A 56435-nucleotide genomic window follows, 5' to 3' on the forward strand; every position below is an offset into this window, starting at 1 on the left:
CCGCCCGCCGTTCCCTGTGGCGCATTCCCCCGCCGCGCACGGTCGCCGCCGGCTCCCCCCCGCCCCCCCGCCCCCCCCCCCCGCCCCCCCCACCCCCCCCCCCCCCCCCCCCCCCCCCCCCCGCCGCGGGTCAGGCCCCGTACGGGTCCTGGCCCGCGCGGATGCGAGCCGCCATCGTCTTGAGCGCCTCCAGCGCGGTCAGGTACGTCAGCGGGCCGAAGGACACGCGGGCAACGCCGAGGGAGGCCAGCCTGCCCAGGTCCATGCCGGGCATGCAGGCGACGTTGACCGGCCCGGGGACGGCCTTGACGAGGTCGCCGACCACCTCTTCCGACGGGGCCATCATGGGGTAGACGCAGTCGGCGCCGGCCTCAAGGTAGCGGCGCCCGCGCTCGGCGACCTCCTCGGTCGAGGTGGAGCCGGTCAGGAACACGTCGACCCGCGCGTTGATCACCAGGTCGGGGCCCGCCTCGCGGAGGGCGGCGATGCGCGCGGCCTGCGCGTCGGCGTCGACCAGTCCCCCGGCCCGGTGGTCGGTGTCCTCGATGTTGAATCCGGCCGCGCCGATGGCGGTCAGCCGCTCGACGAGCTCGCCGGGCGGCAGGCCGTAGCCGGCTTCCGCGTCGACGCTCACCGGCACGTCCACGGCCCTGATGATCCTGGCGGCGATGTCGAACATCTCGCCGACGGGTGCGCCCTCGTGGTCGTCGCGTCCCAGCAGGGCGGCGATGGACGCGCTGGCGGTCGCCAGGGCGGGATAGCCGGCCTCGGCCACGACGGTGGCGCTGCCCGCGTCCCACACGTTGGGCAGGATCAGCGGGTCGCCGGGCTTGTGCAGGTCGCGCAGGAGAGCCGTGCGGGTCTTCGGCATGGTCGTTCCTTGCCTGTGAGGGTCATGTCCCTCTCTTGACGCCTGCGACCTTCGCTTCGTGACACCTTCACGGTGTGATCGCCGACACAGCAGGACACCAGCCGGACGGCTCGACGGCGCGTCAGCGCTCGCCCGTCCCGGCCGGCGACCGTTCCAGGGCGGAGTGCCTGCGGCTGTAGGCGAAGTAGATGACCAGCCCGATCAGGAACCAGACGGCGAAGCGCAGCCACGTCACCGGGTCCAGGAACGTGATCAGCCAGATCGAGAAGACCACCCCGACGGCGGGCACGACCGGCATCCCGGGGGTGCGGAACTCGCGGTGCAGCCCGGGCTGCCGGTAGCGGAGCACGATCACGGCCAGGCACACGACCACGAACGCCAGCAGGATGCCGATGTTCGTCAGCTCGGCGGCCTCCCGGATCGGCAGGAACCCGGCGATCACCGCGGAGGCGGCGCCCACGATCCAGGTGACGCGCGAGGGCACCCGCCGTACCGGGTGCACCTTGGCGAACCACTGCGGCAGCAGCCCGTCGCGGCTCATCGAGAACCACACGCGGGTGACGCCGAGCATGAACGTGAACATCACGGTGAGGATGCCGATGATGGCTCCCACCGCGATCACGGACGCCAGCCCGGAGAGGCCGACCGAGGCGAACGCCGAGGAGAAGCCGCTCTCGGGGTCGATCTCCCGGTAGTTCTGCATGCCGGTCAGCACGAGCGTGGCCAGCACGTACAGCACCATGGCGATGATGAGGGAGTAGATGATCGCCTTGGGCATGTGCCGCCGCGCGTCGCGTGACTCCTCGGCCGCGGTGCTCATCGCGTCGTAGCCGAACACGGCAAAGAACACGGTGGCGGCCCCGGTGATGGCCCCGCCGATCCCGTACGGGAAGAAGGGGTGGTAGTTGGCGGTGTTGATGTGGAAGAAGCCGACCACGATGACGAGCAGCACGACGGCGACCTTCACCCCCACCACGAACGTCTCGAACCGGGCGGCGCTGCGGATGCCGAGGTTCAGCAGGAAGGCGATGAACAGGCAGAGCAGCACCGCGAACAGGTCCACGACCCGCCCCTCCCCGGTGCCGGGAGCGCCGAGCATCCAGGGGGGCAGCTCGAACCCCAGCTGCTGCACGAGGAAGCCGAAGTAGCCGGAGATGCCGATGGCGACGACCGCGACGATCGCGGTGTACTCCAGCAGCAGGTCCCAGCCGATGAACCAGCCGACGATCTCCCCGAGCACGGCGTACCCGTAGGTGTAGGCGGACCCGGCCTTCGGGATCATTCCGGCGAACTCGGCGTACGACATCGCGGCGGCGGCGCTGGCGACGCCCGCGATGAGGAACGACACCAGCACGGCGGGTCCCGCGGTCTCGTTGGCGACCGCGCCGGCCAGCGCGAAGATGCCCGCGCCGATGATGCCGCCCACGCCGATGGCCGTGAGCTGCCACAACCCCAGCGTTCTGGCGAGCTCCCCCTCGTGCTCGGTGGCGATCTGCTCCACCGGCTTGCGCCTGAAGACGCCTCGCGACGTGACCATGACGCCCCCCAAGCGATCGTGTTCCCCGTCGATCCGCCTTCCCACCTGCGGCGTCAAGTAAGCTCACGCGCTGGGCAAGAGCGCGGGGGCGGCACCCGGCAGGGGATGCCGCCCTTTTCACGGCTCAGGGCATCTTGTACTCTGCCGCCCTGCCGCAGTAGCTGGTGCCGAACGGGGAGTTGCTGTAGCGGCACACCTGCACGACCACGCGGTCGATGGAGGTGACTCCGGTCGGGTCGGACAGGCCGATCGAGACCTCCGCGGTCTCGTCGTCCGCCTTCGCCTCCCCGGAGTCGACGACGGTGGCGCCGTTGTAGGCGGTGTAGGTGGCGCGGGAGTGCATCTCGTCGGGGGCGCAGATCGACGAGCCGGCGCTGTCCGACACGGTGCCCTTGACCCGGACCGCGGGCCGGATGACGGGCCCTTCGACCCACTCCAGCGTGCCCTCGGTGACGCCGTAGCGGCACTGGTCGCCGGAGTCGGCGGAGAATTCCACCGTCGCCTGGGCCGCCGCGGGCTGCGCCGTGAGCAGCACCGCGATGGCAGTGACGGCGAGCCCGGCCCATAAGCGTGAACGCATGACATCGGCCTTCCGTTGATGGGGTGCTTACGGCCCTCCATCGTCGATCACCAGTCCGCGATGTTCCAGCGCCGCCGGGCATTCCTGCACGCAGTTGCAGCGGATACCCGCCGGAAGCGGCGCCGCCCCCGCATGAGGTCCCGTCACACCAGGACGACCAGCTGCACGGCGACCACGACGTCCACGACGCCGCACCACTCGGCGAACGAACGCGCCACGGTCCTGTTCCGCCACAGGTGGACGAAGTCCCACACGCCGTGCAGCAACCAGCCGGCCGCGATCACGTAGCGGCCCAGGTCGGGGTCGGCGACCAGCCCGGTCAGCGCGAGCGCCGTGAACACCGCCCAGCCCAGCGCCTGCAGCCGGAACTCGCCGGTCCGTCGCAGGTGGCCGTCGAGCGCGCCCCACACCAGCACGACCAGGGCGATCGACACGTAGACCGTGGAGATCGCGACCACGTCCAGCATCCGCAGCCCGACGACGGAGACGACCCCCGCGCCGAGCAGCGGCCACGTGAGCGCACGCCTTCCCAGCTTGGCGACGACCAGGTACAGCAGCGGCAGCAGGGGCAGCACCTGCGCGAAGACGCCCACAGCGCCCTCACCCGTGCCCTCACCCCCGCCACTCGACGGCAGGGCGGTCATGGCCAGGGCGAGCGCCGTGGGCCAGCGGTTCGCCAGGAAACGAGCCCAGTGCGTGCGAGTCCTGCGGTCCGTGTCGGGCTCCTCATGCCCGGCGCTCCGTGCCGCCGTCTCGTCCGTGAGGTGCGAGTTCGCCATGACGCGATTCCTTCCTGATAGGGGGGCGGGGTATCCGTCCCACGTTCAGCCTGGCCGAGCGGGATCGCCCGCGACAGGGCCGGAACCGCACGTGCAGGCCTCGATGTGTCACCCGGTCTGATGACATCTGTCATGCGGCGGCCGGGACCCGCACTGCTGCGAGAATGGCCGCGTGCGCGACCTGCCGGCCGATACGGGGCTGCGGAGCTTCCGCCGCTTCACGTGGTGGACCCTGATCCTCCTCACCGGCTCCCTCCTGATCTTCAGCAGCGGGCCGTGGATCCTGGATCCGGGTGTGCCCGCGGCGGCCAGGCCGCCCGCCGCGGGCGGGCTGGCCGTCACCGCCGTGGCCGCCGCGGTCCTGTTCGGCCGCCGCCTGAGCGGCGATCCCGGCGGGTCACCGGGCCGCGTGCCCGCGGTGTGGCTGGCCGCGGGCTGCGCGGGCGCGACCGTGCTCGGCGGGGTGCTGCTGGCCGCCCGCGGGTACGGGGCCTGGTCCTTCGCGCCGGCGACGATGGTCTCGATCGCCGCGACGTACCTGCCGGCCGGGCGCCGATGGGCGCTGGTCGCCGCCGCGGCGGGCGCGGCCGGCGTCGCGGGCGGCGGCGTCGCGCTGGCCCTGGGCGACGATCCGCTCTTCGCCGCCGCCCTCCCTGCCGGGCTGGTCGCCCTGACCGGCTGGGTCACCCTCGGCATGTTGTGGTCCTGGGACGTCGCCGATCGGCTGAACCAGGCCCGCCGCCTGTCCGCGGAGCTGGCGGTCAAGGACGAGCGGCTGCGCTTCGCCGCCGACCTGCACGACATCCAGGGCCACCACCTGCAGGTGATCGCGCTCAAGAGCGAGCTGGCCGCGCGGCTGGCGGCGGCGGACCCGGCCCGGGCCGCCGCGGAGATGCAGGAGGTACGCCGGCTGGCCGCCGACGCGCTGCGCGACACCCGCGCCGTCGTGCAGGGCTACCGCCGCACCACCCTGGAGGCCGAGATCGCCAACGCCACCGGGGTGCTCGCCGCGGCCGGGATCGACGCCACGACGCACGCCGACCCCGTCGACCCCGCCGACCCTTCGGACCCCTCCGGCCCGGCGGGCCTGCCGGAGACCGCCCGCCACCTGCTGGGCCTGGTGATGCGGGAGGCCACCACCAACGTGCTGCGCCACAGCCGGGCACGGCACGCCGAGGTCGGCTACCGGGTCGCCGGCGGCCTGGCCCGGCTGCGCGTCGCCAACGACGGCGCCCGCCGACCGGCCGGCTCCGGCACGGGCCTGACCGCCCTGGCCGAGCGGCTCGCCGCGGCCGGGGGCGAGCTGACCTGGGAACACGCCGGCGACCGGTTCACCGTGACGGCCACGCTGCCGGTGGACGGCCGCACGCCACGTACGCGAGACTCGGAGGCGTGATGATCCGGCTGGTGATCGCCGACGACGAGGACCTCATCAGGGGCGCGCTCGCGGCGCTGCTGAGCCTGGAGGAGGACCTCGAGGTGGCCGCCGAGGCGGCCACCTCTACCGACGCGGTGCGCCTCGCGCGCGAGCACCGGCCCGACATCGCCGTGCTCGACCTGGAGATGCCCCCGGCCGACGGGCTGCGCGCGGCCGGGGAGATCCTGGCCGAACTCCCCACCAAGATCATCCTGGTCACGAGGCACGCCCGCCCCGGCGTGCTGCGCCGGGCCCTGTCGGCGGGGGTGAGCGGGTTCGTGCCCAAGACGACGCCGGCGGCCCGGCTGGCCGAGATCATCCGCGATGTGGCGGCCGGGCGCCGCTACGTCGACCCCGACATCGCCGCCTCCGCGCTGACCGAGGACGACTGCCCGCTCACCGGCCGCGAGCTGGAGGTGCTGCGCGCCTCCCGCTCGGGCGCCTCCGTCAAGGAGATCGCCGCCCAGGTCCACCTCGCGCCGGGGACCGTGCGCAACTACCTGTCGGGAGCCATGGCCAAGCTCGGCGTCACCTCCCGCCACGCGGCCGCCCACCGCGCCTGGGAGGAGGGCTGGATCTAGCGGCCGTCACGGGGCCGACTTGATGTTCTTCATCGTGAAGTTCGACGTGACACCCCTCACGCCGGGGATCGTCATGACGTACTGGCTGAGGAAGGTCTCGTAGGCGGCCAGGTCGGCGACGGCCACGCGCATGAAGTAGTCGGGGGTGCCGAAGAGGCGGCGCAGCTCGACGACCTCCCCGGCCTGCGCCAGGGTGCGCTCGAAGCGCTCGACGGTCCCCGCGTCCTGCGAGTCGAGGGTGAGGTCGATCAGCACCTCGAAGGACCTCCCCACGGCGGCGGGGTCGATGACGGCCCGGTAGCCGCGGATGACGCCGTCGGCCTCCAGCCGCTGGACGCGTCTCAGGCACGGCCCCGTGGTGAGCCCGACCCGGTGGGCCAGCTCGACGTTCGTCAGCCGCCCCTCGCGCTCCAGCTCGGTGATAATTGCTCGATCTATCGCATCCACAGTGAGAACATTGCCCCAGAGCGGGCTCGGCGGGCAACATCGGCAACCACATGGCGGGCGATCTGCGAGACCATGGAGAGGTGCGACAACACGTTCCCTCGCAGGTCACCACGTCACTCCCAGCCACCCGGCGGCAGCAGATCGCCGCCGGGGTGCGCGACTCGTTCTCCGCCGGGCTGGGGATCCTCCCGCTGGGGATCGCGCTCGGCCTGCTGGTCGTCCAGGCCGGCCTGCCCTGGTGGCTGGCCCCGGCCCTGTCGCTGTCCGCGTTCGCCGGCTCCGTGGAGCTGCTGGTGGTGGGGATGGCGGCGACGGTCACGCCGCTGGGCGCGATCGCCCTGACCGTCCTGGTGGTCAACTTCCGTCACGTGTTCTACGCCTTCTCCTTCCCGCTGCACGTGGTCAGGCACCCGCTCGCCAAGGCGTACGCCGTCTACGCGATGATCGACGAGGCGTACGCGGTCAACGCCGCCCTGCCCGAGGCCGAACGCTCGGCGCCCCGGCTGCTGGCGATGCAGATCGCCTGCGAGGCCTACTGGGTCGGCGGCGGCCTGGCCGGCGTCGCTCTCAGCACGGCGCTGCCCGGCCCGGTCAAAGGCCTGGAGTTCGCCCTCGTCGCCCTGTTCACGGCGCTCGCCCTGGACGCGGTCCGCTCGCGCCGCGAGATCCCGTCCGTACTGCTCGCCGTGGCGAGCGTCGCGGCCGCGCTCCTGCTGACTCCGGGCGTCGCCCTGCTCACCGCGCTGCTGGTGTTCCTCGTCCTGCTGCTGGCCCGCCACCTGCTCGCCACCCGCCGGGCCGCTGGAGGGAGCGCCGGGAAGACCGTCGGGGAGGCCGCCGGTGCCTAGCACGCCCTACCTGCTGGCCGTCCTCGCGATCGTGTTCGGCATCACCTTCGCCCTGCGCGCCATGCCTTTCGCGGCGCTGCGCGCGCTCCGCACGTCGGCGACGGTGCGGCAGCTGTCGGTGTGGATGCCGGTGGGGATCCTCGCGATCCTCGCCGTCACCACCCTGCACGGCACCATCGCCGCCGAACCACGGGCGGCGCTCCACGCGCTGCTCGCCGTCGCCGTCACCGCCGGCGTCCACCTCGCCTTCGGCCGCCGCACGATCCTGAGCGTCGGCCTCGGCACCACCGTGTACGTCGTCCTCGTCAACGCCTTCTGACGGCCGGGGTCAGCGTACGACGGTCGTCTCGTACGTCTCGACCGAGTCACTTCCGAGCGTCAGCGCCGCCCCTCCGGCCAGAATCACGCCCAGTGCCGCCGCTCCCGCCAGAACCCGCCGCCTCCAGGCCCGCGTGCGCCGCACCGGCACGGCCTCCGGTGCCGGCGCAGGCGCGGAGGCCGGTGCGGGCTCGGGTGTGCCGGCGGCGATCCCGGCGCGGGCGTCCGCCCACGCCCGCACCTGCTCCTCGTCGAGGCCGCAGGCCCGGACGAACGCCACGAGGACCTCGTGGCGCGGCAGCCGGTTCCTGCCGAGCATCGTGGAGGCGGTGGAGGAGGGCAGCGCGTCACCGGCGGCGGACGCGCGGCGCGCCAGCTCCCGGAAGCTGAGGCCCGACCAGGCCTTGAGACGCCGGAGCTCGTGCATGAACGCGGTCTCGCCGGTGGCCGGGGGCGGGGGCGGGGTGGTGGTCATGGTTCGCTCCTGTGTCGATCTCCTGATGGTGCCCTGCGCGCTGACCTGGACGTACGGTGTCCCGTACGAACCCGGACGCCCGGACATGTTGAGCAGGTCCGGCGGCGCAGGTCAACTGGTGCCTCCCGACTCCTGGAGGTCACATGCGCACCGGTGTGCTGCTGATGCTCGTGCTGGCGATGGCCGCGTGCTCCCCCGCCGCCGGCGAACCCCTGGCCGCCTACCTGGCCCGCACGCTGCCCGAAGGGCCCGGCGGCACGGTCGTCACGGCGCGCGGCGACCGGATCGTCCACTGCCAGGGCTTCGGCCTGGCCGACCGCGCCGCCGGGACCCCCGCGACCTGCGACACGGTGTACGACGTCATGTCGATCACCAAGCAGTTCACGGCGGCCGCGATCCTGAAGCTCGAGACGATGGGCAGGCTGCGCACCAGCGACCCGATCAGCGCCCATCTCGGCCCGGTCCCGCCCGGCAAACGCCAGATCACGGTGCATCACCTGCTGACCCACACGGCGGGCCTGCCCGAGTCGCTCGGCGACGACTATGACGTGCTGTCGCGAGAGAACATGCTGGCCGGGGCGCTGGCCTCCGACCCGCTGTCGGCCCCGGGCGAGCGGTTCCACTACTCCAACCTCGGCTACAGCGTGCTCGCCGCGATCATCGAGAAGGTCTCCGGCATGGGCTACGAGGAGTTCCTGGCCGAGCACCTGTTCACCCCCGCCGGCATGACCAGCACCGGATACGTGCTGCCCCGATGGGACCGCGACCAGGTGGCCGTGGAGTACGACGCCCGGGGCGCCAGCAGGGGCCGGCCCTACGACCATCCGTGGGCGGCCGACGGACCGTACTGGAACCTGCGCGGCAACGGCGGCATCCTGTCCACCGCCCGTGACATGTTCCGCTGGCACCGCGCCCTGACCGGCGACGCCGTCCTGACGGACAGCGCCAAGGAGAAGCTCTTCACCCCGTACGCGCCGATGCCGGATTCGGAGGAGTCGTACGCGTACGGCTGGAGCGTGCTCGACACCGGCGACGGCCGGATCGCCTGGCACGACGGCGGCAACTCCTGGTCGCTGGCGACGTACGCCAGGTCCTTGGACGACGGCGTGATGGCGTTCTGGGTCAGCAACCACGCCTACCGGGACTCCCGGTGGAACCTCGAGGACCTGGAGCCGGACCTGACGCTGGACCTGCTGGACCGCGCCCGCTCCGCCGCGCGCTGAAAGCCCCGTCCCCGGACGCGTCGCCCTCATCCAGCGGCTCGCGTGGGCCTCCCTTCGCGACCGGCCCAGCAGGAATCGAGAAGCGCCGCTCCCCGCCCGCGCCTAACGTGACCATCATGAGCATCACCGTTCACGCGGCCTTCCTCCCGCGCGAGGACCCCGACCGCCGCCGCGCCGAGCCGATCCGCCGTGCATGATGCCGCGTTCCGAGGTCCCTGCCGTGCTCCGGCGTCTCGTCCCCACCGCCTACCGGCCGGTGCTCGCCAACCGGGTGTTCCGGCGGCTGATCCTCGGCTTCGCGGTCTCGTACCTGGGGGACGGGATGAGCTTCGTCGCGGTGGCGTGGCTGGCCGTCGAGCTCGCGCCGCAGGCGAGCGCCGGGTTGTGGGTCGGCGGCGCCGTGGCCGCGTACACGATGCCCGGCGTCGCCGGCGCGCTGGTGCTCGGCCGCCGCATGCGCCGGGTGCCGGCCAGGCGGATACTGCTCGCCGACAACGTGGTGCGCGGCGTGTTCCTCGGCGCGGTGCCGCTCGCCTGGTTCGCGGGGCTGCTCAGCCTTCCGCTGTACGTCGTGCTGCTCGCGGGCTCGTCCCTGCTGCACGCGTGGGGCAGCGCGGGCAAGTACACCCTGCTGGCCGAATTGCTGCCGGGCGAGCAGCGGCTCGCCGCCAACACCCTCGTCAGCTCGCTCAACTTCGCCGCCACGATCGCCGGCCCCGCGCTCGCGGGTGTGCTGGTGACGTACGTCGGCTCCGCGCTCGTGCTCGGCCTGGACGCTCTCACCTACGTCTTCCTCGCCGTGATCGTCCTGCGCACCCGGCTGCCGGAGTCGGGGCCCGTCTCCCCCGTCGACCGGACGGCCGCCCGCGGCGGGCTCGCGTTGTTGCGGTCCCGTCCCGAGCTGCTCGGGCTGCTGACGCTCACCTGGTTCTTCAACCTGCTGTACGGCCCGGTCGAGGTGGCCCTGCCACTCCACGTGACCCACGACCTGCGCGCGCCCGGCACGCTGCTCGGCCTCTACTGGATGGTGTTCGGCGCCGGCGCGGTGCTCGGCGGGCTCGCGGCCGGCACGCTGCGGCGGCTGCCGCTGTGGCCCGTGACGGTCGCCATCGTGCTCGGATGGGGGCTCCTGCTGCTGCCGTTCGCCTTCGACGTGCCGGTGGCCGTGACCGTCGCGTGTTTCGGGGTCGGCGGCGCGGTCTACGGGCCGTTCGTGGCGCTGTCGGTGACGCTCATGCAGGCGAAGTCGCCGCCGGAGCACCTGGCCGCGATGCTCGCCGCCCGCAGCGCGGCGCTGCTCACCGCATCGCCGCTCGGCACGGCGCTGGGCGGACCGGTCACGACGGCGCTGGGCCCGCGGGCGACGCTCGGCGCCTCGGGACTGGCCACCGTGCTGCTCGGCGCCATCGCGTGCGTCCTGCTGCTGGCCAGGCGCCGGGGCCGGTGAGCCGGGCGGCCGAGCCGGGAAGGGTTCGCGCGGGTCCCCCTCGGCTCGACCGCGCGCGGCCTACCAGCCGGCCTTGTGCCTGGCCCCCGCGCGGTCCGGTACCGGACGGTCCGGCACGACCATGACGATGACCCGGTGGACCAGCCATTCCAGCGGCCCGCGCCGCATCCACCGCAACCACAGCGGCGAGACGGCGAAGGCGAAGACCGCCATGCCGGCGAACAGGGTGAAGGCGTAGGGCGGATCGCCCGCCACCCGCTCGATGAAGACCTGGTGAGCGGCGTACCAGGTCAGCGCCAGGCTCCCGGCGGCGGTCAGCGGCCGCAGGGCCACCTGCCAGCCGGGCCGCTCCAGCAGGGTGAGGAGCCCGGCCAGCAGCAGCAGCGCGACCCCGGTCATCATCGGCGCCATCGGGATGCTCAGCGCGTACAGCTGGTGCGGCGGCAGGGTCAGCACCGACGCCCACGGCTGCAGCATCGGCCCGCCGGCGGACTCCATCATCGCCGCCAGCGCCCGCTCGGCGCCCAGCGGGACGAGCGCCACCCACGACACCAGCCAGCTGACGGCCACCAGCAGGGCGCCCCAGCCGGCCATCTTGGCGCGCACGGCCGGGCTGCGCAGATCGAGCCGGCCGATGGCCAGTCCGGCCAGCAGCAGCGGGATCGCGTACGGCGTCTGGAAACCGCCGCCCATCAGCAGCTGGTGAAGTTTGGCCAGCCAGTCCTGCGGGCTCAGCAGCAGCGTCAGGCCGAAGGCCGGCTCGGCGCCGGCCGGGTTCATCGGGGAGATGGCCCAGGTGCGGCCGTAGTTGAGCACGACGAAGCAGAAGACGGGCAGCGCGGCCCCGAGGGCGCCGGCGGCGGCCATGAGCGTGCCCGGGCGCAGCCGTACCAGCGGTATCAGCAGCAGCAGCCACACGGCGTAGAACTCGAGGATCGACAGGTTCATGCCGGACAGCTGGTCCACGCACAGGCTGATCAGCAACAGCATGGCCGCGCGGATCGCGAGCCGTCTCCTGGCCGTCGTCAGCCGCTCGCCGTCCAGGGGCGCGGGCCCACCGGTCATCAGCGCCACCGAGATGCCGGCCATCAGCACGAACAGGCTCATCGACCGGCCGGAGACGGCGTGCTCGACCCAGTCGAGCACCGCCGGTTTCTCCGGCATGGGGGCCGGGGCCAGCCATCCGGTCGGGCTGACGTGCATGTAGACCATGCCGACGATGGCCAGCGCCCGCACGGCGTCCAGCCCCAGCAGCCGCCCCCGCGGGGGCCGGGGCCGGTTCGCCGGCGGGGCGTCATGGGGAACGTCCACGGGATGGTTCATTTCAGGTCGGCCTCCAGGGCGGGGACATGGTCCGGCTTTCTCCGGGCGAACGTTTCGATGTCTTCTCTGAATGCGTCACGGAATTTCTTCGACGGGGCTCGCGTGTTATCGGCCGCATGGTCTCCGGCCGCATCACCGGCCCTGACGCAGTGCCCGGGACGGAACGCGAAGCTCCACGCCGACCACCGTAAAGGCGGACGCCGTCGATTCCTTTCAGCTTTCACATCGAAATGCCAGCGGTAATCCATAGGTCTTGTAACAATGCGCGGCAGGTATTATCTGCGGCATGTCGCTGAGAAAACCGTCCGCCGTCGCGGGGGCCTTGCTGTGCGCTCTCGCCCTGGCCGGATCGGCCGCCGTGGCCGGCTGCGGGATCGATCCGCGGGTGCGGGTGGAGGGGCGGGCCAGTCATGAGCGGGCCTCGCCCGCGCCGGCGCAGACGGCTGCCGGCACGCCGTCCGACCTCGACGGCCTGCAGGTGCTGCGGGAGGATCCACGGCTGGGCACCAGGAGCACGTCCGCGATCAGGCGGTGCGAGCACGGCAAGTTCCCCGTCTACTCCGAGGAGATCTCCCTGTCCGGCGACCGGGGGCACGTCCGCCTGGTGGCCGTCACCGTCTACACCTGCCCGGGCCGGAGTTGCGGATACGAGGGCACCCGTGGCACCTATGTCTACCGGCTCGCCGGAGATCAGCCGGGTGAGCGGGTCTACGCCCACGAGGGCGCGGGCAGCCGCGTCGAGGTCCGCGACGCGGCCCTGGTCCTGGTGCGGCCGGAATACCGGCCGGGCGACGCCGCCTCCTGCCCGACCGCGACGCGGACGACGCCGCTGCGCTGGAGCGGCCGCACGCTCGTCCTCGACGGCGCGTGAGACGACCCGAAAGGCTGAACAGAGATTTCATGGACGCCACCGAGACCCCGCACGTGTTGTTCGTCGAGGACGACGAGGTGATCAGGGAAGTGACCCAGCTGACCCTCGAACGCGACGGCCTGACGGTCACGACCGCCGCCGACGGGATAGCCGGCCTGGAGTCCTTCCGCGCCCGCACCCCCGACGTGGTGCTGCTGGACGTGATGCTGCCGGGCATGAACGGAGTGAGCCTGTGCCGGCGCATCCGCGAGGAGAGCCTCGTCCCGGTGATCATGCTGTCGGCCCGGGACGACGCCGTCGACGTGGTGGTCGGGCTGGAGGCGGGCGCCGACGACTACGTGACCAAGCCCTTCGACGGCTCGGTGCTGCTGGCCCGCATTCGCGCGGTGCTGCGCCGCAGCGCTCGCACCGCTCAGGCCGGCGCTCCGGCCGGGCGGCGCGCCCGCCCGCTGCGCTTCGGCGACGTGGAGATCGACGTCGACGGCATGCGGGTGCTGCGCGGCGGCAGGCCGGTGGCTCTCACCCCGACCGAGATGCGGCTGCTGCTGCGCTTCGCCGAGTCGCCCGGCACGGTGCTCAGCAGGGACGTGCTGCTGGCAAGCGTCTGGGACTACGCCTACGGCGGCGACTCCCGGCTGGCCGACATCCACGTGCAGCGGCTGCGCAACAAGATCGGCGGCGAACGCATCGAGACGGTGCGCGGCTTCGGCTACAAGCTGCGCGCGGAGGGCGAGTGAGGCTGCGGCGGGCCACGGGGGCACGGCGGATGAGCCTGCGCTGGAAGATCAGTGCCACGGTCGCCGCGGTCAGCGTCGTCGTGGCGGTGGCGCTGAGCCTCATCGTCCATCTCGCCTACGCCCGCAAGCAGGCCGACGACGCCCACCGCCTGCAGGCCGAACGCATCCAGCTGCTGCTGCGCGAATATCACCGCGGCAGCCAGCCGGCCTTCGGCAGCCGGCTGGACGACCCGGCCGTGCCGGCTGATCTGCGCGCGGCGGTACGGGACGGGCAGGTCGCCACCGCGCTGCGCCAGACCTCCGAGGGCACCTTCGTCTGGGCGGCGGCCGGCACCGGCGACCACGTGCTGTCGTTGCGCTCCGACTACCGGCACAGCCTCGATGACCTGGCCGCGCTCGACCGGGTCCTGCTGCTGGGCTCGGCCGCGGTCGTCGCCGGCGGCACCCTGGCCGGGATCGCCATCGGCGCGCGCCTGTCGGACCGGCTGCGCCGGGCGGCGACCGCCGCCCGCCACGTCAGCGCCGGCGACCCCACCGTCCGGGTGGGCGCGGCGATCGGCGGCCGCTCCCACGACGAGGCCACCGAGCTCGCCCACGCCGTCGACGCGATGGCCGGCGCCCTGCGGGCCCGCCTCGAAGCCGAACGCCGGGTCACCGCCGACATCGCCCACGAGCTGCGCACCCCGCTCACCGGCCTCACCACCGCCGCCGAACTCCTGCCGCCCGGCAGGATGACCGACATCGTGCGGGAGCGCACCCAGGCCCTGCGCGCCCTCGTCGAGGACGTACTGGAGGTGGCCCGCCTGGACACCGCCACGGAACGCCCCGCCCTGTCCGACGTCGCCCTCGGGGAGTTCACCACGCACCGCGCGGCGGCGCTCGCCCCCGACGCGCGGGTCGTGGTCCGCGCCGGCGCCGTCGTGGCCACCGACCCGCGCCGCCTGGAGCGCATCCTGGCCAACCTGCTCACCAACGCCGCCCTCCACGGCCGGCCGCCGATCACCGTGGTGGTCGACGGAGCCCGCGTCACCGTCCACGACCGCGGCCCCGGATTCCCCGGCCATCTGCTGCGCGACGGGCCGGCGCGATTCCGCAAGGGCGGCGACCGGACGACCGCGGGTCACGGCCTGGGCCTGACCATCGCCGCCGGCCAGGCCGGCGTGCTGGGCGCCCGCCTCACCTTCGCCAACCCGCCGGAAGGCGGCGCGCTGGCCACGCTCGACCTCGCCCTCGCCGACGCAGGCGACCCCCATCCGTGATATGATCATTTTGTCATGAACGCTCATGACACTTCCCGGCCTCGCGTGGTGCTCGCAGGCGACCCCGGCAGCGCCGCCGCCCGCTTCGTGGCGGCCATGAACGCCCGTGACGCTCAGGCCCTCGACCACGTCTACGAAGACGACGCCGTCCTCGTGCCGGTCCCCGGCCATCCCGTCACCGGTGCCGGGCGCCTGGCCGCCAACCAGCACCTGCGAAGCTTCGGCCTGCCGATCGAGGCGCGCCCCCGGCACGTGTACGTCGCCGGCGACATCGCCCTGCTCATCGTTGACTGGTCGATGCGGGGCACCGCCGGGGACGGCAGCCGGATCGACATGTCCGGCACCGCCACCGACGTCGTCCGGCGCGGCCCCGACGGCCAGTGGCGCTACGTCATCGACAACCCTCACGGGACGGCCTCGTTCCCCGAGAGCGCCTGACCCGCCGGGCGCGCAGGCAGGCGCGGGCCCGGGCGCCCGGCGGACCTCGGCGGGCCCCCGGGCCCCGCGGCCGGTGAGCCCCCACTGCCCGCCCAGCGGCCGGTGAGCCCTGCGGCGGGCTCAGCGGCCGGTGAGCCGGGAGCGGTCGACCTTACCGGTCGGGTTGCGCGGGACCGACGGCACGAACACGACGTCGCGGGGCACCTTGAAACCCGCCAGTTCCGCCTTCACCGCGCTCTTGAGCTCGTCGGCCGACAGCGTGACGCCCTCCTCGGCGACCACATATGCCGCCAGGCGCCGGCCGTACTCCTCGTCGGGCACGCCCAGCACGGCCACGTCGGCGACGCCCGGCAGGCGGGCCAGGAGGTTCTCCACCTCCTGCGGGAAGACGTTCTCACCGCCGGAGACGATCATGTCGTCGTCGCGGCCGTCGATGAACAGCAGCCCTCCCCCGTCCCGGTGGCCCAGGTCGCCGGTGCCCATCAGCTCGCCCGCCCGCGCGCCGAACGCCAGCCCGCCGCCGACCAGAACCCGCCCCGTCTCGCCCGCCGGCAGCTCCTCCCCGTCCGGTCCCGCGATCCGCACGGTGGCGCCGCGCGGCGGGCGGCCGATCGTGTCAGGGGCCTCCCGCAAGTCCTCGGGCGTGGCGAGGGCGGCCCAGCCGGCCTCGGTGGAGCCGTACAGGTTGTAGAGCACGTCGCCGTAGGCGTCCATGAACGCGGTGGCCAGGTCGGGCCGGAGCGCGGCACCGCCGGAGACCACCACCCGCAGGCCGGGCAGGTCACGGGGCGCGCGGGCCAGCAGCCGCGACAGCATGGCCGGCACGGCCACCAGCGCGCCGGCCCGGTGCCGCTCCAGGGCGTCGAGCACGGCGTCGGGGTCGAAGCGGCGCATCAGGACGACGGGGCATCCGAGCACGAGCGCGACCGCGTACCAGAGGATGCCGAGCCCGTGGAACAGCGGCGGCGCGATGAGCATCGGCTCGCCGCCGCGCACCGGCACGGTGGCCAGCATCGCGACGAACGGCTCGGCCAGCTCCGCCACCGACAGCCGCCGGGGCGCGCCCTTGGGCAGGCCGGTCGTGCCCGAGGTGAGCAGCACCAGCCGTCCCGGCCGCCGCGGCACCGGAGGGGGCGGGGCGGCGGAGCGCATGAGCTCGTCCAGGTCGCCGGCCCGCCGCCCCGCGAAGTCCACCGGCGGCAGGCCGGGCGCGGCGACGAGCACGTCGGCCTGTTCGCGGCGCAGCACGTCGCGCAGGGCCGGCCCGGCCAGCCCCGTGTTGAGCAGCAGCAGGTCCGCGCCCAGCCGGGACACGGCCGCGACCGCCTCCGCGAACCCGCGGTGGTTGGGCCACATGACCGCCACCGTCGTTCCCGGCTCCACGCCGAGCCGGTGGTGCAGGCCGGCGGCCAGCGCGGCGGCGCGCCCGTCCAGCTCGGCGAACGTGAGCGCGCCGTCCTCGTCCACCACGGCCTGCCGGTCCGGCCAGCGCGGCGCCGCCATCGCCAGCCCGGCGGCCGGGGTCACGTGGAAATGCCGGTACGCCTCCACCACGCGGGCGAGCGCGGCCGGATGGGTCGGTCGCAGCAACCCGTTGCGGGTGAGGGCGACGGCGGCCTGCGCGCCGAATTCGCCCAGCTCGGCCAGTTTCTCGATCATCGCCGTACCCCAGGCCTTTCTCACGGGAGGAGGTACGCGTACCCGCTCAGCCCGGACGGGAACCCGCGTCGCCGCGATCAGTCGCCGCCCGGGTGCACCCGCCCCTCCATGAGACGGCGGGCGGTCCTGACCGCGCCCACCGACCGCACGGGCGGCGACGCCGCGGGATCGACGTCGGCCAGCACCTCGACGACACCGCGCGGATGCCTGACGCGGACCGTTGCGTCGCTCACACCGCGCGCCACCCCCGACGGGACGGTGCCGGGCAGGCGCACGGCGGCGCCCAGGCACAGCGCGGCCGTCATCGGCAGCGCGTGGTGGATCCTGCCCATGGACACGCCGAGCGCGGCGACGTGGTGACCGTCGTCCAGGGGTTCGCCGACGAGCGCGATGCGCGGCACGATCGGCGAGTCCCTGGCCGCCTCGTCCGGCTGCGCGGCGCGGCCCAGCGCCACCGCCGCCGCGCCGCGCAGTCGTTCCAGCCTGGCCAGCAGGGCGCCGTCCGCGCCGAGCGCGGCGGGCGGCGCTGCGCCGAGGTCCACTCGCAGGTCTTCGGCGCGGGCGAACACGTACGGGTGGGTGACGTCCAGGATGGTCACCTCGACGGGCCCGTCCTCGCCGTCCAGCAGCGACACGGGCCCCGACGCGGGATAGCAGGGCCCGAGGCCGAGGTAGCGGGTGACGATCGGGGCGCCGGGCCGCCTGACGCCCGGGATGTGGTGCGTCCCGGCGGCGCGCGCCCTGCCGTCGCGCACCGGCACCTCGGCCAGGATGCGCACGCCGGTGTTGCCGTTGCGCAGCCGCACCCGCGTCACCGGTTCGACGGCCGTCACCAGTCCTTCGTCCACGGCGAACGGCCCGACGGCCGAGGTGAGGTTGCCGCAGTTGCCCGACCAGTCCACGATCGGCCGGTCCACCCCGACCTGGGCGAACCAGTACCACACGTCATCGCCGTCGCCCCCCGGCTCGACCACGACGACCTTGCTGGTGCTGGAGTGCGTGCCGCCGAGCCCGTCGATCTGCATCGGGTCGGGGCTGCCCATGAGGTCGAGGATGAGGGCGTCGCGGGCGGGGCCCGCCGGCGGCAGGTCGCGCGCGTGCAGGAACAGGCCCTTGCTCGTGCCGCCGCGCATCAGCACGGCGGGAATCGGCTCACTCATGCGCTCGCTCCGCCCACCGCTGGTACAGCCGGTTCAGCGCGACGATGTCCTGGCCGGCCAGCCCCTCAGCGACGGCCATCGCGTACATCGAGCGCGCGACGGATGCCGCGGGAGCGGGCACGCCGACCGAGCGGGCCAGGTCGAGCCCGAGCCCGAGGTCCTTCTCGCCGAGCGCGACGGTGAAGCGCGGGCGGAAGTCGCCGGCGATGGCCCATGGGAACCTCTTGGTGAAATGGTGCGAGCGTCCCCCGCTCCGCGACAACACGTCGAAGAGCCGCTCCGGTTCGACGCCCGCGGCCACGCCGATCTGGAAGGCCTCGGCCGCGACGAGCACGTTGGCCATCGACATCAGGTTGTTGACGAGCTTGACCACCTTGCCCGTCCCGACGTCACCGGTGTGCGCGACGGACGTGCCGATCCGGCCCAGCAGCGGTTCGAGGTCACGCAGGTCCGCCTCCCAGGCCCCGGCGATCAGCGCCAGCGCGCCCGCGGCCGCCTCCTCCGGCCCGCCGCTGACCGCGCAGTCGACCACGCGCAGCCCAGCCGCGCGCGCCGGGACGGCGATCTCGCGCATCGTGCCGGGGTCGATCGTGCTCAGCTCGACGGCGAACGTACCGGGCGCCGCATGCCGCACGAGTCCGCCGGGCCCGCACCACGCGGCGCGCACCGCCGCCGCGTCGGGCAGGCTGGTGATGACGGTGCGCGCGCCCGTGACCGCCTCTGCCGGGCCGGCCGAGACGGTCACGCCCGCCTCTGCCGCCCGGCGCACGGCCACCTCGTCCAGGTCGTAGCCGACGACCTCGCGACCGGCGGCGGCCAGGCGGGCCGCCACGGCGCCGCCCATCGCGCCCAGCCCCACGACGCACACGGGCTCCCACATGTTGTCAGCCATCGGTGTTCCTCCCCAGGGTCATGCGATGCGGACGGCCCGGCCCTCGAAGCCGTCGACCGGGTCGAACCTGGCCAGCACCTCGGGATCGTGCCCGGGCACGATGAGCTCGGGAGCGGCGGCCAGGGCGCGCATGCGGTCGAAGGTGTCGTACATCGCGGGCAGGTCGGTCAGGACGCCGAAAGGCGCGTCGTCCTCGACGTTGGCGTACAGGTGCGAGGCGTCGGCGGCCAGCACGACGGTGCCGCGCGCGGTGGCCACGCTGACGATCTGCAGCCCGGCGGTGTGCCCGCCGACGTGGTGCACGCGCACACCGGGCACCACGTCGTGCTCTCCGTCCACGAACAACACCCGGCCGTCGAGCGCGTATCCGGCCAGCCGCTCGATGTCGGCGCGCTCGACGAGCCTGCGGAACTCGTGGCGGGCGGCGTGCCTGCCGGTCCAGAAGGCCATTTCCCTGGCCTGAACGACGAACTTGGCGCCGGTGAACGCTTCCACGTCGCCGACGTGGTCGTAGTGGAAGTGGGAAAGGATCACGTACGGCACGGCCGAGCAGTCGGCGCCGAGCCCTTCCAGCGCCCGCGACGGGGCCTGCCAGTGCTCGCGGCCGCGGCGCGCCGCCGTCTCCGCGGTGAACCCCGCGTCGACCACGATGTCGCGGCTCGGGTTCTGGCCGGGCGACCTGATCAGCCAGACGAAGTAGTCGAGCTGGGTGGGCTTCTCCAGCGGCTCGGCGGCGGAGCCGTGGAAGTACTGCGCTCGTTTGCCGCCGGGATGCTGGCCGAACTTGACCGCGTAGACCTCGTGCGCCGGGGCTGTCATGGTCTTCACCTCACTGGTCGATCACTTTGACGACGACGGTGTGGTACTCCTCGGCATGCCCTCGCGCGCAGGCGGTGCCGAGCAGATCGTGCGCGAGCCGCCCGGCGGGCAGTCGCAGGCCCGCACGCTCGGCCAGGTCGAGGGCGTACCCGATGTCCTTGCGCATGTAGGCGGCGGGGAAGGCGCCGCGCGGGTGGGTGTCCGGCTGCAGCGCCTTGCGGCCGTGGTTGTCCAGGGCGAAGCTCGCCGCCGAGCCGGCCGCGAGCGCGTCGAAGAGCGTGGCGTCGTCCACCAGCCCCGTGCGCCTGGCCAGCGTGACGGCCTCGGCCAGCGCCACGACGGTCTCGAAGACGACCAGGTTGTTCACCAGCTTGACCAGGGCGCCCGCGCCGGGCGGGCCGCAGTGCCGCACCTCGGTCGCCAGGTGGCGCAGGTACGGTTCGACGCGGGCGAACGCGGCGGCGTCGGGCGCGCCCACGGTGATGCTCAGCGTGCCGTCGACGGCCGCCTGCCGGGTGCGGGCGACGGGCGCGTCGAGGAAGGCGACGTCCGCCTCGGCCAGCCGCGCCGCGAGGCGCTGCGCCAGTTCGACGGGCGAGGTGCTCAGGTCCACGATGGTCTGTCCCGCCCGCGCGCGCGGCAGCAGCTCGTTCAGGACGACGGCCTCCACCTGGGGTCCGCCGGGCAGCGACAGGAAGACGAGGTCGCTGCGCTCGGCCACCTCCGCGGCCGAGCCCGCCCTGTCCGCCCCTGCGGCGTCCAGCGCCTTCGCGTCAAGATCGAACGCGGTCACCGGGACGCCCGCGCGGCGCACGAGGTTACGGCACATGGGCCCGCCCATGACGCCGAGGCCGACGAAACCGAGTCTGGTGCTCATGACGTTCCTTCCTCCGACGGGGACGAGGTGGCGTACCGGGCCTCGAGCACCTCGAACTCCGGCCGTCTGACCAGCCGCTGCCGCTCGGCCCAGCTGGCGAGCTGCGACTCGCCGGGAGCGGTTCCCGCGCGCAGCGTGTGCAGCGCGTCCTGGATGCCCTTCAGCCCGGCCAGCAGCGGCAGGTTGGCGTGCAGCGCGATCGCGAACCCCAGCTCGCGCAGCCGCCGCTCGGGCAGCATGGGCGTGACACCACCGTGCACCAGGTTGATGACCTGCGGCCCGCGCACCTTGGCCGCGACCTGCTCCACCTCCGCTTCCGAGCGCGGCGCCTCGACGAACACCACGTCGGCGCCCGCCGCGCGGTAGGCGTTGGCCCTGGCGCAGGCCTCCTCTATCCCGGCCACGGCGCGCGCGTCGGTGCGCGCGACGATCAGGGTGCCGTCGTCGCGCCTGGCGTCCACCGCGGCCCGGATCTTGGCGATCATCTCCCCGGCGGGGACGACGCTCTTGCCGGCGAAGTGGCCGCACCGTTTGGGGAAACTCTGATCCTCGATCTGGATCGCGCCTGCGCCGGCCCGTTCCAGGTCGCGGACGGTGCGGCGGACGTTGATCGGGTTGCCGAAGCCCGTGTCGGCGTCGACGATGAGCGGCACGCTCACCGCCTCGCGGATCGCCGCCACGTGTGCGAGCAGTTCGCTGAAGGTCAGCAGCCCGATGTCGGGAACCGCCAGATGGCTGTTGGCCAGCCCCGCGCCGGTGACGTAGACGCTCTCGAAACCGCAGTCCTCGATCACCCGCGCGGTCAGGGCGTTGGCGGCGCCGGGCACGACGAGCAGCCGTCCTGAGCCGAGCAGCGCGCGAAGGGCGCTCACCCGGTACCACCGGCGGCCCGCGCCGCCGCGTTCCCCCCGGCGATCCTGCCGAACACCGCGCCGCGCACGAGCCCCGAGCCCGCGGCGTAGTTGTGGTAGAAGAAGTCGCCGGCGATCTCCCCCGTGGCGTACAGGCCGGGCATCGGCCGTCCCGTCGTGTCCACGACGCGCGCCTGGGTGTCGATCTTCAGCCCGCCGTAGGTGAAGGTGATGCCGCAGGTGACCGCGTAGGCCACGAAAGGCGGTTCGTCCAGCGTCTGGGCCCAGTTCGACTTGGGCGGCTGCCCGGCCGGCTCCGCCGAGACACCGTCCAGCCGCATCGGATCGAACCGGGACCCGGCGTCGGCCGAGACGGCACGGTTGAACGTCGAGACCGTCTCGGCCAGCGCGTTCGCCGGCACGCCGAGCCGCCCGGCCAGCTCCGCGAGCGTGCCGGCCTCGACGGGCGTTCCGGTGCGGTAGCGGGGTTCGAGCAGGTGGACGGTCTTCTGGTCGAAGACCTGGTAGGCGACGCCGCCGGTCTGCCGCATGATCGCGCTGCCGGTCTTGGCGTAGGTCAGCCAGACCTCGGTCTCGCCCTCGTCGACGAAGCGCCGGCCCTCCCCGTTGACCAGGAGCGCGTACGGGTAGGAGTAGCGGCTCAGCTTGTCGGTCATGCGCAGGTCGCCCACGGGCGGGTGCGCGGCGTCCTGCGGGCTGGCGTGGCAGCCGCCCCAGTGGCCGGCCGGCTGGGCTCCGGCGTGCAGCGCCTGGGCGAGCATCGTGCCCATGTTGAACCGGGTACCGCGTACCTTCACCAGGTCCCAGCCGGGGCCGAGGTAACGCAGCCGCATTTCGGGGTTGGCCTCGAACCCGCCGCTGGCCAGCACGACCGCCCCGCGAACCTCGTCGAAGCCGTTCTGCCGGCGCACGAGCACGCCGTCGACGGTCGCGCCACTGGTGATCAGACCGGCGGCGGGCGCGTCGTACCGGATCTCGATGCCGGCCCGCTCGACGGCGGCGAACAGCCGCTCCATCAGGCCGACCCCCTCGCCCTTGGCGCGGATGGCGCCGCCGGGCGGCAGCGCGTAGACGCCGTCCAGGTTGTCCAGGTCGAAGAGCTTGTTGGCGGTGAGTTCCCATTCCACGCCCTGCCGCCGCATCCATTCGAGCGTCTCGAAGGACCCGTCGACCACGGTGTCGACCAGTTCGCGCGGCGGGCGGCCCATGGAGGTGGCCAGCCAGTCGCCCGCGTAGCGCTGCCTGCTGTACGGCGCGACGGACACCTTGGACAGCACCTTCTCGTCCGACTCGGTCAGCAGCGGGCGTATCGACTCCAGGCCGTCGTGGGCGGCGCGGAAGATGCCGCCGGAGAAGCGGCTGTTGCCGCCGCGTTCGTCCTCCTCGGCCGCCTCCAGCACGATCACGCGGGCGCCGGCCTCGTGCGCGGCCAGCGCCGCCACCAGCCCCGCGTTGCCCGCGCCGACAACGACGACGTCGGTCTCCGTCATGGACAAGGGATCTTCCTTTCGTCAGGGGTGAGTCTCAGCGGCTCGGCGCGTACGCGGAGTCGCCCTCGCCGGCCGCCGTGGCCGGCCGCGCGTCGGCGATGCGCAGGCGCGAGGTCTCGGGCGCCAGGTACGCGGCCACCGCGCTGATCACGGCGGTGAACGCCATGTACCCGGCGAAGTACCAGGGACCGCCGTCGCCGACCCCGACGAGCGCGGTCGCGATCAAGGGCAACGGCCCGCCGAACAGCGCGCCGGCCACCTGGTAGCCGAGGGAGAGGCCCGTGTAGCGGACCGAGGTCGGGAACAGCTCGGAGAAGAAGCTGGCCTGCGTGCCGTACACCGCGGCGTGCCCGACGGCCATGCAGACGGCGATGCCGGCGAACAGCAGCGGCCCCGATCCCTGGCCGGCCAGCCAGAAGAAGGGGAACGTGCACGCCGCGAGGAAGGCCAGGCCGCCGATGTACACCGGCCGCCTGCCGACCCGGTCGGAGAGGTGCGCGAACGCCGGCAGCGTGAACGTCTCGATCAGCGCGGCGACGCTGACCGCGACCAGCACGGTGCTGCTGGAGAACCCGAGCGTGGTCGTGGCGTAGGCGAGGATGAAGGTGGCGAAGGTGTAGAAGTAGGTGTTGGGCGCGATGTGTGCGGCGATGAGCAGCACGACCCTGCCGGGATGGCGCCTGACGACCTCGGCCAGCGGCAGGCGCACGACGGCCTGCGTCTGCTTGGCGTTCTCGAAGGCGGGGCTCTCCACGATCCGCATCCTGATCACGAGTCCGACCAGGACGAGCACGAAGCTGAGCAGGAACGGCACGCGCCAGCCCCAGGCCTGGAAGCTCGCCTCCGGCATGGCGGTGAGGAAGGCGTAGAAGACGGCCGTGCCGAGCACGAGCCCGGCAGTCACCCCCATCTGCGGCCAGCTCGCCGCCAGACCGCGGCGCCCTTCGGGGGCGTGCTCCACGGCCATGACGACGGCTCCGCCGTACTCTCCGCCGACGGCCAGCCCTTGGAACACGCGGAGCGCCACCAGCAGTGCGGGCGCGGCGACACCGATGCTCGCGTACGTCGGCAGGACGCCGATGAGCATCGTGGCCACGCCCATGCCGACGACGGTGACGACGAGCATCGTCTTCCTGCTGAGCTTGTCGCCGAAGTGACCGGCCAGCACGCCGCCGATCGGCCGGGCCAGCCAGCCGGTGGCGAACGTGGCGAAAGCCAGCAGGGTGCCCGCGGTGGGCGAGAACTCGGGGAAGAACAGCTTGTTCAGAACCAGGGCGGCGGAAGTTCCGTAAATGAAGAAGTCGTACCACTCGACTGTGGTCCCGACCAGGGTCGCCAGCGCGACGCGCCGGCTCTGTCCGGACATGGGTCACCTCCGTGAGGGAGTGATGGAGGGTGTCGCAGCGTTGGGAGGGGGTGGTCAGGTGCGGATGGAGAACGGGTCCCTGGCGGAGCCCGAGTAGTCGATCATCACGTTCTGCACGTAGGTGTACTCGGCGAGCGCCTCCTCGCCGCGCTCGCGCCCGTAGCCGCTGCGCTTGACGCCGCCGAACGGGGCCTGGGCGGCGGTGGAACGGTAGGTGTTGACCCAGATCGAGCCGGCTTCCAGGCGGTCGGCGACGCGGTGCGCTCGGTCCAGGTCGCGGGTCCAGACGCCGGCGGCGAGACCGTAGTCGGTGGCGTTGGCGATGCGGACGGCCTCGTCCTCGTCGTCGAAGGGGATGATGGACAGCACCGGGCCGAAGATCTCCTCCGCGGCGACGCGCATGTCCGGCGAGACGTCGCCGAAGACGGTCGGCTGGATGAACAGGCCTCGGCCTGGCCCTTCCGCGGCGTGGCCGCCGGTGAGCAGGGTGGCGCCGTCGTCGCGGCCGGCCTCGATGAGAGCGAGGATCCGGTCGAACTGGGGGCGGTTGGCCACCGGGCCCATCTCGGTCTCCGGGTCGAGCGGGTCGCCCAGGCGGATCGCGCGGGCGCGCGCGACGATGGCCTCGCTCACCTGCTCGTAGATGGGGCGGTGCACCAGCAGGCGCGAGCCGGCTATGCACGTCTGCCCGGCCGCGGCGAAGATCCCCGCGACGGCGCCGACGATCGCGCGGTCGAGGTCGGCGTCGTCGAAGACGATGTTGGGTGACTTGCCGCCGAGTTCGAGCGTGAGCGGGATCAGGCGGCGGGCCGCGGCCTCGGCCACGCGCGCGCCCGTCGCGCTCCCTCCGGTGAAGCTGATCTTGTCGATGCCGGGATGGGCGGTCAGCGCGTCGCCCACCGCCCCGTCGCCCGTGACGACGTTGACCACGCCGGGCGGGAAACCGGCCTCGGCGGCCAGCAGGCCCAGCTCGCAGGTCGTCACCGACGCGTGCTCCGACGGCTTGACCACGACGGTGTTGCCCGTGGCGAGCGCGGCGGGCAGCTTGTTGGCCAGCAAGGCGATCGGCGAGTTCCAGGCGGTGACGATCCCGGCGACGCCGTAGGGACGGCGGCGGGTGAAGTCGAACATGCCGGGGTGGTCCAGCGGCACGGTCCTGCCGTAGATCTTGTCGGCGTAGCCGGCGAAGAAGCGCAGGTTGCGCGCGGCGAAGGTCATCTGGTTGCGGGTCTCGCGGATGACCTTGCCGTTGTCGCTGCTCTCCATCGTGGCCAGGGCGTCGCCATGCGACTCCAGCAGGTCGGCCAGGGCGGTCATGAGCTGGGCGCGCCGCACGCCCGGCGTGGTGCGCCAGGTCTCGTGGAAGGCTCCGCGGGCGGCGTCGACGGCGCGGCCGACGTCGCCGGGGGTCGCGGCGGGCACGGTCGCCCACTCCCGGCCGGTGTAGGGATTGATCGACGCGAAGCGGTCGGCGCCGTCCTCCGCGCGGCCATCGATGATCATACGGGCGCGTTTCACGGCGGGCCCCCCTCCTGCCGCCCCAGGTTCAGCCGGCGGGCGCCGGCGTCTCGCAGATCGCCGGCCATCCCCTCGAACAACTGCCTGACGTTCTGCCGTGACGCCTCCAGGTGGGCGTGCATGGCCGCGTCGGCCTCCTCCGGATCGCGTGCGCGTATCGCCTCGTAGATGCGGTAGTGCTCCTCGAAGGCGGCCTTGGCGCAGGGCGGGGACTCGCCCGATCGGGCCCGGGCGAGCTGGAACTGCCTCGACACGCTCCTGGCCGTCTCCACCAGCTTCAGGTTGCCGCTCATGTCGAGAACCTGCTGGTGGAAGTCCAGATCGCGTGGGTACGGGTGATCGGGGTCGGCCAGGGCCGCCTTGGTGCTGGCCAGCAGCCGGCCGAGCGCGTCGAGCAGGTCGTCGTCGGCGCGCTCGGCGGCCAGCCTGGCGGCCTTGCATTCCAGCGCCTGGCGCACTTCTGCCAGCTGGTCGATGGCGACGGCGTCGAAAGCCGCGACGAACATGCCCCGGCCGGGCACGGCGCGCACGAGGCCTTCGGCGGCCAGCGCCTGCAACGCCTCCCTGATCGGCGATCTGCTGATCGACAGCGTCTCGGCGAGGTTGAGCTCGTTCAGCCGCTCTCCCGGCTCGAACTGGCCGGACAGGATGAGCTGCCGGATGATCGTGGCGACCTCGTCGGCGAACCGGCGAGATTGGAACACCGAGCTGTCGAAGCCTTCCGGCAATCCCTTGCGGTCACGTGGGGGGGACATCGAACCTGCCAATCTGTCGTCTGTCGACAGACGACACCGTAGAACAGGACACTCCACCCCACAAGCCCCAATATTCCAGTGTGAGGACGCAGGCGGTGCTTGACACCGCACGGCGGCACGGATGTAATGCTCGACGTGTCGTGTGACGCCGCCAGGTGGACGGCGGCGGGTGGACGGCACCTGACACCCGGGGGTTGATCTCTATGTTCACGGGCCTCATCTGATCTTCTCGCGCCCCGCGTGACGCCTCCGTGCCCATGACGGCGCCCAGCGCCCTGGTACGGACCCGCATGAGCCTCCCCCGGCTCATCCCCGCGTGCCCGAGGCACCGACGCCACCGCCACGCCGTGCTCACCCGTGCTCGTCCACACCTTGATCGAAGGAACCCCTTCGTGCAGCTCGCACACGTCTCCATCACGCCCGAAGCCAAAGCCGCCGTACGCTCCCACCTCGGCACGTTGTTCACCGACCCGCCCACGCTCGACGCCGACGCCGACATGACCCCCGTCCTGCCGCGGACCGGCGGCGTCCCCGGCGTGTGGGTCACCGCACCCGGCGCGAAGCTCGAGGCGGGCGTCACGATCTACGTGCACGGCGGGGGCTTCTCCCACAGCAACCCGGCCATGGAGCAGATCATGGCCTACCGTCTCTCCCAGGCGACGGGCCGTCCCGCCCTGGCGGTCGACTACCGGCTCGCGCCGGCCCACCCCTACCCCGCGGCCGTCGAGGACGTGGTGGCCGTCCACCGGAGCCTGCTCGCCCAGGAGGTGCCCGCCGAGCGGATCCTGCTCGCCGGCGAGTCGGCCGGCGGGACGCTGCTGCTGTCGGCGCTCCTGGTGCTCGCCGTGGCCGGCGAGCCTCTGCCCGGGGGCGCCGTGGCGGTCTCCCCCGTCACCGACTTCACGGTTTCGAGCCCGTCCATCCGCGCCAACAAGGGCCGCGACCTCATCGACCCGGACATCATGGGCCCCATCGGCGAGCAGTATCTCGCGGGCGCGCGCCCCGACCGGGGGCCGCAGTCGCCTCTCCACGGCGATCTGCGCGGCCTGCCGCCCCTCCTCATCGTCGCGGGCGGCGACGAGGTGCTCCTCGACGACTCCCGGCGCTTCGCCGAGGCCGCCTGCGCCGCCGGCGTCGACACGGCGCTCGACGTCTACGACGGCATGCCGCACGCGTTCCACGCCGTGGTGCTGTCCCCGGGCGACGCTCACCTGCCGACCGCGACGACGTTCCTGCGGCGGGTGACGGACTGGACGGCCCGGCTCCCGGTCACGTGACCTCCGCGTCCCGCCCCGAACCGGCCTGTCCGGGGCCCTGAACCGGCCCCGGACAGGGTCCCGAACCGGCCCTGCCCAAGGTCCTGGACCGGCCGGGGTCCCGGTCACTGCTGGCCGGGGCGGCGGGCCGGGGCCGGGGCGGGACGTACGGCGCCGTCGGCGAAGCGGCCGGGACGGAACGGCGACAGCAGCGCGGACTCCTCCCCGAACAGCTCGCCCGCCACCTCCTCCATCAGCAGCGGCGCCAGCGTCACCCCGCTGTGCGTGGCCACCGTGTAGACGCGCCGGCCGGCGTCGGCGAAGCCGGCCACGGTGAGCCCGTCACCCGGCATCGCCCGCTGGCCGACGACCGCCCGCTCCGCCGTGGCCCCCTCGGTCGCGCGCAGCACCTTCGGCAGCAGGCCGAGCACCTCGTCGACGACCTCGCCCGGCACCGGGAGCGCCGGGTCGGCCAGCCCGTCCAGCTGCAGCGCCTGCAGCAGCAGCCGGCCCCCGCCGTCGGGGCGCAGGTTGAGCCCGCCGGTGGTGAGCACCCGGGACAGCCGGGCAGGCACCGGCGACGTGGTGACCAGGAACCCGTTGGTGACCGTCCCGGACACGGCGGGATCCAGCATGGGCACGTCCGCCCCGGCCAGCGCGGCCACCCGCTGCGTCCAGCGGCCCGCGCACGTGACCACCACGTCGCCGGCGAACGTGCGCCCGTCGGCCAGCGTCACCTTGGCGCCCGCCGGTGCCGTCTCGACGGCCGTGACCTCGGCCCCGCACTCGACCACCGCGCCACGGTCGCGGGCCTCGCCGAGCAGCCGGCCGAGCAGCCGCAGCGGCAGCACGTACGCCTCGCCGGGGAAGAACACGTACTCGGCGCCGCCGGGCGGCGGCACCAGGTCGGGCTCCAGCGCCCGCGCCCGCCGGGCGGTCACCCGCTCGACCGGGTAGCCCAGGGCCAGCAGCCGCGCCACGCGCTCCTCCAGCAGGCCCTTGTGCTCGTCGGTGGCCGCGCACTCGAGGTTGCCCATGGGGAAGTGCCAGTCGCCGGGCAGCTGGTGGTGCGCCCAGACGGCGGCGTGGTTGAGGTCGAAGTACTCCTTCGGCGTCTTGTTGTTGGCGTTGATCCACGCGACCGAGGTGGACGTCGTACCGGAGCCCGGGGTCCGGGCCTCCAGGACGGTGACCTGCGCGCCGCGCCGGGTCAGACCGGCCGCGACCGCGGCACCGACCACCCCCGCACCGATGACGACGACTCGCACAGTGGCTCCTCTCACTTGTGGTCGGTGTCGGCGCCGAACAGCCTGGCCACGCCGACGAAACGTTCGATGACGACGACCGCGACCACGGCGAACAGCACCATCAGCGTGCCGATGGCGGTGACCGTCGGGTCGTAGTCGTACTGCATGTAGTTGAAGATCCGTACGGGCAGCGTCTGCAGGTCGGTGGTGACCACGAACAGCGCCACGGTGAGGTCGTCGAAGGAGGTGATGAAGGCGAAGAACGCGCCGCCGATGAGCGCGCCGCGCACGGCGGGCAGCGTCACGTGCCAGAACACCAGGAACGGCGGCGCGCCCAGCCCCGCGGCGGCCTTCTCCGCCGAGCGGTCCAGTCCGGCGAGCCCGGCGAGGACGAGCCGCACCGCGTACGGCACCGTCAGCACCAGGTGGGCCAGCAGCAGCGTGAACGGGCTGGAGGCCAGCCCCATCTGCGCGAACCACTGCAGCAGGCCGATGCCGAGCACGATCGTGGGCACCGCGAACGCGCTGGACAACACCGCCTCCAGCGCGCCGCGCCCGGGGAAACGGTGGCGGTGGATGGCCAGCCCGCCGGCCAGACCCACCACCGCGGAGATCGCCGCCGCGGCCAGGGCCACCCCGGCGCTGAGCGCGAACGACGACAGGAACTCCGGCTTGCCGAACACCTCCGCGTACCAGCGCAGCGTGATCCCCTGCGGCGGGAACGTCACGTACGACGTGGTCGTGAGCGAGGAGGCCACGGTGACCGCGACGGGGGCGATCAGGAACAGCCCGACGAGGACGGCGAAGCCGGTGCCGAGCACGCGGGTGAGCCGGGTCATCCGAACACCGCCTCCCCGTGGCCCCTGCGCAGCAGCCGGGAGTAGCCGAGCAGCAGCCCGGTCGTCACGACGACCAGGACGAACCCGATCGCGGCCGCGTACGGCCAGTCGAGCGTGGTCGTGGCCTGCGTGTAGACGAAGTACGGCATGAGCTTCACCTTCGGGCCGCCGAGGATCGCGGGGGTGACGAAGCTGGACGCGGTCAGGCTGAACACGATCATGGCTCCGGCCAGCATGCCGGGAGCGGACAGCGGCAGCGTGATCCGCCAGAAGCAGGTCCAGCCGGGCGCGCCCAGCCCTTTGGCGGCGGGCACGAGCGTCGGGTCGATCCGGTCGAGGCTGCCCATCAGCGGCAGCACCATGTACGCCAGCATCACGTGGACCATGCCGATGAGCACGGCCGTGTCGTTGTAGAGCAGCTGCGGCGGGGTGAGCCCGAGCCACGTCAGCACGGCCGCGACGGGGCCGTTCGGCCCCAGCACCACGAGCCAGCCGTACGCGCGGATGACCATGCTGATCAGCAGCGGCGACAGCAGCAGCAACGCCAGCCAGTTGCGCACCCGCGGGGAGCGGCCGCGCATGTAGAGGGCGAACGGGTAGCCGATGACCAGGCAGCCGGCCGTGGTCATGGCGGCGACCTTGAGGGTGTTCCACAACACGTCCCGGTAGAACGGGTCACCGAGGAACCGTGCGTAGTTGCCGAAGGTGAACGCGCCGGTCTGCGTCCTGAAGCTGTTGGCCACCAGCGTGAACAGCGGCGCCACGAACAGCAGCGCGAAGATGACGACGGCGGGCAGCGCGAGCAGCAGGCCCGTACGCCAGCGGGGGCGGCTCCCCCGCCCGCTCGCCGGCCCATACCCTGGCCCGTTCCCTGGCCCGTTCCCTGGCCCGTTCCCTGGCCCGTTCCCTGGCCCGTTCCCTGGCCCGGTCATCGGGCCGCCATCGAGGCGTCCGACGGCCGCCATGCGCAGGTCACCTCCTCCCCTGCCGCGGGCACCTCCGCGTCGAACGGCAGCGCCGCCGTCACCTCGCCCGCACCGGTGGCGACGACGCACCGGATGCGCGAGCCGAGGAACCGGGTCTCCCGCACGGTGCCCCTGAGCCCGTCGCCGTCCGCCCGGATCCGCACGACCTCGGGCCGTACGTAGACGCGCACGCCGGCGCCCTGGGCCGGAGGGTCGCCCACGGGGGTGGCGCCGACCCTCGCGCCCGCGACCTCGCAGACGCCGGCGCCCGTGGCGGTGCCGTCGAGGGCGTTGACCTCGCCGATGAACTGCGCCACGAAGTCCGTGGCCGGCCTCAGGTAGATCTCCCGCGGCCGGTCGAGCTGGTGGATGACGCCGTCGGCCATGACCGCGATCCGGTCGGAGACCGCCAGCGCCTCCTCCTGGTCGTGGGTGACGAGGATGGTGGTGGTGCCGATGCGCCGCTGCAGCGCGACGACCTCCTCGCGCAGCCGCACCCGCAGCTGCGCGTCGAGGTTGGAGAACGGCTCGTCGAGCAGCAGCAGGTCGGGCTGGATGACGAGGGCCCTGGCCAGCGCGGCGCGCTGCTGCTGGCCGCCGGACAGCTGGCGCGGGTGCCGGCCGGCCATGCCGTCCAGGCCGACCATCTCCAGCACCTCCTCGACCTGGCGCCGGCGCTCGGCCGCCGGCACCTTCCGCATGCGCAGGCCGAACGCCACGTTGTCGGCGATCGTCATGTGCGGGAACAGCGCGTACGACTGGAAGACCATGCCCATCGAGCGGCGGTGCGGCGGGGTGCCGGTGACGTCCGTGCCGTCCACCTCGATCACGCCGCCGTCGGCGCCGAGATGCCCGGCCACCATGTTGAGCGTGGTGGTCTTGCCGCAGCCCGAGGGTCCGAGCAGGGTCAGGAACTCGCCCGGCTCCGTCTCCAGGTCCACCGCGGAGACGACCTCCTTGCCGCCCAGCACCTTGCGCACGCCGTCCAGGCGCAGGCGCCCGCGCCGTGCGGCCGTGCCCGCGGGCGTCTCGGTGGTGCTCGTGCTCACTGGCCGTTCAGCCTCCTGCCGGGTGGTGCGGGTCCTCACGACCGTTCGACCTCCTTCGTCCACCGGTCCGTCCACGCGGACCGCGCGCCGTTGACGACGGTCCAGTCCAGCGGCTTCATCTCGGCCGCCTGCTCCGGGCCGACCACCCGCCCGGCCACCGCCGGGTCGAGCCCGGCGTCGGTGACCGTCGGCCCGTCGTAGCCCTCGGCGGCCAGCTCGCGCTGGATGCCGGGCTGCAGCAGGGCGTTGACGAACTGCTGCGCCAGGTCGGGGTGCGGCGCCCCGTCGACCACGTTCGCGGTGGCCAGCAGCGGGATGGCGCCGGCCTCGGGGTAGACGAACGCGATCGGGAAGTCCTTGTCCGCCAGCGTCTCCACGCGCGATCCGCCCCAGACGGAGGCGACGGCCTGCCCCTGGAGGAAGTAGTTGGACACGTCGGCGGTGGTGTCGAACGTGAACGCGTTGGCGGCCACCTTCTTCACGCCCGCGAAGCCCGGGTCGATGTCCCGCTCGGAACCGCCGTCCGCGCGGGCCGCCAGCATCAGCGCGCCCACGCCGTACGTGTTGCTGATCGACGGCAGCACGACCTTGCCCTTGAGCCTCGGGTCGGCCAGGTCGGCCAGGCGCTTGGGCGCGGGCAGGCCGTTCTTCGCGTACCAGTCGCGGTTGTAGGCGAGCCCGGTCGCGGTCAGCGCGAAGCCGACCCCGACGTCTCCTGCGAGCCTGGCGACCTTCTCCACCTTGTCCAGGCGGGTGACCTTGGCCGGGTCGAGCCTGGCCAGCAGCCCGGCCTCGGCCGCCTGGGCCTGCGGTCCGTCGTCGATGAGGGCCACGTCGATCTGCGGCGCGTCCTTCTGCGCCTTGAGCTTGGCGACGGTGTCGGTGGAGCTGCCGGCGACGTAGGTGACCTGGCAGCCGCAGGACTTCTCGAAGCCGGGCAGCACGGCCTGTTCGAAGGCCTCCTGGTACGAGCCTCCGTACCCGGCCACGACGAGCTTGCCGGGCGCGGCGGCGGGGGTGGGCGGGGCGCAGGCCGCGAGCCCGACGAGGGCCAGCGCCGCGGCGAGCAGCCTGGTCATGAGGTTTCGATCTCCTTGTTCCAGCGGTCCGTCCACGCGGAGCGGCTCTTGTTGATCGTGGCCCAGTCGAGCTTGCGCAGGTCTGCGGCGCGTTCCTGGCCGACGACCTTCTCGGCGAGCGCGGGGTCGAGCGTGACGCCCTCGACGGCCGGGCCGTTGAAGTTGGAGGCGGCCATGGCCTGCTGCGCCGAAGGGTCGAGCAGCGTGTTGACGAACTTCTGCGCCAGGTCGGGGTGCGGCGCCTTGTTCACCACGTTGACGGTGGCGATCAGGGGCAGCGCGCCCTCCTCCGGGTAGACGAACTTGATGGGGAACCCCTTCTTGGCCAGCGTCTGCACCCGCGAGTTGCCCCACACGGTGGCGACGGCCTGGCCCTGGAGGAAATAGTTGGACACGTCGGCGGTGGTGTCGAACGTGACGGCGTTGGCGGCGACCTTCTTCACGCCCGCGAAGCCGGGGGCGATGTCCTGCTCGGAGCCGCCGGCGACCTTGGCCGCCATGAGCAGGGCGCCCAGGCCGTACGTCTGGGTGATGGACGGCATGACGAGCTTGCCCTTGAGCTTGGGGTCCGCCAGGTCGGCGAGCCGTTCGGGAGCGGGCAGGCCGTTCTTGGCGTAGTAGTCGGTGTTGTAGGCCAGGCCGGTGGCGTTCAGGGAGAAGCCGACGCCGACGTCGCCGGGCAGGCGGGCGATGTCGATCACCTTGGGCAGGTTCGTGACGGTCTTCGGGTCGAGCTTGGCGAGCAGGCCCGCCTCGACCGCCTGGTTCTGCACGCCGTCGTCGATGAGCGCGACGTCGATCTGCGGCGCGTCCTTCTGCGCCTTGAGCTTGGCGACGGTGTCGGTGGAGCTGCCGGCGACGTAGGTGACCTTGCACGAGCAGGCCTTCTCGAAGCCGGGGATGACCGACTGCTTGAACGCCTCCTCGTACGACCCGCCGTATCCGGCGATGACCAGCGTGCCGGGGGCGGCGGACGGCGTGGGCGGGCCGCAGGAGGTGAGGGCGAGGGCTCCGGCGAGGAGCCCGGCGGTCAGCGATCTGGGTGTCATGGCGACCTCCGCAGGGTGCGGTTCGGGGCTAGGTGGCCGATGTCGCGCGCGGTCGCGCCGGTCTCGACCAGGTCGGCGATGATGTCTCCGAGGACGGGTGCGAGCTTGAAACCGTGGCCGCTGAACGCCGCGGCGAGCACGGTGCGGCCGGGCCCGCCGAGCAGGCCGTTCCCGTCGGGGGTGAAGGCGTCGCAGTACGTCGCCACCCGCACCGGGTCCGGGTCCAGCCCTGGCAGCGTCTCGGCGACCGCGCGCGCGACCTGCCTGACGTAGGCGACGGGCACGCTGCGGGCCAGCGCGGCGGGTGACGCGATCTCCTGCCAGGGCACGTGCAGGTTGATCTTGACGGTCGCGCCGTCCACCGCGGGAAAACACGAGTAGGCGGGCTCGCCGACGCGGATGGCGATCGGGCACCGGCCGGGGTCGAACAGGCTCTCGTCCCGGCGCGGGAACCAGGTCGAGGTGATGGCCCTGACGGTCAGGGCGCGGGCGAGCGGTTCGGGCAGCAGGCCGCTCGCCGCCGCCCACGGGCCGGGGGCGAGCACCGCGTGGGTGAAGCGGTGCTCGCCGTCCTCGGCCAGGACGGTGACGCCGGCGGCGTCCTCGCGCAGTTCGCGTACGGGCGTGTAGCGGGCGACGCGCGCGCCCGCCCGCTCCGCGGCGGCGGCAGCGGCCCCGACGGCGGGTTCGGGACGCAGGTAGCCGGCGTCGTGGTCGACGACCATGACCTCTCCGTCGCGCAGGGGGTGCTCGGGCACCCGCCGCCGCGCGTCCTCGCCCGTCAGGACCTCGACGGGCAGGTCGTGGGCGCGGGCGGCGTCCAGCACCGCGCGCACCTTGGGATGTTCGCGGGGGCCCGCCGTGACGCCGCCGACCGGGGTGAGCAGCCGGCGTCCCGCTGCGCGCTCCAGTTCGGCCCACAGGGCGCGGGCCTCGCGCAGCAGCGGCACGTAGCGGGGGCCTTCCTTGTACGCCGTACGGAAGATGCGCGACTCGCCTCCGGCGGCCCCGCGGTCGTGGCCGGGGGCGTAGGTGTCGAAGCCGACGGCGTGGATGCCGCGCTCGGCCAGCCGCCACAGGGCCATCGAGCCGACGGTGCCGGTGCCGACGACGGCGACTGAGGTCATGGCTCCGCTCCTTCGGGGGGTTTCGGGGGTGTGACGGTTTTCTGGAGGGTTCACGGCATGGCGAGAACCCGGCCCGGCGCCGGTTGGGTCGCGCCGGTCCTGTCGTGCCGTCCTGTCAGGGGATGATTCAGCTGTGGTCGGAGGAGCCGCCCAGGTCGGTCTCCACGTAGAACCGCTCGGACCGGGGCGGGACGATCATTTCCACGATCTCCGCGATCTCTCCCCGCCTGGTCCAGGTCTCGCGCGTCCAGCGGAACGCGGGCGTGCCCGCGGGCAGGCCGAACGCCTCCGCCTCGGCGCCGCCGAGGACGCACGGCTCCACGTACATCCTGGCCCGCACCAGCTCGATCCCGCGGTCGCGCAGGTAGGCGTGCGTGGTGAGGGGCTCCAGCGGCTGGTCGAGCAGGTCGGGCGCCAGCCGGAACGGCAACACGTGCAGCTCGCTGTTGATCACCTGGCCGGCCGTGTCCATCTTGTGGCGCTCCATCTGGACGACCGCCTCCTCGTCCGGCACGCCGGGCAGCCGCAGCCGCGCCGACTGGGCGGGCATCACCTGCGCCGAGACGACCTTGTGGTCGCCGTGCGTCTCCGGTCCCTGGATCAGCAGGCCGGTGAAGCGGAGCAGGTTGTGCCGGCCGACGGCCTGGGCGACGAAGCTGCCGCGCTTGCGGAAGCGCACGATGAGCCCGGCGTCGGCGAGGTCGCGAAGGGCCCGCTGCACGGTGATGCGCGAGACCTCGAACTCCTCGCAGAGCTCGACCTCGGTGGGGATCCGGGTGCCCGGAACCCAGTGACCGCTGCGGATACGCGCCTCCAGCGCCCTGCGGATCTGCACATGGAGCAGGAGGTCACGTTCTGACATGCCAAAATACTCGTTGTAGCGTTTAGTTATGTCAATAGGCGATTTGATATAACTTATCGGGCTGTATCGCAGTGAGGCGGTCGACTCTGGGCAGATCGGGCGGTCTACGCTGCCCCCATGGACGCTGATCTCATCACCACGGCAGGCGAGCTCTGGGACGCCGATCCGGGCTGGCTGAACACCGCCTCCTACGGCGTGCCGCCGCGGCGCGCCGCCGACGAGCTCCAGGCCGTGCTGACCGAGTGGCGGCACGGCAGCAGCGACTGGGCGCCCTGGGACACCTCCGTCGCCCGCTCGCGCGCCGCGTTCGCCCGCCTCATCGGCGCCCCCGTGGCCGACGTGTCGATCAGCTCCACCGTCTCCCAGATCATGTCCACGGTCGCCACGGCGCTGCCGCCGGGCGCGCGCGTGGTCGTGCCCGAGATCGAGTTCACCAGCAACCTGTTCCCCTGGGCGGTGGCCGCCCGGGTGGAGACCGTCCCCGCCGACCGGCTGGCCGACGCGATCGACGGCTCCACCGGCGCCGTCGCCTTCAGCCTCGTCCAGTCCGCCACCGGCCAGGTCGCGCCGCTCGCCGACATCGTGGCCGCCGCCAGGGCCTGCGACGCGCTCGTCATCGCCGACGCCTCGCAGGCCTGCGGCTGGCTCCCGGTGGACGTCTCCGGCATCGACGCGCTGGCCTGCGCCGCGTACAAGTGGCTGATGGCGCCGCGCGGCGCCGCCTTCGGCTACCTGTCGCCCCGCCTGCGCGAGCGCATGCGCCCCCTGGCCGCCGGCTGGTACGCCGGCGCCGGCGAGGGCGGCTCCTACTACGGCCCCCCGCTGCGCCTGGCCCCCGACGCCCGCGCGTTCGACCTGTCACCCGCCTGGTTCTCGTACGTCGGCGCCGCCCCCGCCATCGAGCTGCTGAACGAGCTCGGCGTCCAGCGCGTCCACGACCACGACGTGGCGCTCGCCAACCGCTTCAGGGCCGGGCTGGGCCTGGAGCCCGCCGACACGGCCATCGTCTCCGTGGACACCCCGGGCGAGCGGCTGGAGGCGGCCGGCATCCGCGCGGCCGTACGCGCCGGGAAGGTACGCGCCAGCTTCCACGTCTACACCACCGCCGACGACGTCGACCGCGCCCTCGACGCGCTCACCTGACCCGAGCCGGCGCCCGCGTTCACGTGCCGCCCGTGTGGTAGACCTCCAGCTCGGCGATCGAGGTGAACGTCCGGGTGCCGCCAGGGGCGCCGATGATCCGCACCCCGTCACCGCCGGTCGCGTCGAAAGCCAGCTCGTACGCGCGGAAGGGCCCCGCCGTGCTGTCGTACGGATATCCGGGGGTGATCCGCAGCCCGCTCACGTCCGTCCATGCGTGGTCCCTGCGCACCTGCACCCTGAGGCCGGCGCCGAACCAGCCGCCGTCGCCGAACATCTGCCCGCTGGTGAAGACGACCTTGTCCATCGTGTACTCGCGCGGCCAGGTGTATCCCCACCAGCTGGCGCCCTTGCGCTCGTCGTTCCAGTCGTCCTCGCTGCGGGATCTGTCGCCGTCGTTGTAGTACGCGGTGTTGCCGAAGTGCGCGACCCTTTCGACGCCCGCGGTGCCCGGCTCCCCGGCGAGGTTGCGGCCGGCGTCGGGCGCGTTGCCCGGGGTGGTCTCCACGTGCGGTTCGAGGCGCATCCCGCGCAGCGAGAAGGTGTACGCCCAGTGCTCGCCCTCCGGGTAGCCGCCGCCGCACGGGCAGACGTTCGACTGCAGCCACATCGACCTGCCGTCGGCGCTGATGTACTTCGACGGGATGGTCGTGGCGTAGCCGCCGTGCTTGGTGCGCGTCCACGGGTAGCCGCCGAAGTCCTTGCCGGTGAAGCGCCGCCACGGGCCCCAGGGCGTGGGCGACTCGTAGAACTCGAACGTGTACTCCGTCCACGACGTGTACAGGTAGCGGTCGAGCGGCTTGTTGTAGACCACGCCGCCCTGGCTGATCACGGTGAGGTTCCTGGCTCGTCCCGCGGTGTAGACGTCCTGGTACAGGTGCCGGTCGTCGTGCAGCACGGCGACGCGGTCACCGATCTCTTCCGACCAGGTGGGCGTGCCGGAAGCGGTGAAGCCGCTGACGAACTCCCAGGCGCCGCGGTCCTGCACCGCGTCCTTCGGCACCCGGGCCAGCCACACGTCCACGGGATCGGGCACCCGGTCGTTGAACGAGTCGCGCCAGTTGTGGTCGAGCCCGTAGGCGTAGACGTGGTCGTCGGGCGCGTCGGCGTACGCCTTGCCGTAGTCGAGGAACATGATGGTGGTGAACAGGCCGTCGCGGAACATCGCGCCCGTCCTGTCCCACGTCCACGTCCGGCCGTGGTCGGTCGACTTGGCGATGGTGGCGGCGGGCGCGTCGTTGAAGTCGAAGGCCAGGTCCTGGACGGCCAGGTAGAGGGTGCCGTCCACGCAGGCCATGCCGGTCGGCTTGCGCGTGTGTCCCGGGGTCCACACCTGGCCGACGTCGTCGCCGATCGGCAACTGGGCGCCGGTGAGGTTGCCCGGCATGCCGGAGATCCTGGCCACGCCGATGTCGCTCATGGCGCCGCCGAAGCCGATGCCGTCGCCGTACGCGGTGTAGACGTTGTCGTCGTCGGACCAGCACGACGGCCACAGGTCGCCGTGGTTGCGGTTGTCGCCGACGGCGGGCGCCCCGACCGTGGCGCCGGAGTCGATCTGCACCGTCGAGAAGAACGAGCTGGGTGGCGGCGCCTCGGCCGCCGCGGGGGTGCTGTCCTGGGCCACGGCGGTCGCTGCCAGGAGCAGGGTGGCCAGTCCTGCGCCCAGGCCTCGTCGGACGATCGAATACATGGCTTCTCCTGGCGGTGCGGTATCCCCTGGGCGCGCGGCGGTGGGGGCCGATGAGGGTGGGAGGTGTCGGAGAACAGCTGCGAGCAATCGATTTCCGGCCGAACGTACAAGCGTGCGTGACAGGCGTCAAGCCCCTCGCGCGCCAGAGATCGGATGGGGCCCCGTCCGGCAGGCGGGCATATTTCGAGAAAGTTTGAAGTGTGACAGGATGATCTTGGCGTTTTCCCTGTTGGACGCCGAAGGCCCGGGAGCGCGCAGCCCCGCGATGGTAGAAACTTGGTGCGATGCCCACTATCTACGATGTCGCCCGTGAGGCCGGCGTGTCCGCCGCCACCGTCTCGCGCGTGCTCAACGGCGCGAGGACGGTCGATCCCGCCATGGTCGCGCGGGTGCTCACCGCGGTCCGCGAGCTCGGCTACCGCCCCAACGCGGTGGCCCGCAACCTGCGGCGCAGCCGCACCACGCTCTGGGCCGTGATCATCTCCGACATCGGCAACCCGTTCTTCACCGCCACCGTCCGCGGCGTCGAGGACGTCGCCCAGCAGGCGGGCTACTCCGTCGTGTTGTGCAACAGCGACGAAGACCCGGCCAAGGAGGAGACGTACGTCGCGGCGGCGCTGAGCGAGCAGATGGCCGGGGTGATCATCGCGTCGTCGGGCAGCGCGAAGGCGGCCAAGAGCCTGCTCGACTCCCCCATCCCGGTCGTCGCCATCGACCGCCAGTTGCCGCGCGGCGAGGTCGACACCGTCGTGGTCGACAACGAGGCGGGCGCGCGCACGGCCACCCGGCACCTGCTGGACGCCGGCTACCGGCGCATCGCGTGCATCACAGGGCCCGAGGGTGTGAGCACCGCCGACCTGCGCCTGCGCGGCTACACCACCGCCCTGTCCGCGCAGCAGCCGCCGGCGGAGCCGCTGGTCGCCAGGACCGACTTCCGCGAGCAGGGCGGCTACGACGCCATGGCGTCGCTGCTGTCCTCCCCCGAGCGCCCCGACGCGGTGTTCGTGGCCAACAACCTCATGACGGTGGGCGCGCTGCGCTGCCTGGCCGACCGCGAGGTGCGGGTGCCAGGGGAGATGGGCGTGGTCGGGTTCGACGAGATCCCGTGGGCCGACCTGGTCCGCCCGTCGCTCACCACGGTGGCCCAGCCGACGTACGAGCTCGGCCGCATGGCCGCCCGCCTGCTCGTCGACCGCATCGCCACCCCGGGGGGCCGGCCCGCCACGGTCGTCCTGCCCGCCGAGTTGCGCCCCCGCCAGAGCAGCGCCCGCTGACCCGGCGCCCGGCCCGCACGGCCTCCGGCGCCGTGCACCCCTAGGCCCACCTAAGCGCCCCGCCATGGCGTCCTTATGGGGCACGCTCCCCTTGTTTGTCCAAATATCGGCCTCTATCGTCACAAATAGGCTCTCATTCTCGTTAAATGAGCATTAATACTCATTATTTGAGAAAGGCAGTGTTGTGGACGAAGGAGACCAACCGCCGCTCGCCGGGATCCGGGTCCTCGAACTGGGCAGCTTCATCGCCGCGCCGTTCGCCACCCGGATCTTCGCGGACTTCGGCGCCGAGGTCGTGAAGATCGAGCGGCCCGGCACCGGGGACGAACTGCGCGGCTGGCGGCGCAGCAGGGGCGGGACGTCGATGATGTTCCGTACCATCGCCCGCAACAAACGCTCCGTCACCGTGGATCTGAGCACCGGCGAGGGCCGCGACATCGCGCTCGGCCTCGTGCGCCACTGCGACGTGGTCGTGGAGAACTTCCGCCCCGGCACGCTGGAGCGTCTCAGGCTCGGCTCCGACGAGCTGACGGCCGCCAACGCCGACGTCGTGCTGGTCCGCATCTCGGGTTACGGGCAGACGGGACCGTACCGGGATCGGGCGGGTTTCGGTGGTGTGGCCGAGGCGTTCGGCGGCCTGCGGCACGTCACCGGGCATCCCGACCGCGAGCCCGTCCGGCCCGCCGCGCCGGTCGGCGACGCCCTGGCCGGCCTGTACGGCGCGATCGGCGCGCTGATGTTGTTGCTGGCCAAGGCGCGGGGGCGGCCGCACGAGGGGCCACGGGTCGCGGACGTGGCCCTCTACGAGTCGGTGTTCATGGCCATGGAGTCGCTGGTCCCCGACTACGACGCGTACGACGTGATCCGCCGCCGCACCGCAGGCAACCTGCCCGGCGTGGTGCCCAGCGGCATCTACCCCACCAGCGGCGGCGGGTCCGTGATCATCGCGGGGAACTCCAGCGGCGTGTTCGGCCGGCTCATGACCGCGGTGGGCCGCCCCGACCTGGGCACGGACCCCACGCTGGCCGACGGCTCCGCCCGCGACGCGCGCGAGCCCGAGCTCAACGGGGCCATCTCCGCGTGGACCGCCCGCCACACCGCCGCCGAGGCGGTCGAGCTGCTCAGCCGGGCCGGCGTTCCCGCCGGGCCCATCTACGACGCCGCCGACATCGCCGCCGACGAGCACTACCGCGCCCGTGACATGCTCCGCCCGCTCAAGGTCACCGTCGACGGCGAGCCCGAGGAGATCCGCTTCCCCGGCGTGGTGCCGCGCGTGCCCGGCGCGCCCGGCGACGTGCGCTGGGCCGGCCCCGACCTGGGCGCGCACACCGACCAGGTCCTGGGCGAGCTGCTCGGCTACTCGGCCGGCCGGCTCGGCGAGCTGCGCGCCAGGAAGGTGATCTGACATGCCCTGCCGTCGGCGCGCGGGCGAACGGACCCGCCCGTCGCCGGTGACGCCGGAAAGGAGGGCCTGACATGCCCGTCGCCGCCGACGTGACGGTCAACGACGTCGTGCTCAGGGACGGGCTGCAGGACGAGCCCGTCGTGGTCCCGGTGCCGGACCGCGTCGCCATCGCCGCCGCGCTGGCCGCCGCCGGAGTGCGCGCGATCGAGGCCGCCTCCTTCGTCAACCCGGCCAGGGTGCCGCAGATGGCGGGCGCGGAGGAGTTGTTCGCCGCACTCCCCCGCGACGGCTCCGTACGCTACAGCGCGCTCGCGCTCAACGCACGGGGCGTCAGCCGTGCGGTGGCGGCGGGAGCCGACGAGATCGTGCTGGTCGTGTCGGCCGGGCAGGGACACAGCCTGGCCAACGCGGGACGCGGCGTCGAGGACGTGCTCGCCGGTTTCCGCGACGTGGTGGCCGGCCACCCGCAGGCCACCTTCACCGGCGGCGTCTCCACCGCGTTCACCTGCCCGTTCGACGGCGAGATCGCCCCGCCCAGACTGCTCGCGGTGGCCCGCGGCCTCGCCGGGATGGGAGTGGCCCGCATCGTCCTGGCGGACACGCTGGGCACCACCGAGCCCGAGCGGATCGCCCGTACGCTGGCCACGATCCGGCCCGCCCTGCCGCACGTGGAGTTCGGGCTGCACCTCCACGACGCCCGCGGCCAGGCGCTCGACACCGTCGACGCCGCGCTGGAGCTGGGCGTGACCCGCTTCGACGCCGCCGCCGGCGGCTACGGGGGTTGCCCGTTCGCGCCGGGCGCGCACGGCAACCTCGCGACCGAGCGCCTGGTGGCGCACCTGCATGCGCGCGGCGTGCGCACCGGCGTCGGCGAGGGCGCACTCGCCGACGCGGTGGCCCTGGTCAAGGAGTGCCTGGCGCGGGGCACGCCGCTTGCGTGACACGCGGGCCCTGTCAGTGCGTGCCCCGCTCGCCCGGCGTCCAGAAGGGCGGTTCGAGGTCGGCGACCGCGGCGAGCAGGACCCGGGAGAACGCCCGGGAAACGGGCGGAAACCGCTCGCGGCCGCCGAGATGACGTGACCGGCCGGCCGGAGAGCGTCCGCGCAGGTCACGCGGAGATATCGATTCCTGTATCCGGCAAGCGAAGCCGTGGGGTTCTTGACGCCCGGCATGCCGACTCCTACATTTTCTGGGAAATCGATTGCTCGCCCCCGAGCACTCAACTCCAGGAGGATGCGATATGTCGGCCTTCGCGAGGGTGACCCGCCGATCGCTGCTGCGCGGCGGGACCGTCCTGTTAGGTTCGGCCATGGCGGCGCCGCTGCTGTCGGCATGCGGGGGCGGTGACCAGGGCGGCAACCCGAAAGAGCTGACCTTCTGGAACTTCTACGGCCCCAATCCGCAGTCCGACGCGCAGAGCAAGTGGTTCACCGACCTCGTCGCGACATGGAACGCCAACAACGACGTCAAGGTCAAGCTCCACTACCTGCCCGTGTCGGAATATCTGGCCGGCCGGGCGCTGCAGACCGCGTTCTCCGCCGGGCAGGGGCCGGACATCTTCCTGCTCAGCCCGGGCGACTTCCTGCGCTACCACAACGGCGGCGTGCTGACCGACCTCACGCCGCACCTCAAGCCCGACCAGATCGCCGACTTCGCGGACGGCGCGCTCGACACCCGCAAGGTCGACGGGAAGATCTACGGACTGCCGATGGAGCGCGAGCCGCTGGCCGTCTTCTACAGCGTCGACGCCTTCGAGCAGGCGAAGTTGTCGGAGGGCGACCTTCCGAAGACCTGGGAGCAACTGCTCGAGGTGGCCGGCAAGCTGACCTCCAAGGACCGGTTCGGCCTGCTGTTCGAGACCATCCCCGGCTACTACCAGAACTTCACCTGGTATCCGTTCATGTGGATGGCGGGCGGCTCGGCGGTGCCGGAGAACGGCGGGCCCGGCTTCGACTCGCCCGCCGTCCACAGCGCGCTGAAGCTCTGGCAGGACAGCGTCACCGGCAAGATGTCCCCGCGCAAGCCGCAGGGCGACGGCGGCAACGACACCCCGGCCAACCTCGGCAGCGGGTTCGTCGCCATGCAGCAGACCGGCATCTGGGGGGTCTCGCAACTGGCTCAGAACAACAAGGACTTCGAGTACGGCGTCTTCCCGCTGCCCGTGCCGGAAGGCGGCACCTACACGACCTCGGTCGGCGGCTGGGCGTTCGTGGCCAACGCCAAGGGAGCCAATCCCGAGGCCGCGGCCAGGTTCATCACCTGGGCCCTGGGCGCGAAGGACGCCGAGGGCATCGAGCGCGGCCGCCAGTGGAACACGGTCGTCAAGACGAACCTGCCGGCCCGGACGTCCGTGCAGGAGGCGGCCAAGTCGGCCGGCGCCTTCGACGATCCCGCGCTGAAGGTCTTCCTGGAGAAGGTCGTCCCCGGTTCCAGAGGCGAGCCCCGCTACACCCCCGAGGTCTACAAGGCCGTGTCGGACGCCATCCAGGCCGCCCAGCTCGGCGGTGCGGATCCGGCCAAGGCGGCGGCCGACGCCGCGGCGAAGATCGACACCTTCCTGAAGGGCTACAAGGGTGCGGCGATGTTGTGACCGGCGTCCCCGGCCCGGGGCGCGCACGCCCGGCGACCACCTGACCCGAGAGAGGCGATAGAACATGGCGACCGTTGCCGACCCCGGCACGGCGGTGCGGCGGCCGCCCGGCGCCGCGCCTCCGGTGTGGAACCGGCGCAGGCGCGAGGCGCTCGCCGGGTACGCCTTCGTGGCGCCCGACCTGCTCGGCCTGATGATGTTCGTCGGGCTGCCCATGGTCCTGTCCCTCGGTGTCTCGCTGTTCAGCGCGGACGGCTTCGGCGGCTACACGTACGTCGGCCTGGACAACTTCCGGCAGATGGCCGAGGACGCCCAGCTCTGGCAGAGCGTCAGGGTCACGCTGACGTACACGGTGGCGTTCGTGCCGATCGGCTTCGTCGTCAGCCTCGGCCTCGCGCTGCTGGTGCGCGACCACTTCCCCGGCGTCGGGCTGGTGCGGACGATGTTCTTCCTGCCGCACGTCATCAGCCTCGTCGTCGTCGGCATCGCCTGGCAGTTCCTGCTGGTCGACAAGCAGGGCGCGGTGCCCACGCTGCTGCGGCCCGTGGGGCTGGGCGACACGTCGTTCCTCGGCGATCCGTCGCTGGCGCTCGGGTCGCTGGTGGCGATCAGCATCTGGTTCCTGATGGGTTACAACATGCTGATCCTGCTCGGCGGGCTGAAGGACATCCCGAAGGAGTACGAGGAGGCGGCCGGCATCGACGGGGCCACCGCGTGGCAGAAGTTTCGCCACGTGATCTGGCCGCTGCTCCGGCCCACCAGCTTCTTCGTGCTGGTCAACTCGGTGGTCGGGTCGGTGACCGGGCTGCAGGCCTTCGACCTGGTCTACGTGCTGACCCAGGGCGGCCCCGCGGGCAGCACGTCGAGCGTGGTCTTCTACATCTACCAGCAGGCCTTCACCTTCAACAACTACGGTTACGCGTCGGCCCTGACCACGGTCGTCGTCGGGTTCCTCATCACGGCGACGGGGACCATGTTCGGGCTCACGAGGGGAGGCCGGTTCGATGCCGGTTAGGCTGCGCGCGATCGTCGGATACGTGCTGGCCATGGTCACCGTGGCCCCGCTGGTGTGGCTGCTGGTGGCGGTGCTGAGGCCGGCCGGCGAGCTGTTCGACGTGACGCTGCCGAGCAGGCTGACCCTGGACAACCTGCTCTACGTGCTGACCGAGGTGCCGATCGGCCGATACATGGTCAACAGCGCCATCGTCTCCGTCGCGGTGACGGTGATCGCGCTCGTGCTGCACTCGATGGCGGCGTACGCGCTGGCCCGGCTGCGGTTTCCCGGGCGGCAGGTGATCTTCTCGATGATCGTGTCCACGATGCTGGTGTCGCTGCCGGTGATCCTCGTGCCCCTGTTCCTGGTGGCCAGGGAGCTGGGGCTGCTGGACACGTACGCGGGGCTCATCCTGCCGGCGATCTTCCACGCGTTCGGGATCTTCCTGCTCCGCCAGTACTACCTGACGATTCCGCGCGAGCTGGAAGAGGCCGCGGACCTCGACGGGTGCGGATATTTCCGGCGCTGGTGGCAGGTGGTGGTGCCGCTCAGCCGCCCGGTGCTCGCCTCGCTCGCCGTCCTGTTCTTCCTGGCCAACTGGAACGCGTTCCTCTGGCCGCTGACCGCCGTCCAAGACCCGGAGCTGCGCGTGGTGCAGGTCGGGATCTCCACCCTCCAAGGCCAGTACGGCTCGGCCTGGAACTATGTCCTGGCCGCGACGGTGATCGCGGCCGTGCCCACCTTGGTCGCTTTCGTGCTCGGCCAGCGCCGGCTCGTCGAGGCGATCAAGACCTCCGGATTGAAGTGAGGATCGAACCAGCATGACTTATGGCGACTTCGGCAGCAGCCTGCGCGACCTGCCCCGGCTGCGGGCGTCCAGGCGCAGGCGCGTCTCCAGCTACGACCGCACGGGCGCCAACGACGACCGGCTGAAGGTCGAGGCGGGGACCACCGTCACCCTGGCCGACATCGAGGGCCCCGGCTCGATCAACCACATCTGGTGCACCGTGGCGCTGCCCCAGCAGGACGTGCCCGACGCGGCGGACCTCGACTACCTGCGCCGCCTGGTGTTGAAGATCACGTGGGAGGACCAGGAGCATCCCAGCGTGCTGGTGCCGCTCGGCGACTTCTTCGGCATGGGCCACGCCAGGACGGCGAACTTCGTCTCGGCGCCGCTGCAGATGAGCCCGCAGGACGGCAAGGGCTTCAACTCGTGGTTCCACATGCCGTTCGCCAGCCGGGCGAAGGTGGAGCTGGTCAGCGAGCTGTCGTCCGAGCCGGTCTTCTTCTACTACTACATCGACTACGAGGTGTTCGACGCCGCCGCCGACGACCTCGGCTACTTCCACGCCCAGTGGCGCTGCGAGCGGCCCACGGACGGGATCGAGCAGGGCGCGCAGAGCAACCGCGAGTTCCAGGTGGAGGGCGTCAACGACACCGGTGACGGCAACTACGTCCTGCTGGACGCCGAAGGGCGCGGCCACTACGTGGGCTGCGTGCTCAACATCCGCAACCTGCGCGAGACCAGCGACTGGAACTGGTACGGCGAGGGCGACGACATGATCTTCATCGACGGGGAGCCGTTCCCGCCGTCGTTGCACGGCACGGGCACCGAGGACTACTTCAACACCGCCTGGTGCCCCACGCAGACGTACCACGCCCCGTACCACGGCATCACCATGCCCGGCGGCGACAACTGGAGCGGCGAGATCTCGCTCTACCGCTTCCACGTCGAGGACCCGATCACGTTCACCGAGTCGATCAGGGTGACGATCGAGCACGGCCACGCCAACAAGCGCTCGGACGACTACTCGTCGGTCGCGTTCTGGTACCAGACGCTGCCGCACAAGCCGTTCGGGATCGCGCCCGTCGAGCAGCGGCTGCCGTTCCCACCCCGGTAGTAATCGATTTCCAGGCACCGCGATAGACTGCCGTAGCTCAGCTGCCGGGCCTGCCACGAGATGGGACGAGGTTGCTCAAAATCCAAGATGTCGCGCGACACGCCGGGGTCTCCGCCGCGACGGTCTCCCGCGTGCTCAACGGCCGTTCCACGGTCAACCCCGAGCTCGCGGCCCGCGTCCACGCGGCCGTCAGGGAGCTGGGCTACCGGCCCAACGGCGTCGCGCGCAACCTCAGGCGCCGGCAGACCACGCTGTGGGCGGTGCTCATCTCCGACGTCGGCAACCCGTTCTTCACCTCGCTCGTGCGCGGGGTGGAGGACGGCGGGCGGCAGTTCGGCTACTCGGTCGTGTTGTGCAACACCGACGAGAACCGCGCCAGGGAGGCCGAGTACATCGCGGTGGCGCTGGCCGACAACATGGCCGGCGTGATCATCTCCCCCGCCGACGACTCCACCGACATCAGCTCCCTGGTCGCCGCCGGCACCGCCGTGGTGACCATCGACCGCGAGCTGGCCGAGACCGAGGTCGACGCCGTGCTGGTGGACAACGAGAAGGGCGCGGAGATGGCCACCGCGCACCTGCTGGAGTCGGGCTACCGCCGCATCGCCTGCATCACCGGCCCGCGCCGGATGTCCACGGCGACGCGGCGGCTGCGCGGCTACCAGCGGGCGCTGCGGGCCTTCGGGCTGCCGTCGGACCGTTCCCTGATCCGCCACGCCGACTTCCGCGAGGAGGGCGGCTACTCGGCCATGGCGGCGCTCCTGGACGAAGGGGTCGAGATCGACGCGGTGTTCGGGGCGAACAACCTGATGACCGTGGGGGCCGTGGAGTGCCTCGTGGATCGCGGCGTGGCCATCCCGGGCCAGGTCGGGGTGATCGGCTTCGACGACATCCCCTGGGCGCGGCTGTTCCGCCCGGGGCTGAGCACGGTGCGGCAGCCGACGTACGAACTGGGGCGGGCGGCCGCGCAGCTGCTCGCCGACCGCATCGACAACCCGGCCAGGCCGGCCGCCCGCATGGTGCTGCAGACGGAGCTGCACCCCCGCGAGAGCTCCAGCCCCCGCGCCGGCTGACCTCCCCGCCACACCCGGGCCGGCGCCGCCCCGCGCCGGCCTTTCCGCTGCTCGTACGCGGTAGCGCTACCAGGCGGTCACTGTTGCCATTCTGTGATGTGAAGCGGCATTGACGGTCCAAGAGGTGAGATCTAGCTTGGGTGGAAATCGATTTCTGAGCAATCGATTTCTGAACATGGAGGTCAACCACCCGTGGCACGAATCGGAGTGCTGAGCATCTCGGACGGGCGCGACTTCGTCGCCCGCGATCTTGTGGATCACATCGACGCCGCCACCACCGCCCTGGCGGAGGCGTTGCGCAAGGAGGGGCACGAGGTGATCGTGGCTCCGGAGATCGTGTCGACCAGCGAGCTGGCCACCTCCCAGGCCCGCCGGCTCGCCGATCAGCGGCCCGACCTGACGATCTTCAACTACGCGGTCTGGGCCTTCCCGCATTTCACCATGCTCGCCGCCGAGGCCACTCCGGGGCCGCTGCTGCTGATGGCCAACATCGACCCCGCCCAGCCGGGCATGGTCGGCATGCTGGCCGGCGGCGGCGGTCTTGACCAGATCGGCAGGGTGCACGCACGGGCCTGGGGCGACATCGAGGACCCCGCCGTGAAGAGCCGCGTGCTGACCGAGGTGCGCGCCGCGCGGGCCGTCCGAGGGCTGCGCGGATCGACGTTCGGCCGGATCGGCGGCCGGCCCATGGGCATGTACACCGCCGTCGCCAACACTGACCAGTGGATGCGCACCTTCGGCGTGGACGTCGAGGAGATCGACCAGTGGGAGATCGTGCGCCGCAGCGAGAACGCGTCCCAGACCCGGGTGGAGGAGGCTCGCGAATGGCTGGAGACCAAGGGCAACGTCCACTACGACGGCAAGCAGCTCACACCTGACCTGCTCGAACGGCAGATCCGTACGTACTACGCGATGCGCGAGCTCATCGACGAGTGGAAGCTGGACTTCTCCGGCATCAAGGGCCAGCCCGAGCTGACCACCCACTTCTGCACGATGGACATCGCCGAGTCCTTCCTCAACGACCCCTACGACTGGGAGGGCCCGAAGGAGACGCACGTCTGCGCGACCGAGGCCGACATGGACGGCGCGCTGAGCATGCAGATCCTCAAGCTGCTGAGCGGCGACCCGGTCCTGTTCGCCGACGTGCGGCACTACCACGCCGACAAGGACGTGTGGGACCTGTGCAACTCCGGCCAGCACGCCACCTGGTACGCCGCCCGCTCCGACGACCCCGCCGAGAACCTGGCGAGGACGCACTTCTACCCCGAGGTGTTCTTCTTCCCCGCCGGCGGCGCCAGCGTGCACCACCTGGCCGCGCCCGGCGCCGCCACGTTCGCCCGGCTCACCCGCAGGGACGGCGCCTATCGCATGCACGTGATGCGCGGCGACTTCGAGCTGTACGACGACGCCACGAACGAGGCCATGGCCAGGCAGTCGACGTTCGAGTGGCCGCACGCGTTCACCAGGCTGCACGTACCGGCCACCGAGTTCCTCGGGCGGTTCGGCTCCAACCACATCCACGCCGTTCCCGGCGACCACGTCGCCGAACTGCGGGCGGTCTGCGCACAACTGGGTGTCGAGTTCGAGGGGTTCGGCGATGCGGCTTAACACGATCCTGCTGGCGGCCGTCCTGGCGGCCGGGGCGTTGGCGGCACCCGCGCAGGCGCAGCCGGTTCCGGACAAGGGCCTGGTCGGGTGGGACGTCTACCGGCGGCTCGACCGGCTGCCGGAGCTGACGACCGGCGTGCAGACCAAACAGTTCTCCAGCTTCGACCGCACGGCCGACAACAACGACGGGTTCGAGGGCACGTACTCCTGCCTGCACACCTCCGGCCATGGTTGCGTGATCGCCGAGCACACCGGCGCCGGCGAGGTGCAGGCCATCTGGTTCACCAGGGACGGCGGCGACGTCACGAAGACGGGCACGATCACCATCGAGCTGGACGGCCGCAAGGTCGTCGAGGCGAGCCTGCAGGACCTGGTGAACGGCAAGCTCGGCGCGCCTTTCGTCCATCCCCTCGTGGGCAACGCCGACCAGAGCTCGGGCGGCGTCTACGTCGAGGTGCCGATGCCGTACCGGGAGTCGATGCGCATCACGACCGAGCACAACCCGCTCTTCCACCACGTCTCCTACCGCACGTTCGCCGACGCCGAGGGCGTGCGCACGTTCGACCCGTCCGACAAGGCGCAGGACGTGATCGACCGGCTCAGGGCCGGCGGCGACCCCAAGCCCGCGCTCCCGGGCGCGCGCACCCACGACACCGCGATCGACCTCGGCCCCGGCAGGTCGGTACGGCTCGCCCGCACGCAGGGCTCCGGCCTGCTGTCTCAGATCAGGCTCCGGCTGCCCCAGGCCGAGCAGGTCCTGCCCGAGACCGAGGCCGACGAGGGCCGGGCGTTCGGCAAGGACGGCTCCAGCGAGTTCACCGTCAAGATCGACCCCGGGAACGACGGGGTGCGGCTGACCCGGCGCATCGACCCCGCCATCGGCAAGCAGGTCGCCAAGGTGCTGGTGGACGGTCAGGAGGTGGCCCAGTGGCCGCCGAGCAAGGTCGGCGCCTCGGGCATGTGGGCCGAGGAGTCCGTCGACCTGCCGGCGAGCGCGACCAGGGGCAAGGCACAGATCACGATCAAGAACGTGTTCCAGTCGGCGGACCTCGACTACAACGAGTTCACGTACTGGGTGGACAGCGGCGGCGAGCGCACCGACACCGTGGACGTGGGCGACGCGGCGGACGAGGCGGCGCACGGCTACACGATCGCCGCGCAGACCTGGCAGGGCGAGCGGACCTTCGCCTTCCCGATGGAGGAGGACGAGCTCGCCAGGGTCAGGGCGGCCCAGGAGGTGCTGCAGGGGCTGCGGCTGCGGATCGCCTTCGACGGCAGGCGCACCGTGGACGCGCCGGTCGGCGAGTTCTTCGGCAGCGGGCACGCGATGATGCCGGTCAAGTCGCTGATGTACGCCGTCGACGCCGAGACGAGCACGATGTCGGCCTGGTGGCCGATGCCGTACGGGAAGGGCGCGACGGTCGAGCTCCACAACGGCACCGGCCGGGCGATCGAGGGTGAGGCGTCGGTCACGTCGGCCCACCGTCCCATGGCACGAAATGTCGGTTATTTCGGGGCGCAGTCGCACGCCGGCGCCACCACCCCCGGCAAGAGCTGGCCCTTCCTCAAGGCCACCGGCCAGGGCAAGTTCGTCGGGGTCAGCCACACCATGCGCGGCCCGACCAACCGCAACTACCTGGAGGGCGACGAGCGCGTCCACGTGGACGGCTCGCGCACCCCGCAGATCCACGGCACCGGCAGCGAGGACTTCTACCAGGCGGGCTGGTACTTCAACAGGGAGACCTTCAACACGCCCTTCCACGGCAATCCCGTGCACCTGGCCCCGGCCACCGGCTGCCCGGAGGAGAGCGACTGCACCAGCGCCTACCGGCTGATGATCGGCGACGCGGTGCCGTTCGGCAGCTCGATCACGTTCGACATCGAGCACGGCTGGACCAACAACGTCGAGGGCGTCTACTCCTCCACCGCCTACTGGTACGGCTCCGGCAGGGCGGCCGCCAGGAAGACCGACGCCCTGACGGTGGGCGACCCGGCCAGCGAGCGGGCCCACCGCTACACCGGCCAGGGCGAGGTCACCACGCTGGAGTCCGCGTTCGAGGGCGATCTGGAGAACGCCGACACGCTGAAGGCCACCCAGCGCGTCACCGAGGGCCCGGTCTCCTTCAGACTGCGGATCGACCGCGGCGACAAGGGCGTCGAGCTGCGGCGGACGAGTGACCAGAGCCGCGCCGGGCAGCGCGCCGAGGTCACCGTCAACGGGCACCGGCTGCCCGACTGGACGCAGCCGCTCGGCAACGAGAGCCGCAGGTGGCTGGAGGACACCTACCAGATCCCGGCGAGCGCGACCCGGGGCCGCGGCGAGATCACGGTCCGGCTCACGCCGAAGACGCCCTGGTCGGCCGCCTCCTACACCGCGTGGAGTCTGCGGTGACCGTTCTGACGATGCGGGCCATCGGCAAGTCCTTCCCCGGCGTGCGGGCCCTCGACGGGGTCTCGCTCACCGTGGCGGAGGGCGAGGTGGTGGCCCTCCTCGGAGAGAACGGCGCCGGAAAGTCGACGCTGATGAACATCCTGGCCGGCGTGTTCAAGGAGTACGAGGGCGAGATCGAGATCGGCGGGCAGGCGGCGCGCATCCACTCGCCCAAGGACGCGCGCCGGCACGGGATCGCGATGATCCACCAGGAGCTCAACCTCGTGCCCGAGCTGTCCGTCGCGGACAACATCTTCCTCGGCAGGGAGCGCGCGATCCTCGACAGGAAGGCCATGGAGGCACGGACCGCGGAGCTGCTGCGCGGTCTCGGCCTCGACCTGTCGCCGCGCCGGCTCATCAAGCAGTGCAAGATCGCCGAACGCCAGCTCATCGAGGTGGCCAAGGCGCTGTCGCAGAACGTCCGCGTCCTGGTCATGGACGAGCCGACCTCGGCCCTGGCCGACGCGGAGGTGCGGCGGCTGTACACGGTCATCCGCGACCTGACCGGGCGCGGCGTGGCCGTCATCTACATCTCGCACCGCCTGGAGGAGCTGGACGAGATCGCCGACCGGGTGGTCGTGCTGCGCGACGGCACGTACGTCGGCGAACGCTCGGAGGTGGACCGGGACGAGCTGATCCGGATGATGGTCGGCCGGCCGCTGGGCGAGATGTTCCCGCGGGCGGACGGCGGAAGCACCGGAGGGGAGCTGCTGAAGGTCGAGGGGTTGTCGGTGCCGGGCGAGCCCGGCACCGGCCGTACCCCGTTGCGCGAGGTCTCCGTGTCCGTACGGGCGGGCGAGATCGTCGGCGTGGCCGGCCTGATGGGCGCGGGCCGCAGCGAGCTGCTGGAAACGATCTTCGGGATGCACCGGCCGGCCGCGGGCTCGATGAGCCTGGGCGGGCGGCCGTACCGCCCGCGAAGCCCGAAGGGCGCGATCCGGCGCGGCGTCGCGCTCGTCGCCGAGGACCGCAAGGCGCAGAGCCTGGTGCTGGGCAACAGCATCGCCTTCAACGCCGGCCTGCCCTCGCTCGGGCGGTTCCTGCGCTTCGGCATGGTGGACGCCCGCCGCGAGCAGGCGGCCGTCGAGCGGCAGGTGACCGAGCTGCGGGTCAAGGCGCCCGGCACCCGGTTCACCGTCGGGAACCTGTCCGGCGGCAACCAGCAGAAGGTCGTGCTGGCCAAGTGGCTGCTGACCTCGCCGTCGCTGATCCTCATGGACGAGCCCACCCGCGGCATCGACGTGGGGGCCAAGGCGGAGATCCACGCGCTGATGTCCTCGCTGGCCGCCGGCGGCAAGGGCGTGCTGGTGGCCTCGTCGGAGCTGCCCGAGCTGCTCGCCATGTGCGACCGCATCCTCGTGCTGTGCGAGGGCCGGATCACCGCGGAGTTCTCCCGAACGGAGAACCCCACGCAGGAGGCGATTCTCGAAGCCGCCATGGCACGACAAAAGGTGACGACCCCATGACGACCAAGACCGCGCCGCCCACGCCCGCGAAGCCACCGGGCGAGAACCGGCTGCGGCGCACGTTCTCCGCCCTCGGCGCGGCCCAGGCCTACATCGGCCTGGTCCTGATCCTTGCGGTCGGTATCGCCACGAAGGGCGACATCTTTCTCAACGAGACGAACCTCACCAACGCCGTCGGCGCCTTCGCCTCGCGCGGCATCCTGGCCGTCGGCGTCACGCTGGTGATCCTGACCGGCGGCATCGACCTGTCCGTCGGCTCGCTGCTCGGCATCGCCTCGATGACGGCGGCGATGATGTTGTCGAAGCATTCGCTGGAGCCGTGGCAGATCGTGCCGATCTGCATGGTGGTGGGTGCGTTCTTCGGCTTCCTGAACGGCGCGGGCACGGCCTGGCTGCGCATCCAGTCGTTCGTCATGACGCTGGCCATGTTGTCCGTCGTACGCGGCCTGGACCGGCAGGTCAGTGACAACGTCAGCGTCGGCACCCAGATCGCCGGCCCCGACGGGAAGCTGACGCCGCAGGCGGAGGCGTTCCAGCTGTTCGGCACGCCGGGGCACAACCTGTTCGACCGGATCTACTACCCGGTGCTGGCCTTCATCGTGGTCTGCGTGGTCTTCCACCTGATCCTGACGAAGACCCGGTTCGGCCGGCACGTGTACGCGGTCGGCGGCAACCCCACCGCGGCCCGCCTGTCCGGGGTCAACGTCACGGCGATCACGATCGCGGTGTTCACGCTGTCGGGCATGCTCGCCGGGTTCGCGGGGCCCATCGACGCCGCCTACAGCGCCTCGGCCGACCCGCAGGCCGGGCAGTCGTACGAGCTGGACGCCATCGCCGCCGCGGTCATCGGCGGCGCGTCGCTGGCGGGCGGCAGGGGGACCATCGCGGGCACGTTCGTCGGCGCCCTCATCCTGACGCTGCTGGACAACGTGCTGGGGCTCAACGCGGTCAGCGACAACTGGCAGCTCGTCATCAAGGGGCTGATCGTCGTCGTGGCGGTGGTCCTGCAGCGTCCCGATCTCTTCAAGTTCTTCCGAGGAGGGTCTCGATCGTGAAGAAGGCCATCACCATCGCGCTGTGCGCGGTTCTCGCCGCGGCGTGCGCGTCGAAGGCGCCCGGCCCGTCGACGTCGGCGGACGGCGGTGAGAAGAAGACGTTCGTCGTCGGCTACTCGCAGTCGAACAACGCCGAGCCGTACCGGGCGCAGCTCAACCTGCAGCTGCAGCACTTCATGAAGAAATATCCGGATATCGAGCTGCTGCCGATCGCCGACGCCAAGCAGTCGAGCGCCACGCAGGTCTCCCAGGTCCAGAACTTCATCACGCAGAAGGTCGACGCGCTCATCGTCTCCCCCACCGAGCCCGCGCCGCTGACGGCGGCAGTGGAGCAGGCGTGCCAGGCCAAGATCCCGGTCATCATCCTCGACCGCACGGTGAACACCGACTGCTACACCGCCTTCATCGGCGGCGACAACGTGCTCATCGGCAAGAAGGCGGGCGAGGAGGCGGTCAAGCTGCTGCCCGACGGCGGCACCATCGTCGAGCTGCGCGGCATCATGTCCAACCAGCCGCAGATCGACCGCGACAAGGGCTTCCGCGAGGCCATCGCGGCCAATCCCAAGATCAAGATCATCGCCGACCGCGAGGGCAAGTGGCTGAAGGAACAGGCCACCCCGATCATGCAGCAGTGGCTGGCCCAGCACGAGAAGATCGACCTCGTGTACGGGCACAACGACCCCATGGCGCTCGGCGCCTACCTGGCGGCCCAGGCCGCGGGCAAGGCCGAGCAGATCAAGTTCATCGGCATCGACGGCCTGGCCATCCCCGACGGCGGCATCCGCGCCGTGCAGCTCGGCCAGCTCTCGGCCACGTTCATCTACCCGACGGGCGCGGAGGAGGCGGCCGAGACCGTCAACAAGATCCTCCACGGCCAGGAGGTGGACAAGAAGCAGGTGCTCGGCACGACGCAGGTCACCAAGGACAACGCGGCCGAGCTCTACAAGAAGTACGACCTGTCGGGACAGGGCTGATGTTCCTCGGCATCGACATCGGCACCGCGAGCTCCAAAGGCGTGCTGGTGGCGCCCGACGGGACGGTGGTGGCCACGGCGGTGCGCGAGCACCGCACCGCCACGCCCCGGCCCGGCTGGTTCGAGCACGACGCGGACGAGGTCTGGTGGGCCGACTTCCTGGCCATCGCCGGGGAGCTGGCCCGCCCTGACGTCGCCGCGCTCGGGCTGAGCGGCATCGGACCGTGCGTCCTGCCCTGCGACGCCGACGGCACGCCGCTGCGCCCGGCCATCCTCTACGGCGTGGACACCCGCGCCACCGCCGAGATCGCCGCCCAGACCGAGCGGTACGGCGAAGCCGCGATCATGGACAGGTGCGGGTCGCCGCTCACCTCGCAGGCGGCCGGGCCGAAACTGGAATGGCTGCGGGGCCACGAACCCGGCGTGTGGGAGCGCACCCGGCGCGTGTTCATGGCGCACTCCTGGCTGGCGTACCGTCTGACCGGCGCGTACGTGCTCGACCACCACTCGGCCAGCCAGTGCACGCCCCTCTACGACACCCGCGCCCACACGTGGATCGCCGAATGGGCCGCCGGCATCGCGCCCGGGCTGGAGCTGCCCGCGCTCGCGTGGAGCGGCGAGACCGTCGGCACGGTCACGCCCGCCGCCGCGGCCGGCACCGGGCTGCCCGCCGGGATCCCGGTCGTCGCCGGCACCATCGACGCCTGGGCGGAGGCCCACAGCGCGGGCGTCACCGCGCCGGGCGACGTCATGCTGATGTACGGGAGCACCATGTTCATCGTCGAGGTGCTCGCCGCGCGGGC

The 56435-nt window shown here is 72.2% G+C and carries 52 protein-coding genes (1 of these 52 only partly in view); 26 read left to right on the forward strand and 26 right to left on the reverse strand.

What is annotated here, in order from left to right; genetic code table 11:
* Positions 1-130: 130 nt before the first annotated feature.
* The 4 genes from ACZ6SA_RS16415 to ACZ6SA_RS16430 form a co-directional block, all read right to left on the reverse strand.
* Positions 131-871, reverse strand: a complete 741-nt coding sequence (locus ACZ6SA_RS16415) for an isocitrate lyase/PEP mutase family protein (RefSeq protein ID WP_347650068.1) — start codon at positions 869-871, stop codon at positions 131-133.
* A gap of 121 nt (positions 872-992) precedes the next feature.
* Complete coding sequence (locus ACZ6SA_RS16420; protein WP_347650069.1) at positions 993-2408, reverse strand: amino acid permease; 1416 nt, start codon at positions 2406-2408, stop codon at positions 993-995.
* Between the two features lie 124 nt (positions 2409-2532).
* On the reverse strand, positions 2533-2988 hold the full coding sequence (locus ACZ6SA_RS16425; protein WP_465828649.1) for a hypothetical protein: 456 nt from the start codon (positions 2986-2988) through the stop codon (positions 2533-2535).
* A 143-nt stretch (positions 2989-3131) separates the two neighbouring features.
* Positions 3132-3767 (reverse strand): hypothetical protein, encoded by a 636-nt coding sequence (locus ACZ6SA_RS16430; RefSeq protein ID WP_465828651.1) that lies wholly within the window; start codon positions 3765-3767, stop codon positions 3132-3134.
* 172 nt (positions 3768-3939) lie between these two features.
* Here ACZ6SA_RS16430 and ACZ6SA_RS16435 point away from each other — a divergent pair, with 172 nt between their 5' ends.
* Together ACZ6SA_RS16435 and ACZ6SA_RS16440 are read left to right on the forward strand one after the other, a co-directional pair.
* Positions 3940-5163, forward strand: a complete 1224-nt coding sequence (locus ACZ6SA_RS16435) for a sensor histidine kinase (RefSeq protein ID WP_347650072.1) — start codon at positions 3940-3942, stop codon at positions 5161-5163.
* Positions 5163-5765 carry a response regulator transcription factor gene (locus tag ACZ6SA_RS16440; protein ID WP_347650144.1) on the forward strand — a complete coding sequence of 201 codons (603 nt, stop codon included), beginning with the start codon at positions 5163-5165 and terminating at the stop codon, positions 5763-5765. The genes ACZ6SA_RS16435 and ACZ6SA_RS16440 overlap by 1 nt, the downstream gene beginning before the upstream one ends.
* Positions 5766-5771: 6 nt before the next feature.
* On the opposite strand, the gene ACZ6SA_RS16445 is transcribed toward ACZ6SA_RS16440, so the two are convergent.
* Positions 5772-6212, reverse strand: a complete 441-nt coding sequence (locus ACZ6SA_RS16445) for an Lrp/AsnC family transcriptional regulator (RefSeq protein WP_347650073.1) — start codon at positions 6210-6212, stop codon at positions 5772-5774.
* A gap of 80 nt (positions 6213-6292) precedes the next feature.
* Between ACZ6SA_RS16445 and ACZ6SA_RS16450 the strand changes: the two genes are divergently transcribed.
* Positions 6293-7060 carry an AzlC family ABC transporter permease gene (locus ACZ6SA_RS16450; protein WP_465828654.1) on the forward strand — a complete coding sequence of 256 codons (768 nt, stop codon included), beginning with the start codon at positions 6293-6295 and terminating at the stop codon, positions 7058-7060.
* The gene (locus ACZ6SA_RS16455) at positions 7053-7379 is read left to right on the forward strand and encodes a branched-chain amino acid transporter permease (protein ID WP_347650075.1); all 327 of its coding nucleotides are present in this window, start codon (positions 7053-7055) and stop codon (positions 7377-7379) included. Before ACZ6SA_RS16450 ends, ACZ6SA_RS16455 begins: the two co-directional genes overlap by 8 nt.
* 9 nt (positions 7380-7388) lie before the next feature.
* Here the strand turns inward: ACZ6SA_RS16455 and ACZ6SA_RS16460 are convergent, their stop codons facing one another.
* Positions 7389-7853 (reverse strand): helix-turn-helix domain-containing protein, encoded by a 465-nt coding sequence (locus ACZ6SA_RS16460; RefSeq protein WP_465828656.1) that lies wholly within the window; start codon positions 7851-7853, stop codon positions 7389-7391.
* 143 nt (positions 7854-7996) lie between these two features.
* On the opposite strand from ACZ6SA_RS16460, the gene ACZ6SA_RS16465 reads away from it, so the two are divergent.
* Positions 7997-9076, forward strand: coding sequence for a serine hydrolase domain-containing protein (locus ACZ6SA_RS16465; protein WP_465828658.1), 1080 nt, complete (start codon positions 7997-7999; stop codon positions 9074-9076).
* A gap of 220 nt (positions 9077-9296) precedes the next feature.
* A complete protein-coding gene (locus ACZ6SA_RS16470; protein ID WP_465828660.1) occupies positions 9297-10523 on the forward strand; it encodes an MFS transporter in 1227 nt (408 codons plus the stop codon).
* A gap of 60 nt (positions 10524-10583) precedes the next feature.
* Here the strand turns inward: ACZ6SA_RS16470 and ACZ6SA_RS16475 are convergent, their stop codons facing one another.
* The gene (locus ACZ6SA_RS16475; protein WP_347650079.1) at positions 10584-11834 is read right to left on the reverse strand and encodes a DUF418 domain-containing protein; all 1251 of its coding nucleotides are present in this window, start codon (positions 11832-11834) and stop codon (positions 10584-10586) included.
* A gap of 298 nt (positions 11835-12132) precedes the next feature.
* On the opposite strand from ACZ6SA_RS16475, the gene ACZ6SA_RS16480 reads away from it, so the two are divergent.
* Genes ACZ6SA_RS16480 through ACZ6SA_RS16495 form a run of 4 tightly spaced genes read left to right on the forward strand, consistent with a single transcriptional unit; the run spans position 12133 to position 15151 of the window.
* Positions 12133-12717, forward strand: coding sequence for a hypothetical protein (locus ACZ6SA_RS16480; RefSeq protein ID WP_347650080.1), 585 nt, complete (start codon positions 12133-12135; stop codon positions 12715-12717).
* Between the two features lie 29 nt (positions 12718-12746).
* Positions 12747-13454 (forward strand): two-component system response regulator CseB, encoded by a 708-nt coding sequence (gene cseB / locus ACZ6SA_RS16485; RefSeq protein WP_465828663.1) that lies wholly within the window; start codon positions 12747-12749, stop codon positions 13452-13454.
* Complete coding sequence (locus tag ACZ6SA_RS16490) at positions 13451-14713, forward strand: sensor histidine kinase (RefSeq protein WP_465828665.1); 1263 nt, start codon at positions 13451-13453, stop codon at positions 14711-14713. The genes cseB and ACZ6SA_RS16490 overlap by 4 nt, the downstream gene beginning before the upstream one ends.
* Before the next feature lie 15 nt (positions 14714-14728).
* On the forward strand, positions 14729-15151 hold the full coding sequence (locus ACZ6SA_RS16495; protein WP_465828667.1) for a YybH family protein: 423 nt from the start codon (positions 14729-14731) through the stop codon (positions 15149-15151).
* A 120-nt stretch (positions 15152-15271) separates the two neighbouring features.
* Here the strand turns inward: ACZ6SA_RS16495 and ACZ6SA_RS16500 are convergent, their stop codons facing one another.
* The 10 genes from ACZ6SA_RS16500 to ACZ6SA_RS16545 all read right to left on the reverse strand — a co-directional run bounded on the left by ACZ6SA_RS16500 (position 15272) and on the right by ACZ6SA_RS16545 (position 26559).
* Entirely contained in the window at positions 15272-16810 is a 1539-nt protein-coding gene (locus tag ACZ6SA_RS16500; RefSeq protein WP_465828668.1) for an AMP-binding protein, read from the reverse strand.
* A 77-nt stretch (positions 16811-16887) separates the two neighbouring features.
* On the reverse strand, positions 16888-17970 hold the full coding sequence (locus ACZ6SA_RS16505) for a PrpF domain-containing protein (protein WP_347650085.1): 1083 nt from the start codon (positions 17968-17970) through the stop codon (positions 16888-16890).
* Entirely contained in the window at positions 17963-18862 is a 900-nt protein-coding gene (locus ACZ6SA_RS16510) for an NAD(P)-dependent oxidoreductase (protein WP_347650086.1), read from the reverse strand. Before ACZ6SA_RS16510 ends, ACZ6SA_RS16505 begins: the two co-directional genes overlap by 8 nt.
* Positions 18863-18880: 18 nt before the next feature.
* Positions 18881-19681 carry an N-acyl homoserine lactonase family protein gene (locus ACZ6SA_RS16515; RefSeq protein WP_465828670.1) on the reverse strand — a complete coding sequence of 267 codons (801 nt, stop codon included), beginning with the start codon at positions 19679-19681 and terminating at the stop codon, positions 18881-18883.
* A 10-nt stretch (positions 19682-19691) separates the two neighbouring features.
* On the reverse strand, positions 19692-20558 hold the full coding sequence (locus ACZ6SA_RS16520; protein ID WP_465828671.1) for an NAD(P)-dependent oxidoreductase: 867 nt from the start codon (positions 20556-20558) through the stop codon (positions 19692-19694).
* Complete coding sequence (locus ACZ6SA_RS16525) at positions 20555-21430, reverse strand: isocitrate lyase/PEP mutase family protein (protein WP_465828672.1); 876 nt, start codon at positions 21428-21430, stop codon at positions 20555-20557. Before ACZ6SA_RS16525 ends, ACZ6SA_RS16520 begins: the two co-directional genes overlap by 4 nt.
* Positions 21427-22920 (reverse strand): FAD-dependent tricarballylate dehydrogenase TcuA, encoded by a 1494-nt coding sequence (gene tcuA, locus ACZ6SA_RS16530; protein ID WP_465828674.1) that lies wholly within the window; start codon positions 22918-22920, stop codon positions 21427-21429. The genes ACZ6SA_RS16525 and tcuA overlap by 4 nt, the downstream gene beginning before the upstream one ends.
* 34 nt (positions 22921-22954) lie before the next feature.
* Positions 22955-24286, reverse strand: coding sequence for an MFS transporter (locus ACZ6SA_RS16535; RefSeq protein ID WP_347650091.1), 1332 nt, complete (start codon positions 24284-24286; stop codon positions 22955-22957).
* Positions 24287-24340: 54 nt separating this feature from the next.
* Positions 24341-25804: an aldehyde dehydrogenase gene (locus ACZ6SA_RS16540; protein WP_465828676.1), complete on the reverse strand. Its 1464-nt coding sequence runs from the start codon at positions 25802-25804 to the stop codon at positions 24341-24343.
* On the reverse strand, positions 25801-26559 hold the full coding sequence (locus ACZ6SA_RS16545; protein WP_465828678.1) for a GntR family transcriptional regulator: 759 nt from the start codon (positions 26557-26559) through the stop codon (positions 25801-25803). The genes ACZ6SA_RS16540 and ACZ6SA_RS16545 overlap by 4 nt, the downstream gene beginning before the upstream one ends.
* A 392-nt stretch (positions 26560-26951) precedes the next feature.
* Between ACZ6SA_RS16545 and ACZ6SA_RS16550 the strand changes: the two genes are divergently transcribed.
* Positions 26952-27836, forward strand: a complete 885-nt coding sequence (locus ACZ6SA_RS16550; RefSeq protein ID WP_465828679.1) for an alpha/beta hydrolase — start codon at positions 26952-26954, stop codon at positions 27834-27836.
* Positions 27837-27940: 104 nt separating this feature from the next.
* Here ACZ6SA_RS16550 and ACZ6SA_RS16555 read toward each other — a convergent pair whose 3' ends face one another.
* From ACZ6SA_RS16555 to ACZ6SA_RS16590, 8 genes are all read right to left on the reverse strand, one after another.
* Entirely contained in the window at positions 27941-29083 is a 1143-nt protein-coding gene (locus ACZ6SA_RS16555; RefSeq protein ID WP_465828680.1) for an NAD(P)/FAD-dependent oxidoreductase, read from the reverse strand.
* Positions 29084-29094: 11 nt separating this feature from the next.
* Complete coding sequence (locus ACZ6SA_RS16560) at positions 29095-29901, reverse strand: ABC transporter permease (RefSeq protein WP_347650096.1); 807 nt, start codon at positions 29899-29901, stop codon at positions 29095-29097.
* Positions 29898-30866 carry an ABC transporter permease gene (locus tag ACZ6SA_RS16565; protein ID WP_465828682.1) on the reverse strand — a complete coding sequence of 323 codons (969 nt, stop codon included), beginning with the start codon at positions 30864-30866 and terminating at the stop codon, positions 29898-29900. The genes ACZ6SA_RS16560 and ACZ6SA_RS16565 overlap by 4 nt, the downstream gene beginning before the upstream one ends.
* Positions 30830-31954 (reverse strand): ABC transporter ATP-binding protein, encoded by a 1125-nt coding sequence (locus tag ACZ6SA_RS16570; RefSeq protein WP_347650098.1) that lies wholly within the window; start codon positions 31952-31954, stop codon positions 30830-30832. The genes ACZ6SA_RS16565 and ACZ6SA_RS16570 overlap by 37 nt, the downstream gene beginning before the upstream one ends.
* Entirely contained in the window at positions 31951-32994 is a 1044-nt protein-coding gene (locus tag ACZ6SA_RS16575) for an ABC transporter substrate-binding protein (protein WP_347650099.1), read from the reverse strand. The genes ACZ6SA_RS16570 and ACZ6SA_RS16575 overlap by 4 nt, the downstream gene beginning before the upstream one ends.
* Positions 32991-34043 (reverse strand): ABC transporter substrate-binding protein, encoded by a 1053-nt coding sequence (locus ACZ6SA_RS16580; protein WP_443156434.1) that lies wholly within the window; start codon positions 34041-34043, stop codon positions 32991-32993. Before ACZ6SA_RS16580 ends, ACZ6SA_RS16575 begins: the two co-directional genes overlap by 4 nt.
* The gene (gene solA / locus ACZ6SA_RS16585; RefSeq protein ID WP_465828685.1) at positions 34040-35170 is read right to left on the reverse strand and encodes an N-methyl-L-tryptophan oxidase; all 1131 of its coding nucleotides are present in this window, start codon (positions 35168-35170) and stop codon (positions 34040-34042) included. The genes ACZ6SA_RS16580 and solA overlap by 4 nt, the downstream gene beginning before the upstream one ends.
* 127 nt (positions 35171-35297) lie before the next feature.
* A complete protein-coding gene (locus tag ACZ6SA_RS16590; protein ID WP_465828686.1) occupies positions 35298-36032 on the reverse strand; it encodes a GntR family transcriptional regulator in 735 nt (244 codons plus the stop codon).
* Positions 36033-36149: 117 nt separating this feature from the next.
* Between ACZ6SA_RS16590 and ACZ6SA_RS16595 the strand changes: the two genes are divergently transcribed.
* A complete protein-coding gene (locus ACZ6SA_RS16595) occupies positions 36150-37175 on the forward strand; it encodes an aminotransferase class V-fold PLP-dependent enzyme (RefSeq protein WP_465828688.1) in 1026 nt (341 codons plus the stop codon).
* 19 nt (positions 37176-37194) lie between these two features.
* On the opposite strand, the gene ACZ6SA_RS16600 is transcribed toward ACZ6SA_RS16595, so the two are convergent.
* Complete coding sequence (locus tag ACZ6SA_RS16600; protein ID WP_465828689.1) at positions 37195-38862, reverse strand: hypothetical protein; 1668 nt, start codon at positions 38860-38862, stop codon at positions 37195-37197.
* 284 nt (positions 38863-39146) lie between these two features.
* Between ACZ6SA_RS16600 and ACZ6SA_RS16605 the strand changes: the two genes are divergently transcribed.
* The 14 genes from ACZ6SA_RS16605 to ACZ6SA_RS16670 form a co-directional block, all read left to right on the forward strand.
* Complete coding sequence (locus ACZ6SA_RS16605) at positions 39147-40136, forward strand: LacI family DNA-binding transcriptional regulator (RefSeq protein WP_465828691.1); 990 nt, start codon at positions 39147-39149, stop codon at positions 40134-40136.
* Positions 40137-40320: 184 nt separating this feature from the next.
* Positions 40321-41541: a CaiB/BaiF CoA transferase family protein gene (locus tag ACZ6SA_RS16610; RefSeq protein WP_347650106.1), complete on the forward strand. Its 1221-nt coding sequence runs from the start codon at positions 40321-40323 to the stop codon at positions 41539-41541.
* Positions 41542-41612: 71 nt separating this feature from the next.
* On the forward strand, positions 41613-42482 hold the full coding sequence (locus ACZ6SA_RS16615) for a hydroxymethylglutaryl-CoA lyase (RefSeq protein ID WP_465828692.1): 870 nt from the start codon (positions 41613-41615) through the stop codon (positions 42480-42482).
* A 299-nt stretch (positions 42483-42781) separates the two neighbouring features.
* Positions 42782-44131, forward strand: a complete 1350-nt coding sequence (locus ACZ6SA_RS16620) for an ABC transporter substrate-binding protein (RefSeq protein WP_465828693.1) — start codon at positions 42782-42784, stop codon at positions 44129-44131.
* Positions 44132-44195: 64 nt separating this feature from the next.
* Positions 44196-45146, forward strand: a complete 951-nt coding sequence (locus ACZ6SA_RS16625; protein WP_465828695.1) for a carbohydrate ABC transporter permease — start codon at positions 44196-44198, stop codon at positions 45144-45146.
* Positions 45136-45933, forward strand: a complete 798-nt coding sequence (locus ACZ6SA_RS16630) for a carbohydrate ABC transporter permease (protein WP_465828696.1) — start codon at positions 45136-45138, stop codon at positions 45931-45933. The genes ACZ6SA_RS16625 and ACZ6SA_RS16630 overlap by 11 nt, the downstream gene beginning before the upstream one ends.
* A 13-nt stretch (positions 45934-45946) precedes the next feature.
* Positions 45947-47026 (forward strand): glycoside hydrolase family 172 protein, encoded by a 1080-nt coding sequence (locus ACZ6SA_RS16635; protein WP_465828698.1) that lies wholly within the window; start codon positions 45947-45949, stop codon positions 47024-47026.
* A gap of 71 nt (positions 47027-47097) precedes the next feature.
* On the forward strand, positions 47098-48099 hold the full coding sequence (locus tag ACZ6SA_RS16640) for a LacI family DNA-binding transcriptional regulator (protein ID WP_465828700.1): 1002 nt from the start codon (positions 47098-47100) through the stop codon (positions 48097-48099).
* Positions 48100-48291: 192 nt separating this feature from the next.
* Positions 48292-49707 (forward strand): L-fucose/L-arabinose isomerase family protein, encoded by a 1416-nt coding sequence (locus ACZ6SA_RS16645; protein ID WP_465828702.1) that lies wholly within the window; start codon positions 48292-48294, stop codon positions 49705-49707.
* Positions 49697-52099 (forward strand): glycoside hydrolase family 172 protein, encoded by a 2403-nt coding sequence (locus tag ACZ6SA_RS16650; RefSeq protein WP_465828704.1) that lies wholly within the window; start codon positions 49697-49699, stop codon positions 52097-52099. The genes ACZ6SA_RS16645 and ACZ6SA_RS16650 overlap by 11 nt, the downstream gene beginning before the upstream one ends.
* Positions 52096-53604, forward strand: coding sequence for a sugar ABC transporter ATP-binding protein (locus ACZ6SA_RS16655; protein WP_465828706.1), 1509 nt, complete (start codon positions 52096-52098; stop codon positions 53602-53604). Before ACZ6SA_RS16650 ends, ACZ6SA_RS16655 begins: the two co-directional genes overlap by 4 nt.
* Positions 53601-54659, forward strand: a complete 1059-nt coding sequence (locus ACZ6SA_RS16660; protein ID WP_347650116.1) for an ABC transporter permease — start codon at positions 53601-53603, stop codon at positions 54657-54659. Before ACZ6SA_RS16655 ends, ACZ6SA_RS16660 begins: the two co-directional genes overlap by 4 nt.
* Positions 54656-55633 (forward strand): substrate-binding domain-containing protein, encoded by a 978-nt coding sequence (locus tag ACZ6SA_RS16665; protein WP_347650117.1) that lies wholly within the window; start codon positions 54656-54658, stop codon positions 55631-55633. The genes ACZ6SA_RS16660 and ACZ6SA_RS16665 overlap by 4 nt, the downstream gene beginning before the upstream one ends.
* On the forward strand, positions 55633-56435 hold the 5' portion of the coding sequence (locus ACZ6SA_RS16670; protein ID WP_465828709.1) for an FGGY-family carbohydrate kinase. 637 nt of this gene lie beyond the right edge of the window; only the first 803 of its 1440 coding nucleotides appear in the window; it begins with the start codon at positions 55633-55635; the stop codon falls past the right edge of the window. The genes ACZ6SA_RS16665 and ACZ6SA_RS16670 overlap by 1 nt, the downstream gene beginning before the upstream one ends.

Source organism: Nonomuraea sp. NPDC049378 (genome assembly GCF_055586745.1).

Coding starts and splice junctions, on each gene's coding strand:
- ACZ6SA_RS16415 (WP_347650068.1), bottom strand. CDS start 871: ATGCCGAAGACCCGCACGGCTCTCCTGCGCGACCTGCACAAGCCCGGC.
- ACZ6SA_RS16420 (WP_347650069.1), bottom strand. CDS start 2,408: ATGGTCACGTCGCGAGGCGTCTTCAGGCGCAAGCCGGTGGAGCAGATC.
- ACZ6SA_RS16425 (WP_465828649.1), bottom strand. CDS start 2,988: ATGCGTTCACGCTTATGGGCCGGGCTCGCCGTCACTGCCATCGCGGTG.
- ACZ6SA_RS16430 (WP_465828651.1), bottom strand. CDS start 3,767: ATGGCGAACTCGCACCTCACGGACGAGACGGCGGCACGGAGCGCCGGG.
- ACZ6SA_RS16440 (WP_347650144.1), top strand. CDS start 5,163: ATGATCCGGCTGGTGATCGCCGACGACGAGGACCTCATCAGGGGCGCG.
- ACZ6SA_RS16460 (WP_465828656.1), bottom strand. CDS start 7,853: ATGACCACCACCCCGCCCCCGCCCCCGGCCACCGGCGAGACCGCGTTC.
- ACZ6SA_RS16465 (WP_465828658.1), top strand. CDS start 7,997: ATGCGCACCGGTGTGCTGCTGATGCTCGTGCTGGCGATGGCCGCGTGC.
- ACZ6SA_RS16480 (WP_347650080.1), top strand. CDS start 12,133: ATGTCGCTGAGAAAACCGTCCGCCGTCGCGGGGGCCTTGCTGTGCGCT.
- cseB (WP_465828663.1), top strand. CDS start 12,747: ATGGACGCCACCGAGACCCCGCACGTGTTGTTCGTCGAGGACGACGAG.
- ACZ6SA_RS16495 (WP_465828667.1), top strand. CDS start 14,729: ATGAACGCTCATGACACTTCCCGGCCTCGCGTGGTGCTCGCAGGCGAC.
- ACZ6SA_RS16500 (WP_465828668.1), bottom strand. CDS start 16,810: ATGATCGAGAAACTGGCCGAGCTGGGCGAATTCGGCGCGCAGGCCGCC.
- ACZ6SA_RS16505 (WP_347650085.1), bottom strand. CDS start 17,970: ATGAGTGAGCCGATTCCCGCCGTGCTGATGCGCGGCGGCACGAGCAAG.
- ACZ6SA_RS16510 (WP_347650086.1), bottom strand. CDS start 18,862: ATGGCTGACAACATGTGGGAGCCCGTGTGCGTCGTGGGGCTGGGCGCG.
- ACZ6SA_RS16515 (WP_465828670.1), bottom strand. CDS start 19,681: ATGACAGCCCCGGCGCACGAGGTCTACGCGGTCAAGTTCGGCCAGCAT.
- ACZ6SA_RS16520 (WP_465828671.1), bottom strand. CDS start 20,558: ATGAGCACCAGACTCGGTTTCGTCGGCCTCGGCGTCATGGGCGGGCCC.
- tcuA (WP_465828674.1), bottom strand. CDS start 22,920: ATGACGGAGACCGACGTCGTCGTTGTCGGCGCGGGCAACGCGGGGCTG.
- ACZ6SA_RS16535 (WP_347650091.1), bottom strand. CDS start 24,286: ATGTCCGGACAGAGCCGGCGCGTCGCGCTGGCGACCCTGGTCGGGACC.
- ACZ6SA_RS16545 (WP_465828678.1), bottom strand. CDS start 26,559: ATGTCCCCCCCACGTGACCGCAAGGGATTGCCGGAAGGCTTCGACAGC.
- ACZ6SA_RS16560 (WP_347650096.1), bottom strand. CDS start 29,901: ATGACCCGGCTCACCCGCGTGCTCGGCACCGGCTTCGCCGTCCTCGTC.
- ACZ6SA_RS16565 (WP_465828682.1), bottom strand. CDS start 30,866: ATGGCGGCCGTCGGACGCCTCGATGGCGGCCCGATGACCGGGCCAGGG.
- ACZ6SA_RS16575 (WP_347650099.1), bottom strand. CDS start 32,994: ATGACCAGGCTGCTCGCCGCGGCGCTGGCCCTCGTCGGGCTCGCGGCC.
- ACZ6SA_RS16580 (WP_443156434.1), bottom strand. CDS start 34,043: ATGACACCCAGATCGCTGACCGCCGGGCTCCTCGCCGGAGCCCTCGCC.
- solA (WP_465828685.1), bottom strand. CDS start 35,170: ATGACCTCAGTCGCCGTCGTCGGCACCGGCACCGTCGGCTCGATGGCC.
- ACZ6SA_RS16590 (WP_465828686.1), bottom strand. CDS start 36,032: ATGTCAGAACGTGACCTCCTGCTCCATGTGCAGATCCGCAGGGCGCTG.
- ACZ6SA_RS16595 (WP_465828688.1), top strand. CDS start 36,150: ATGGACGCTGATCTCATCACCACGGCAGGCGAGCTCTGGGACGCCGAT.
- ACZ6SA_RS16600 (WP_465828689.1), bottom strand. CDS start 38,862: ATGTATTCGATCGTCCGACGAGGCCTGGGCGCAGGACTGGCCACCCTG.
- ACZ6SA_RS16605 (WP_465828691.1), top strand. CDS start 39,147: ATGCCCACTATCTACGATGTCGCCCGTGAGGCCGGCGTGTCCGCCGCC.
- ACZ6SA_RS16615 (WP_465828692.1), top strand. CDS start 41,613: ATGCCCGTCGCCGCCGACGTGACGGTCAACGACGTCGTGCTCAGGGAC.
- ACZ6SA_RS16620 (WP_465828693.1), top strand. CDS start 42,782: ATGTCGGCCTTCGCGAGGGTGACCCGCCGATCGCTGCTGCGCGGCGGG.
- ACZ6SA_RS16625 (WP_465828695.1), top strand. CDS start 44,196: ATGGCGACCGTTGCCGACCCCGGCACGGCGGTGCGGCGGCCGCCCGGC.
- ACZ6SA_RS16630 (WP_465828696.1), top strand. CDS start 45,136: ATGCCGGTTAGGCTGCGCGCGATCGTCGGATACGTGCTGGCCATGGTC.
- ACZ6SA_RS16635 (WP_465828698.1), top strand. CDS start 45,947: ATGACTTATGGCGACTTCGGCAGCAGCCTGCGCGACCTGCCCCGGCTG.
- ACZ6SA_RS16650 (WP_465828704.1), top strand. CDS start 49,697: ATGCGGCTTAACACGATCCTGCTGGCGGCCGTCCTGGCGGCCGGGGCG.
- ACZ6SA_RS16660 (WP_347650116.1), top strand. CDS start 53,601: ATGACGACCAAGACCGCGCCGCCCACGCCCGCGAAGCCACCGGGCGAG.